Genomic DNA, 46704 nt, shown 5'->3' on the forward strand with positions numbered 1-46704 from the left:
GCTGACCAAGGAACTCGACGTTCGCGTCGCCGAGATGACCGGGCAGATGAGCGGCAGTCTACTGGTCGGGGCGAGCACCACGATTGCCGAGTTCATGTTGCCACCGATCCTTGGCGAATTCAATGTCCGTTATCCGCAGGTGCGTGCCCGGCTGACCGTTGCTAACTCGGAATCGATCAGTAACGCCATCGCCGCTCATACTCTCGACATCGGCCTGATCGAATCAAATACCAATCATGCCAGCCTGCAGTGCGAAATCTGTGGCGACGATGAACTGCAGGTGGTGTGCACGCCCCATCATCCCCTGTCCAAGCGTGACGATGTCGATGCGCGCAGCCTGCTGGGGTACGACTACATCGCGCGTGAACCGGGTTCGGGCACCCGTGAAGTCACAGACGACTATTTTCGGGCTTGTGGAGTCGATCCCGAGAAACTCAGGATGCTGATGGAGTTGTCGAGCCCGGAATCCTTGAAGGGTGTGGTGGCGACCGGTCTCGGCTATTCGATCGTGTCGCGGGCGAGTTTCGAGAAGGAACGGCAACTCGGAACGCTCGTCGCCGTACCGTTGCGACCGCGACTGAAGCGTACCTTGTCGCTGGTCTATCCGAAAGAGCGCTTCCGCTCCAGGGTGGTCCTCACCTTCGTCGACTTCGCCAGGAACAAGCTGCGCGAGCTGTCTGCCTGATGCCGCGCCCGATTGAAGCCCGCATCGATCTGGCGGCGCTGCGTCACAATTACCTGGTGGCGAAAAGGCATGCCGGTGCGGCCAGGGCCTGGGCAGTGGTCAAGGCCAATGCTTACGGGCATGGCCTGCTGCGTGCGGCGGCAGCGCTCGGCGAGGTCGCCGACGGTTTCGCCCTGCTCGACCTCGATGAAGCGATTATCCTGCGCGAGGCTGGTATCCGTCAGCCGATTCTCCTGCTCGAGGGTTTCTTTGCTGCGGCCGATTTGGAAATCTGTGCGACGTATGGGCTGAGCGTGGTCATTCATCGTCTCGAACAGTTGCAGATGCTGCGCCACGCCGCCCTGAAGGTTCCCCTGCCGATCTACCTCAAACTCGACAGTGGCATGCATCGCCTCGGTTTCTCCTGCGAACAAATTCCGGCCGCTCGCCGCGAACTGACGGCGCTGGCTACTGCAGTGGCTCCTGCCCCAGTGACCTTGATGACGCACTTTGCCGAAGCCGACGCGGTCGGCGGTGAGTGCTGCATCAACTGGCAGCTCGAACGCTTTGCCCGCATGCTTGCCGATTGGCCGGAGGCCACAAGCCTGCCAATCTCGGTCGCCAACTCGGCCGCCATCCTGCGTTACCCGCAGACCGCGTATGCTTGGGTACGGCCCGGAATCATGCTCTATGGTGGCAGCCCGTTCGCCGATCAGGAGGCCGAGAGCCTCGGCCTCAAGCCAGTGATGACGCTGCACAGCAACATTCTGGCGGTGCAGGAAATCGGCGTCGGCGAGCGCGTCGGTTACGGTGGCACCTTTGTCGCGCAGCGGCCGACGCGCGTCGGCGTCGTCGCCTGCGGTTATGCCGACGGTTATCCACGCCATGCGCCCAGCGGCACGCCGATTCTCGTTGCCGGTGAGCAGACGCAGACGCTCGGCCGAGTGTCGATGGACATGCTCGCCTGCGACCTGACCGATTTGCCGGGAACCGGCGTTGGCAGCCCGGTGGTCCTCTGGGGTCAGGGTTTACCGGCCGACGCGGTGGCGGCCGCTGCACAGACCATCAGCTACGAGCTTTTCTGTGCGCTGGCACGGCGCGTTCCGGTCGTCGAAATCTGAGCATGGTGCGGCCGGGGAACACTCCAAAAACCGTTTTCACCTGCAGCGAGTGCGGCGCCAGCACTGGCAAGTGGCAAGGCCAGTGCCCCGCTTGCGGGGTCTGGAATACGCTGCTCGAGACGATGGTCGAAGTGCCGGTGGCCGCCGGCAGCCAGCGGCGGTTTGCCGTGCTCGGCGGCACGGCCGGACTGCAGACGCTTTCCGAGATCGAGACGCGCGAAGAGGAGCGGCTGCCGACCGGCATCGGCGAGTTCGATCGGGCTCTCGGGGGCGGTCTAGTCAGCGGTGGCGTCGTGCTGATCGGCGGCGATCCGGGAATCGGCAAGAGCACGCTGTTGTTGCAGGCGCTGGCGGCCTTGTCGGCGATACAGCCGGTGCTCTATGTCAGCGGCGAGGAGTCAGGCCAGCAGGTGGCGATGCGCGCGCGGCGGCTGGCGCTCGACACCGGCAAACTGAAATTGCTGGCGGAAATCCATCTCGAGAAGATCCTCGCCACGCTGCAGTCCGCCCAGCCGCAGGTGGCGGTCATCGATTCGATCCAGACACTGTGGTCGGAGCAGCTCAGTTCGGCGCCGGGGTCGGTGGCGCAGGTGCGCGAATGCGCGGCCCAGCTCACCCGCCTGGCCAAACAGACCGGCATCACGGTGATCCTGGTCGGCCACGTCACCAAAGAGGGCGCTCTGGCCGGGCCGCGCGTCCTTGAACACATCGTGGATACCGTCCTCTATTTCGAGGGGGATACGCACTCGAGCTTCCGCCTGATCCGGGCAGTCAAGAACCGCTACGGGGCGGTCAACGAAATCGGTGTCTTTGCCATGACCGACCGTGGACTGAAGGGGGTGAGCAACCCTTCGGCGATCTTTCTGTCGCCACACGGCAGCGATGTTCCCGGCTCCTGCGTGCTGGTTACCCAGGAAGGCACGCGACCGCTGCTGGTCGAGATCCAGGCTCTGGTCGATCAGGCGCACGGCAACCCGCGCCGCCTGACGGTCGGGCTCGACGCGCAGCGACTGGCGATGCTGCTGGCGGTCCTGCACCGCCACGCCGGTATCGTCTGCTTCGATCAGGACGTTTTCGTCAATGCCGTCGGTGGCGTCAGGATCGGCGAACCCGCGGCCGACCTCGCGGTGCTGCTGGCGATCGTCTCGTCGCTGCAAAACCGCGCCTTGCCAGCCAAACTCGTGGTGTTTGGAGAAGTGGGCCTGGCCGGCGAGATCCGCCCGGCGCCGCGTGGTCAGGAACGCCTCCGGGAGGCCGCCAAGCTCGGCTTCACGCGCGCGCTGATTCCCGAGGCCAACCAGTCGAGGCAGGCGATCGGCGGCCTCGAAGTGATCGCCGTGCGGCGCGTCGAGGAAGCGGTCGGGCGGTTGCGCGAGCTCGCATGAGGGGTTCTCGACGCACCTCCGTCACGCGTGGCATGTAGTGGCGCCGGACTGGCGTCGCTACGGGCAAAGCGAATGGCGCAACAGCCGCTATTTCAGTAGCTCAGGGTTTTGGGCAGTTCCTTCGCCTGCTGCACCCAGGACTCAACCATGGCCAGGGAAGGTGCTTGCTTGGTGATCTGATGGCTGGCGTTGGTCTCCACAATCTTCGCATGCAGATTGTCGGCGCGGCGGGTTGCCAGTTCCTTGACCGTATCGACGCCGGCTTTCTCGAGCAGGTCCGAATAGACTCCGGAGACGCCCTTGATGCGGGCCAGATCGGCCCGGTTGGCGAGCTCAAGGATGACACGGGCATCACAACCGCAGGCGCTGGCGAGGACTTTTCTCTGTGCCGGCGCAGCGGCTGCCGCGAGAAGCTGTTCATTATTGATGATTCCATTTGCCTTGAGCTTTTCGATCAGCTCAGGGGTGCTTCCCTGCAAGTCCTTTACTGAGACGGTCATTTCGGTTTTCTCCTCTGGTGTGGTGGGCTGAAGCGAAGCTTGCATGTTGCCTGAATTTCCAGGTCAAGCAGGTCTTCGGCAGAGACAATTTTAATATTGAAACATGGAAGTCGCGAATGCGATTCAGGAATCTTCTCTCCCTCCTCTCGCAGGGGGCGACGGTGGAAATGATCGGAATGCCTGGAACGGTCATGCTCCCTTTGAACACGCAAGCCTCTATTTCTGAGTTGCCGCTGAGTTTTGGCCGAATGCACGCGCGACGGATCGAACCGCCTACAGTCCGGCGAGCGCCGCCACCCAGGCCTCGGCGCTCGGTCGCAGCAGTTCGAGGATCGGCAGCGGATAGAAACCGACCGCCAGAATCAACAGGGTTGGCAAGAGCAGCAAGACCAGCTCGCGCGGCAGCAGGTCATCGGCGGTGGCGAGGTCGGGATTGCGCAAGGGACCGAGAAAGGCTTGCCGAAACGGAGACAGGAAGGCTGCGGCAGCGAGCACCATGGCGAACAGCGCGGCGAGGCCGGCGCCGGTATGGCTGTGCAGCGTTTCGACGATGATCAGCAGTTCACCGGGGAAGCCACTGGTCCCCGGCAGACCGATGCCGGCCAGTCCGAAGAGCAGGAAGAAACCGGACAGGAGTGGCATGCGGTGGATCACGCCACCGAGCTGGCTGATGTCGGTCGAGTCGCTCCGGCGCTGCAGGAAAGCAAGGACCAGGAAGCCGCCGCCGGCGGCGACACTGAAGTTCAGTAGTTGCAGTAGCGCTCCCTGCAGCGCCGAAACAGAGAACGATGCCAGCCCCAGCACGACCAACCCGACATGCGACAGGCTCGCGTACGCCAGTACGGCGCGCAGATTGCTCTGCGCCAGCGCCGCAACGCTACCGTAGAGGATGGCCACGGTACCGCAACCGGCGAGCAGCCAGTGCAGCTCGCGCGCCGCGAGCGGTGCCAGCGGAATGGCGAAGCGGATCAGCCCGTAGGCGCCAAGTTTGAGCCCGACCAGCACGGCCGTCACCGCCGCCGGCGCACCCATCGCCAGTGCGGGTAGCCAGGTATGTAGCGGTAGCAGCGGCACCTTGACGCCAAAACCGGCGAGCAGCAGCAGGAACACCAGATACTGGGTCCGCTCAGGCAGCGCTGTCCCCAGCAGCGTTGGCAGATCGAAGTGCAGCACGCCGCTCAGTTCGGCATGCCCGAAAGCCAGCACCAGGATGCCAAACAGCAGCGGCACGCCGCCCGCGAGCATGACCAGAAAATAACGTACGGCGGCCGCCTGGCGGCCGGCGCCCAGGCCCCACAGGCTGACCAGGAAGTACAGCGGCAGCAGCGTGAACTCCCAGAAGCAGAAGAACAGGATGCTGTCGAGTGCGCAGAAGACCCCGAGGGTGGCGGCTTCGAGCAGCAGCAGCAGGGCGAAGTACACGCCGGGGGGGGCGGCGTCCGCAGCCGGCGCATGCCGCCGCCAGCCGGCGACCACCGCACCGCAGAAGAGCAGCGCCGTCGCCGGCAGAAAGAGCAGCGAGAGGCCATCGACGCCGACCAGATAGTGGATGTTGACTCCCGGGATCCAGCTCACCGAATCCAGCAACTGGAAGTCGGAGTCCTGGGTATCGAAGGCGGCGACGATCAGCAGCGAGCAGAGCAGCGTCAGCACCGCGCTGCCGAGCGCAATCCACTGCGCACCAACCTTGCGCGGCCACAGCGAGGCCAACAGCGCGCCAAGCAGCGGCATCGACAGCAGCGTACTCAGCAGCGGCCAGGACGCTAGTTCAATCATGGTGGAAATGGGCCGACAGCGCCTGCGTTGCCGTGTCGGTCAACTGCAGCCAGGGCTCGGGGTAGAAACCGGCTGCCAGCAGCACCAGCAGGGTGGCGCCGCCGACGAAATACTCCATCTTGCCGGTGCGAGCGATGCGGGCTGCCGGCAAATCCCTGGGTCGCGGCGCGAGAAAGGCGCGCTGGAAAGCCCACAGCAGGAAACCGGCGGCAGCGACGTTGCCGAGTGCCGTGGCGATGGTCGGCAAGGCGCCAAAGGTCTCGATCGATGCTTCCAGAACCAGGTGCACGGCGTCGAACCCGGGCGTTCCGGGCATGCCGAGCAGCGCCAGGCCGCCGATCAGGAAGGCAAGGGCGATGAAGGGAACGCGATCGAAGAGACCGCCGAGCCGATCGAGATGTGTGGTGCCGGTACGGCGGTACACGTAACCGACCATCAACAGCATCACCGTAATCGCCAGACCGAAGTTGACGGCCAGCAGCAGCGCGCCCTGCAGGCCGGCCGGATGCAGTGTAAACAGGCCAATCACGATCAGACTGGTATGGCTGACGACCGCAAAGGCCATCAACCGTCGCAGATTAGCCTGCCGGAAAGCCATGCTCGCGGCAAAGAAGACACCGACCATGGCGAAAGCCACGACATAGGGTTGCCATATCATCACCGCTTCGGCGGTCAGCGGTAGCAGGAAGCGGGCCATGCCGTAGATGCCGACCTTGACCCCGAGCAGCAGCACCGGACCCACGGCGATCAGGCCGTAGCCAGCCGAGTTGGGGAGCCAGCCATGCAGGGGGAACAGCGGGGTGCGTACCGCCAGGCCATAAAACAGCAGATAGAAGGCCGCCGACTGGTATTTGCCGATCTGTGGCGTTTCCAGCAATTCGAAGAGATCGAAACTCCAGTAGCCGCCAAGGACGTCGGCGTGGCTCCAGACCAGGACGATGGAGCCGGCCATGAACAGGCACCAGCCGAAGAGCTGATACTGCAGGAAGCGTGACAGAGCCAGGTTTTCCTCTCGGGCCGAAGCCCAGCGCCAGAGCAGGTAGCCGACCAGCGCCAGTTGTACCGCCGAAGCGCCGGCAAACCACAACAGGTTCATCGTCGTGAGCATGGTCATCTGCGACGATTCGATCAGCAACAGCACGCTCAGGAGCTGTACCGGCGAGATCTGCTGGCGGGCCATGCCGTAGAAAGAGAGCAGTACGCCGAGCAGCGCCGTGAGCAGGATGAACAGCACACTCACCCCGTCGACCGCAGCGTGGTAAGCGAACACATCGACGCGCTCGGCGAACTGCAGGACGCTGGTCGACACGTCAATGCGGGCGTACAGGTCAATCGCTACGACCAGTTCTGCTACCGTAAAGATACGGCCGATGACCAGCGCCAGGTCGGCCTCGCGCATGATCAGCAGCAGCAGGGCCGCTGCCAGCGGCAACCATTGGAGCGACGCCAGCGGCGGGTAGCCGGCCTGCGCGGCCCAGAGAATTTCACTCACAGGATCACCACGAAAGTTGCCATGACCATCAACATCAGATAGCGCGGTTGTTCGAGCAACGACTCGATGGCATCCGCGTAGTGTGCGGCGCGTCGCAGGGATTTCTCCATCGCTCCTTCGCCGCTGAGCAGCAGAGCGCTTTCCAGGCGCTGCAGGCGGTTCGCGAAGTTGAACAACGCGTGACCGGCCAAGCCATGACCACGGATCAGTTCGTCGGCCGCGTCACAGGTGTCAGAGCGTTTATCGTCGCGGGGCGCACCGACGAGCGGGTCGATGAAACGCTCGTCGAGCGCCCGCACGTCCCTGCCGAGCGCCAGCGTTGGACGCGTCAGCAGGCTGTTGGCCAGAGGCTCGATCCAGAAACGCTGTAGCGCCGCGGTGTACCCCCATCGTTGCCTGGCCAGCCAGGGTGGCACCGGTGGCGCCGGCTGGCCTACCAGATGCATGTACGCCGGCGCGAGCAGAAACTGATACGCGCGCCAGGCGGCATGCAGGCCCGCGTGGCAGGCGGCCAGCCAGAACAGTCCGAGACCGCAGCAGCAGACCATCAGACCGACCTGGGTTACGGTCGAGAATACCAGCGCCGACTTGACATCGCTCTGCACCAGCGCGCAGAGCGCGCCGTACGCAGCGGTCGCCAGACCGACGACTGCCAGCAGTGCCAGCAGGTCGGGCACCTGTACGAGCAGACCTTGCAGGCGGCAGAGCAGATAGACGCCGGCGTGCACCATCAGCGAACCGTAGAAGATTGCCGAAGACGGCGTCGGGCCTTCGAGCGCACGCGCGATCCATGGCGTAAACGGCAATTGCGCCGATTTGACCAGCGCCGCCAGAACGAAACCGAACGCCAGCAGGCGCGCCGTGACTTGGGCCAGGCCGCTGTCACCGGTCAGTCTGGCCCACTCGAGGCTGCCCGCCGACCATGTGGCGAGGGCGATCCCGAGCATGAAACCGGCATCGCCGATACGGTTGCAGAGGAAGACGAACAAGGCGTTGCCGGTCGCGACCGGTCGTTCCCAAGCGTAAGCGATGAGCAGCCAGGAACTGAAACCGGCGAGTTCCCAGCCGACGAAGGTCAGCACCGCATTGCCGGCCAGGACGATCAGCAGGATGCCGGCAAGGAACAGGCTCATGCCGAGAAAGAAGCGCGGGAAAGCGACCTCCCGGTGCAGATAGGTGGCCGAAAAACGTAATGCAATCCAGGTGATCAGGGCAACCAGCGTCGCCGCCGGCAGGCTGTAGGCGTCGGCCACGAAGGACAGGCGAATCGCTACTGTGCCGATACGCAGCCATTCGCCGGACTCCAGAAGTTCCGGCAGGGTGCCGCCGATGGCCAGCAGATCGAAAACCAGCAGGAGCAGCAGCGCAGCGAGCGCGGCCGTGCCGGCGATGGCGGCCGTCAGCGGCTCGCCGGCATCGCCAGCGCCGCGGCGCAAGAGCAAAAGAATGGCGATCAACGCGGCTGACAGCAGCGGCAACAGCGGCACCAGCCAGAACAGGTGGCTGGCCAGGGCCAACAGGTTGAACAGTCCATCGGGTGTGCTCATGCCGTCACCACCGGGCGCCGCAGCAAGGCTGGCGGCAAGGGTTCGCGCTGGCCGGCGAACCAGTCGGACGAACGCTCGGCCTCGGGCACGTCCGGCGCCGGCTGGCCAGGTGCCTGGGGACTCCAGGGCTGCCAGCCGGTCGCCGGCGCGAAGAGATGGATGGCTCCCGTCTGTGGGTGTTTGGCGGCGAGAACGATCCAGTCCTTGCCGATCAATTCCTGCAGGGGGGGCTGTCGCTGGTAGATCGCGCTGATGATTTCCAGCGTCTGTTCGACGATCACCAGCAGTCGCATCGGTTCATGGATCTCGACCATCTGCAGCGGCAGGCCGGTGCGCAGGTCGGAAGTGGCTCCCTGCATGATCCCGAACAGCCCGGTCAGGTTATGCATGATCTTGCTGCCGCAGCCATAGCCTTCGTTATTGACGGTCGAAAAGTAATACTCGAGGTTGATCCCGGCTCCGACCGGGCCAGCCGCTAGCAGTGTCGCTTCGAGCACGCGCCCGTCGGCATCCGGCAGTGGATCGTAGGAAATCAGGAACACCCGTCGATCGAAAAATGCGCCGCGGCTCATCGTGCGGCGGCCGATGAAAGCCGCCGCCACGGTCGCATGCCCAAGTTCGGGCCGCGCCTGCGCGATGTCCTGGCGCCGGTTTGCCAGGTGTGCCTGCGCCTGCTGCGGCGAGGGGTCGAGCGGCGCCGATGCAAAACGACGGCAACGCTCGACGGCATGGCGGCTAGCCGCTTCCTGACCGTCGCTGCGCAGCGTGGCAAAGGCCTCTCGATGACTGGCCGGCAGTTGCTCAAGGTCGTACCAGACGAAGCTCTCGTCGCAAGTGTTGTGTTCGGCACCGATGAAGTGCGTCGTCTCCGGGATGACGATCCCCTGCCGTGCGAGTTGTGCACGCAGCGCTGGCCGATTGGCCATGGCCGCAAACACGCGTGCATTCGGTCCGCCGTGGCGGCCGGAACAGGCGCCGCAATCGTAGGCAGCGAGATGCGGGTTGTTGCGGCTGTCCGAACCATGGCCGACGATCAGCACCAGCGGTGCGAAGTGGCTTGTCAGGCCGATGCTGCGCAGGAAAGCACCGACGCGGGTCACCTGCTCTTCTTCGCTGAAGCCGATTCGTGGCGCGTCACTGCTGGCGACCCGTTCGGCTTCGCCGGGAGCCGCGGTCAATTCCAGCGCGCCCGGCAGCGGCTTGTCGAAGCGGTCGCGAGTGCGCTCAAGCAGTTTTCCGACACGTCCCGGCGCCAGCGTCCGCGCCAGTAGCGCGAGCAAGGCCCAGGGTGCGGCAGCAACGCTCAGCAGCGCAGCCTGCAGCCAGCCGCGCCGGCTGCCCTGATGCAGGCGTTCGCGCCATGCCAGGCGTAGCTGGCGGCGCTGCTGATGCCGCCGGTACGCCGCTTCGGCACCAGGTGGCAGAGTCTCGCGCACGCTATTCGTCGGGCGTACGACTATCGGACATAGGGCTGTCGGCGCCTCGTCGTCGAGGCCCTGCCAGAAGATCGGGGTACCGAAGAAACCGGCGGCACCAAAGGTTTCAAAAGCCGGGTTGACCTCTTCGAGGTGGCGGCGACTGCCCTCTTCGCGGTCATCCATGCAGAAAACCCACTGCGCCTGGGCTTTGCCGGCCAGCGACGAAGCGCGGCCATGATTGGCGTGCAAGGCTGCAAAGATTTGTTGCCGATAGTGATGTTCGTAGGCCAGCAGCCAGAGCAGTCCGCGCTGGTCGTCAGTCAGGGAAGCGGCGCAACACAGCAAGGCCTCCACACCGGATCGGCCAATTTCGCGCAGCCTGCGACCAGTCAGTCCCAGTCTTTGTGCCAGGACGAACAGTGGCCAGGCGGCCAGTGTTTCGGTGTCGGTCGTCGCTGCGGCGTCGGCGATGCGCGTCTCCATCAGGCGGCGGGCAAAATGCGGCCAGTCGCCATGCGCTGCCTCGGCCGTCAGATGCGGCCGCACCTGGTGGAGCAGGTCGTCCGGCAACTGGCGATTGCCGGCCGCGTGTCTGACCGCCAGCTCGTCCGGATGATCGATGAAGTAGCCGCCGAGTTCGTCGAGCCGCAGGCCCCAGATGCGGCGCAGCCACTGCTCGGCATGGATGCGTTCGAGCACCACGCGCACGGCGAGAAAATCAGTCAGGCTGACCGGCGGATCACCGGCCCCGGCCTGCGCTTCATGCCAGTGATACATGCCGGCCCAGCCCGGCAATTCCATTGCCAGTCGCTGCAGATAGGCGCTGTAGCGCGAATCATCGATGCCCAACGATTGCAGTTCATTGGCGATCACCTGCAGCGGATCGTCGGCGAGCTGCTCGATGTCCTGGCGAGCGCCGGCGAATTCGTCGAGTTCCCAGGTCCAGTCGCTGCCGGTACTCTGTCGCCATGCCATATAAAAGCCCTGCGCTCGCGCCGGATTCCTCCAGGCGGCCAGGCCGTGATCAAGGTGTGCCGCAAGATGGCGGATCAAGGCCGCCTGCAGTCCCGGTCGGATATCCTCACCGGTCAAATGGGCGAGCAATGCGCCAAGCGTCCATTCGTAGCCGAGACGGTCGAGCAGTTCCTGCCAGATCGCCGCAGCAGTGACCGCCAAGGGCTCGGTGCAGGCGACGGCGGGCCGGGCGGTCGGCCCGTGCAAGGCGCATGCCGCTGCCCAGAGGTCGGTGACGGCCGCGGCCTCATCGTGGCCGTCCACAGCGGCGGCGTCCAGCAGCTGCTGCCGCACGAGCGGATCGAGATCCGCTTGCAGGCGCTTGCATGCCGATTTTTCCTCGATTTGCCAGCGCAGGCGGGTCGGTGAAATGGTTTCCGCCGGCTGCAGCAGTACCGCCTGCAGGATCTCGCCGCGACGTAAGCCGGTCAGCGCATCATCGGGCAGCCACTCGTCGGCCCGGATGTCGGGCAATTGCCGCAAGGCGGCGGCAAGATCGTTCGCGTTCACCCGCCCTTCCTGGAACAGTTTCCGGCAGCGGCCCTCGTCGAGCCAGGGACGTGCGCCGGTCAGGCGGGTAGCCTCACCGAGCGCCTCGGCGAACGGCAGATCCTGGAAGGCGTGCAGGGTATTGTGATGAACGAAGTCGCGCAAGGGGGCCTGTGCCGGCAGCAGGTGCGCGAGTTGCCGTAGGTCGGCCTGTATGCGCTGCAAGCCGGGTATGGTTGCGGCAATTTTCGGCGAGACGGGGGACGGCATGCGCGAACTCACTCAGGCGCCGAAGGGGATGGCCAGCCTGCTCAGCGAAGTGGCCATCAGGCGCAGCAGCGGTGCCGGCAGGATGCCAATCCAGACGATGCCGCCGGCCAGCAGCCAGGCGGCCGCGCATTCCTTGCGATCGAGGTCGGCGACATGCGCCACCCCGGCCAACGCCGCACCGAAAGGCCGCTCGGGTCCGGTTGACAGGCAGCGAATGGCGCGCAAGGCGTAGGCCGCGGAAATCAGCACCGCGATCGACAGCAGGACCAGCCAGCCCCCCCAGCGGCCATAAGCGCCGATCAGTACCTGCAGTTCGGCGATGAAACCGGCGCTGCCGGGCAGGCCGACCGAGGCCAGCAGCGTGAACACGATCCATACGGCGAAGCGCGGTGCGCAGCGGTTGAGCGAACCGTAAGTCGCCAGATCACGGCTGTGCGTGCGCTCGTAGAGCAGACCGATGAGCAGGAACAGCAGCCCGGCAGTCAGTCCATGCGCGACCATCTGGGTCAGCGCACCGCTGAGTCCAACCGGGTTGAGAGCGGCGATGCCGAGCAGGACGACCCCCATATGCGAGATCGACGAGTAGGCGATCATTGCTTTCAGGTCGGTTTGCCGCCAGGCCAATACCGCACCGTAGATCAGACTGACCAGTGCCAGCAGTGCCAGCCAGTCCTGCAGCGCCAGTGCTGCTGCCGGCAAGGTTGCGGCCGCACGGATCAGCCCGTAGGCGCCCATTTTCAGCAGGATTCCGGAGAGCAGAATCGAGATCGGACTCGGTGCCTCGACGTGTGCCAGCGGTAACCAGCCATGCAGCGGAACGATCGGCATCTTCACCCCGAAACCGAGCAGCAGCCCGAGAAAGACCAGAATCTGCGTACGCACCGGCAACTGCGCGCCACCGGCGGCCAAATCGACCATCGCGAAGCTGTGGCCGGGGGCGACATCGTAGAGCAACAGCAGCGCGATCAGCATGAATACCGACCCCCCCAGCGTATACAGGACAAAATTGAGCGCTGCCCGATGACGGTTGACGCCTCCCAGGCGGTCGATCAGGAAGAACAGCGGGATCAGGGTCAACTCCCAGCAGACGTAGAACAGCGACCAGTCGCGCGCCGTAAACACGATCAGCAGCGAGGTCTCAAGGATCAGCAACAGCGAAAAATAAAGTTTGGCGCCGCTGCGGATGCTGGTCGAGGAGAAGATTGCGACGAAACAGAGGACCGTCGCGAGCAGCACCATCGGCAGCGAGATACCGTCCACCCCGAGCGCGAAATGCGAGCCGACGCGCGGATTCCACGGCCGGGTTTCAAAAAACTGGATATCCGCACTGGCAGGGTCGAAGTCGAGCAGCAACAGGCCGGCACAGAACATCGTCGCGGCAGCGATGGCGCTCGCCAGATGGCGCAGCAGATCGAAGCGGCGGCTCGGTAGCAGCGACAACAGCGCGGCACCCAAAAGCGGCAGCAGCAACAGCGTCTTCAGCATCGCCGGACAAGAGCCCAGGAAAGCGATGCCGCTCCCCTTGCTATTCTTCTTTTCATGGACGACGATTATGCCAGTATTGGCTGCGGCCGCACGGCCCCAGTCCCCAGTTTCAGCATTTTGGAGTCGAAAGATGAGTCAGACCATCTGCCGAAACCTGCGTATACATGGCCGGGTCCAGGGTGTCGGCTACCGCTGGTCGCTGTGCGCCGAGGCCGAACGACTCGGCCTCTCCGGCTGGGTCCGCAATCGTCGCGACGGCAGCGTCGAAGCGCTGGTCCGTGGTCCGGCCGAGGCGCTTGACGCGCTGCTGCTCTGGGCACAGCGCGGACCATCGATGGCCAGGGTCGACCGCGTTCTCTGCAACGAGGGCAATGCCGCCGAAATCGGTTCGATGGACGGATTCCGGCAGATTGCCACGTACTGAAACTTCCCTGCTGATCACGACAAGCCGGCCTGCCGCCGGCAACTGCTCTCGATCACCCGGTGCGGCTGCGCTAACGGCCATGACTTTTCCAGCCCCCGATCAGGGAAGTCATGACCGTTTCCCTCCCTTGCCGGGCGCATTCCGGCTGGGACGCCGGCATCGCTCGATGGGCATGGCGCATGCTCAGTGCATCCCCCCGTCTCGACCCCCGACCCCTCCATCGCGAGTGGGGGAGGAAAGATTCGCGAGTCGCTGACGGGGACTTTCACACGACAGAATTTCTTCGCCAGGAATTCCAGCAGGCGGGCCTGACCCGGCGCCGGATCTGCCGTGCACGCCTTACTTCCAGGGGCGGCGAGCGCGTGTTGTGCGGATCCGATTGCAGCGTGTCCAGGCGCCGGCCAGCAGGCAGAAAAGCATTGGTACGCTGATCAGCGCCGCCGTAGCCGGCTCGGGAACGGGCGTGAGGCTGGCGGCGGCAGAAAACATGGGCGCACTCGGGTTGGTCTGATCAATGTCCCAATAAGCCAGCAGACCCAGCACATCGCTGCCCAGCACGTTGTCGTCGAATGGATTGTCGGCGGAGTTCAAGGCGATGCCTACCGGGACCGTGAAGCTCGGGAAGCTCGGGTCGCTGAACAGGTCGAGCTGGAGTTGGGCCATCCCCACGGCCATCGTGCCAAAGTTCGTCTCGACCTGTGCTGTCGGCAGGGTGCCCGGATTCAATCCCAACAGCAAAGCCAGTGGGGAAGAAATGATCGTGTTTGAAAAGCCGCTCTTGAGAATGAAGGGGATGTCGGATTGCGTAGAGAAAACGCTGCTGATATCGACGCCCAGCCGGAAGCCGCCATCGATTGCCTCCTCGCCCAGCGGCACGGGGTGGCGAAAGGGCGTGACCTCCTCGGATTTTGTGCCTTTGGGACGGCCATCGGGATTGGTGGCTACCGGCCCGGAAAAAGCCAGGAAGCTGGCGATGGCGTTGGCCGTTGCCACACCGCCCGTCGCCCCCTGACCCTTGGCCACGAAAAAGTAGTAGCCATCCAGTCGCCCGCTGCTGTCGAAGTTGGCTTCCAGATAGCCGCTACCCAGGGTGGCTTGCCGCCCGGGCGGGAGAGTTCCCACGCTGGCCGTGGCGGGCAGGGGGGGCGAGCTCGCTGCCTGACCCCCGGGGGTGACGGGTGCACTGCTGAAGCCGACGCCGGCGCCGGCCGGAATGCTTGCTCCGGTGGTGGTCGGCGTTACTCCGTTAATCCCGCGCTCGGCTCCCGGAGTTCCTCCGCTGACGCCCAACTGGGTTCCGACCGCGGCAGTGACTTTCAACTCGGAACTGGTCGAGCCGCCGTCAATCAGGGTCTTGATGGTGATGTCATTGCCGGCAGTATCCTTGGCCTTCAGGTCGATGAAGGGACGCGTATCACCCGCGGTAGGTGGCGCGGCCAGGGGCACGACAAACACGTCGGCCGCGGCACTTCCCGTTTGCAGCATGCCGACGCCAAGCAGCAGCCAGGCGCCAGCGGCTTTGCCCGAGTTGTTGCGGACGAGTAGTCCATTGAATCGGCGACGGGAGAAGCCGACAACGCATGCCAGGCCGATCAGCACAAGAAACAGGGCGCCCGGTTCGGGAACTGCGGCGGCGACGCGAACCTGGGCCCATTCATCGCCAGTCGCTTGATAATCCATGCCGCTGGAGTCGCCCGAGAAGAAAACCGTGGCATGGGTGACGGCGAACGATTCGAGAGGAACGTGGGCGATCAGCATCGAACTGAATTCGCCCGGCCGGTACTCGTGGTCGAATCCAGTGAGTGGTTGAAAAACCGACAATGGCAGACCACTGGCCGTCAGTTGGTCGATGGGGTACTCGATGGAGCTGATCGTGTAGCCCACGTTCTGGAAAGTTACCGTGTATGGGCTGGTATTCTCCAGCGTAATCCGCAGGGCGTCGTTCAGCGGATCGTAGGCAAAGTCGAAGTTGGATTTGGGTACCGGGACGCGAAACGGAGCCGTGGGGAATGACCAGGCCTTGGTCAGCACCGTTGGCTTGCTGCCCGTGCCGTAGATGCCGAAGTGCCGTTTCGTCGTCGGTGAATTGGGAATCGCGTTGGAACCGGCGAAGCGAACGATGGTGTTGTTGAAGCCCGGTTGCAGGCTGGTGCTGCGAGTAGGGTCGGTGAAGGCGTTGGTGACGGAGGTCTGTCCGCCACCGGTAATCCGGGCTGCGACGTCACCGGCAAGTAAAAACTCGAAATCGGTGGCTGCGCGGGTATCGGTTTGGTAGTAGTCTTCGTTGATCATCCAATCCGCTGCGATGGCCTGGGAAACCGGCAACAGACCGAAGACAAAAACGGCCATGTGGCCGAGCAAAACCTGGAATCTGCGGAACATGTTGTGCTCCTTTATATAAGTGACTTTCTCCGAAGTGTTTTCCCCATTTTGGCAAGAGAGGTTGGTGAGTGGCTAACGCGACTTCCACATTAAGGGGCGGTTTAAGGGACTGTTTCCCCTCAGCAAACAAAGCAAATTCCATGCTTGTTAATATAACGACTTGATGTAATTGGTATTTGTCTCCGATTACAGAACTGCTTCTTGATCCGGTGTAAAAAGGTCCGACACCGGATCAAGACCGAAACTCGGTGGGCCATTCGAGCGGGATGTCAAGCAGCCCGAGGGCGCGCCGACCTCACCTGTCTGGACTGCTGTTCCGATCCGCATGTGGCTCGCCGCGGGGCAGGCGGCAAGGATTCAAACGCCTTCTTGGCAGGTCGAGCAATCCACCTGGAACAGTGCGCGGTCATCCAGGCGCACGGCGGTCAGGTGACGACCCCAGAAACAACCGGAATCGAGGGCCAGCAGGTTGGGCTCGATCCGCAGTCCAAGCGCCGACCAATGGCCAATCACGAGAACGTCAGCGGAGCTGAGCCTGCCGGGAACTTCGAACCACGGCAGTTGGCCAGGCGGGGCATCGGCCAGCTCGCCCTTGGTCTTGAATTCCATGACTCCTGCGGGCGAACAGAAACGCATCCGGGTCATCGCGTTGACAATCACCCGCAAGCGTGGCCAGCCCTGCAGATCTTCGTGCCACGCTGCCGGTTCACTGCCCCACAGATTGGCCAGGAAATCCTGGTGAGCGGGACCGGTGAGCGCTGCCTCGACCTCTGCGGCCAGCGCCCGTGCCCGGGCGACAGTCCATTGTGGCAAGAGTCCGGCATGCACCATGCAGAATTCGCCTTCGCGGTGGCACAGCAGTCGATGCCGCAGCCAGTCCAGCAGGTCTGCACAGTCGGGGGCATTGAGGATCTCGTCGAGCGTATCGCCCTTGCTGCGCCTGCCGGATCCTGCGGCCACCATTAGCAGGTAGAGGTCGTGATTGCCGAGGACGGTGACTGCGGCTGGGCCGAGATCGCGCACGAAGCGCAAGGTGTCGAGTGAGCGCGGACCACGGTTAACCAGGTCGCCGACCAGCCACAGGCGGTCGCCTGCGGGGTCGAAACGGCATTTTTCTAGCAGTTTCAGCAGCGATTCGAAGCAGCCCTGAACATCTCCGATTGCGTAGGTCGCCATGCTCGGTGATCAGACGGTCGCGTGTTGTTGCCAGCGCCAGGCATCGGCGCACATCTGCTCGATGCCGCGGCGGGCTTGCCATCCCAGCAGGTCGGCGGCGAGCTGCGGGTCAGCGTAGCAGGTTGCCACGTCGCCCGGCCGTCGCGGCACCCGTGCGTAGGGCACTGGCCGACCGCTGGCGGCAGCGAAGGCGCGCACCATGTCGAGGACCGAGTAGCCGCAGCCGGTGCCGAGATTGACGGTCAGCAGGCCGCCCTTGTCGAGCAGGTAGTCCAGTGCCGCGAGGTGACCTTCGACGAGATCCATCACGTGAATGTAATCGCGTACTCCGGTGCCGTCAGGGGTCGGATAATCGCTGCCGAAAACGCTCAACTGCGGGCGTTTGCCTGCGGCCACCTGGGCGACGTAGGGCAGGAGGTTATTGGGAACACCATTCGGTTCCTCGCCAATCAGGCCGCTTTCGTGCGCGCCGACAGGATTGAAATAGCGCAGGCGGGCGATCCGCCATGCGGTGTCGGCGTGCGCCAGATCGGCGAGGATGTCCTCGATCATCAGCTTGCTGGCACCGTAGGGATTGGTCGCCGAACGGGGGAAGTCTTCACGGATCGGTACCGAAGCCGGGTTGCCGTAAACCGTGGCGGAAGAACTGAAAATCAGGGTTTTCACAGCCGCCTCGGCCATCGCCTTGCACAGCGCGATGGCGCCGCCGACGTTGCAGTCATAATACCGTAAAGGCTGCGCGACCGACTCGCCGACGGCCTTCAGACCGGCGAAGTGAATCACGGCATCGATCGGCGTCGCGGCAAAAATCGACCGCAATAACTGGTGATCACGAACGTCGCCTTGGAAGAAGAGCGGTCGTTGACCGGCAATCTTTGCCACCCGATCGAGTACTTCGCGCCGGCTGTTCGAGAGATTATCGATGACGGTCACGGTGTGACCAGCGGCGAGCAATGCGACGCAGGCATGCGAACCGATATAACCGGTTCCTCCGGTGACCAAAATATTCATCCGCTAAATTCCCTGGGATCCGTTGCCGGAGGTCCGCTGTCATGGCAGGCATTGCGCGTCGATAAGCGCCGCCAGATAAGTTCTCCGATCTCCGACTCGCGCTTTCCTTACAGTTGGCCGCAGGAATGTCGGAAGACTCTTTCAAGAGCGTTTAACCGTTGTTCATGGCGGACGTGCAATGCTCTACGCCATCCCCGATTAAACCAGGAGTTTAAACGAGGAACTCGTCGCGGTGCCGTCCTTCTTCTGTTTCAAGGCGGGTCAGCCAGTTTGGTGGCTTGCCGCGACCCGACCAGGTTTCACCGTTGGGACCACGGTATTTGACGGCGACAGGTACCCGGATCTTGCCGGCAACCATTCCCATTGCCCCTGCCATCTTGAAGCCAAGGTCTGCCGCCGTCAGGCCGTACTCGGCAATCAATTGCTTAACCCGAGCGATCACTTCCGACAACTCTGCCTGCCGAGCGGCTTCTATCTGTTTTTCCAGGATCGCACGTTGTGCGAGTAGTTCCTGATAACTGGCCATACACTACTCCTTTGGGAAAATCGTCTTATACACCATAACCGGATGATTGCAACAGGCTGTCGGTTATTTGTCAAGTGCAATGACCGATTGCTCGCGTGGTCAATTTAAAGCCGTGGCGCCGAGGCTGCAGATATTCAGTTAATTTAGAAGAAAAACCGGATTTCATACCACTGCCATTGTGAGGTTATCGCCTCGAAACAAGGGACATAATGCCGAATAAGGTTGGAGTTAACGGGCATGACTTTCACTGGCCTCGATCATGAAAGTCATGATCATTTCCTTATTCCACGACCCCTCGGCAAGTGGAGAGGTAAAGTCGTGAGTCGCTGGCGCGACTTTCACATTAACATTCCGAATTGCTGTGCAGCCGTCGATAGCGGCCAGCATGGAAAATCAGTGGATCGGCGGCCTGGCCACGGGCAAAGCGCTGGACGCGACCCAGGAAAATAAGGTGGTCGCCGCCCGGATAATGCGCCTCGTGACTGCATTCAAACCACGCCGAGCAGCCTTCGATAAGGGGTACTCCGGCCAGCCCAGGCGTGAAGACGAGCGCATCGAAACGATCCTCGTCACGGCTGGCGAAACAGTTCGAGATGGCTTCCTGATTGGCGGCCAGGACATTGACGGCGTAATGGCCAGCGTGACGAAAGGCTGCGAGTCGGGGGGAGTCGCATGCGAGGCTCCACAGGATCAAGGGAGGGTCCAGGGAAACGGCGTTGAAGGAACTGATGGTGAGGCCGATCGGCTTGCCATCGGTGGCCAGTGTGGTCAGCACGGTGACGCCGGTGGCAAAGCTGCCGAGTGCGTCGCGAAAGTCGCGGCAGACCAGATCCCTATCCCTGGTGGCCTGTGCGTGACGGGTATTCCCGCCGGGCAGGTCGATCGCCGCTGCTTCCGGATTGTCCGGGGAGGAGTCAAGAGGGGCACGCATCAGGCGACCCGGATGTGTTGTGCAGGCGTGTCAAGATTCAACGTCGAACGTTGGTAAAATGATTCCCGAGTTCCCGAATTATTCTGCGCTGCCACTGATCCACCGGATACTGTACAAAACTCATGATTATCACCGGGCAGCTTTCATATGTCGAGACGATTCTGATGCAGTGCCATTTCTGTTTTCGCGCGCGGACATTTACCGAGACAGCTGCAGGGGTTTATCCGCGGTGCTTGTCGGCCACCGCTGGCATGACCTTGAGGCCGACATCGGTGGCACCGGTGTGCTTAGTCCATGGCTGACGCCTGGCCGGCGACCGGGCCGGGCTTCTCGATACGGGTGATTGCCTGGCAGAGGGTGCATGGCCGCCACGATCTGCCCTGGCAACAGACATTTGACCCGTACCGCATCTGGTTATCTGAAATCATGTTGCAGCAAACCCAGGTGCCGACCGTGATTCCTTATTACACGCGCTTTCTCGCACGTTTTCCCACGCTTGCAGCACTTGCCGAAGCTTCTCTCGAGAGTGTTCTCGAATTGTGGTCCGGGCTCGGCTATTACGCGCGTGCACGCAATCTGCACCGCTGCGCGCAAATTCTCGTTGCCGAGCGTGCGGGTCGGTTCTCCGCCGATCCCGGCGAAACCGCAGCATTGCCGGGAATCGGTCGCTCTACCGCGGCGGCGATCAGTGTTTTCGCCTTTGGTCGTCGAGCCACGGTTCTCGATGGTAACGTCAAACGCGTGCTGGCGCGTTGCTTCGGGGTTGCCAGTGGCGCGGCGCGGGACGAGCGCGCGCTGTGGGCGTTGGCCGAAACGCTGCTCCCGGAAAACGACATTGAGGCCTATACGCAAGGGATGATGGATCTCGGGGCGACCGTTTGCCGCCGTCACCATCCTGCCTGCGACGTTTGTCCGCTACAGGCCGCCTGCATTGCTCGCCGACAGGGCCGACAAGCCGAACTGCCCTCGCCAGCGCCGAGAAAAGTATTACCTGAACGGGTGAGCAGCGTCCTGCTGCTCAGCGACGGCTGTCGCGTGTTCCTCGAACGCCGCCCACCGAGTGGTCTCTGGGGAGGTTTGCTGAGCCTGCCCGAAGCGCTCAGCGAGTCGGCCGCAAGTTTTGCCCGGCGCCAGGGTTGCCGGTTGCTGGGCACGCAGGCGCTGTCGCCGATGACGCATGCGTTTACCCATTTCAGGCTGATCCTCCAGATACTGCGCTGCGATGTCGAAGTGATCAGCCTGCAGGTCAGGGAACACGGGTACGAGTGGCTGCTCCTGGACGATCTCGCTGGCGCAGCATTGCCGACGCCGATCAAGAAGCTGCTGCTGTCCCTCGGTCGCTGACACGGCTCGGTCCGCCTGCCTGAGCGAATCCTTGCCGGTCAGCGCCCACCCTGGTTCAGGAGTTGTTCGAAGGCATCGACGGGCAGGGGGCGGCTGAAGAGAAATCCCTGGTAGCCGTGGCAGCCATGGTCTTCAAGAAACTGGCGCTGCGCCTCGTTTTCGACCCCCTCGGCCAGCACCTTGAGACCGAGGCTGCTTCCCATGGTGACAATGGTTTGCGCGATCACCGCATCGCTCTGGTTGTCGGGGAGTCTGTTGACGAAGGCACGATCGATCTTGAGTTGGTCGAGCGGCAAACGGGTCAGGTAAGACAGAGACGAATAACCGGTGCCGAAGTCGTCCATCGAGAAGCTGACGCCGAGCTGCTTGATGACGTCCATTTTGGCGATCGTGTCGGCCACGTTGTCCAGCACCAGGCTCTCGGTCAGTTCGAGTTTCAGGCGCAGAGGGTCGGCGCCGCTGTATTCGATGACCTTTCGGAGTTGCTCGACGAAATCGGCCTGGCGGAACTGGCGTGCGCTGACATTGACCGCCAACTGTAAATCGCGTGTCCGCGCCTCGACGGACCAGGCCCGGAGTTGCGCGCAGGCGGTTTCCAGCACCCAGTGCCCGATCGGTACGATCAGCCCGGTATCTTCGGCAAGCGGGATGAATCGGTTGGGTGGGACCAGGCCGTGCTCAGGGTGCTGCCAGCGCAGCAGCGCCTCGGCAGCAACAATACGGCGCAGCTCATCGACCTGTGGCTGGTAATGCAGGATGAACTGGTTTTTCTGCAAAGCCATATGCAGATCTTCTTCCAGCTGTCGCCGGTCGCTGGCGGCCTGGTTCATACTCGCGGTAAAAAACTGCATGTTGTTGCGCCCGGCTGATTTGGCGTGATACATCGCCGCATCGGCATTGCGCATGAGGATGTCGACGCTCTCCCCATCGCCGGGGAACACGGCGATGCCGATGCTCGAGGTGGTGTGCAGTCTCTGTCCTTCGAGGTGGTAGGGTTGCGACAAGGTGGTGAGGATTTTGCTGGCGACTCGTTCGGCGGCGATGGCGTCAGCGCCGGTCAGGACGACGACGAACTCGTCGCCACCCAGGCGGGCCACCACATCGCTTTCGCGCACGCTCGCCATCAACCGTTTCGAAACTTCCAGCAGCAGCGAGTCGCCGACATGGTGACCCAGGGTATCGTTGATATTTTTGAAACGATCGAGATCGAGAAACATCACCGCCAGCGGACGGTGCTGGCTGTCACGTCGTGCCGCAGCCAGGGCCTGCTCAAGACGACCCTGCAAATTGGAGCGGTTGGGCAGATCGGTCAGGGTATCGAAATGCGCGAGGTGACTGATCCTTTCTTCGGCCGCTTTGCGTTCGGAAATATCGACGAAGCTGCCGATATAATGTTCGATATTCCCGTCGGATCCGCAGATGGTCGAGATCGACAGCCATTTCGGGTAGACGCTGCCGTCCTTGCGACGGTCCCAGATCTCGCCCTGCCAGTGGCCGGTTCTGTTGATCGACTGCCACATGGCGCGGTACGTTTCCGGAGGCGAGAGCCCTGATGATAGCCGGCGCGGGTTCTCGCCGCGTACCTCATCGGCGGCATATCCGGTGAGGCGACAGAAGGCCTTGTTGACCTCCAGGATGCGGTTGTCGCGGTCGTTGACCATGATCGCCTCGGCGCTGTGTTCGAAGACTCCGGCCAGCAGACGCAGGCGGGTTTCCGTGACGTGACGATCACTGATGTCTTCCTTCACGGCAAGGTAATGGGTGACTTCGCCGTGATCGCCAAAAACCGGTGAAATGCTCGTCTGTTCCCAGAACAATTCGCCGTTCTTACGCCGGTTGTGCAGAATTCCGTTCCATACCTTACCTTCGAGCAGGGTTTGCCACAGTTGCTGATAGGTCTCGGGAGGGGTTTCACCGGATTTCAGGAAGCGCGTGTTCTGGCCAATAGCTTCGCTCCGGGAAAAGCCCGTCATCTGGGTAAAGCTGGGATTGACGTACTCGATCTCGCCATTGCGACTGGTGATGACAATGGCCACCGGACTATACTCGACCGCCTGCAGCAGAAGCCGCGATACCTGTTCGGCCTGCCGGTGTTCAGAGACGTCGGCGAGCACGACGGCAATGATCGGCGTTTCGCCGGCGGCGTTGTGGACGACAAACAGGGTGTGTATGGCCGGGATGCTGCGCTTGCCCAGCGAAGACAATTCCAGCTCGCCTGTCCACTGGCCTGTCTGGAGAACTGCCGGCAGGACTTCCTCCCGTAATTTTCGGCGGTTTTCTCCGGTATAGAAATGATTGAACGAATAATCGTGGTACACGGCGTTCGCCGGCAGATCGAGCAAGCGGAGCAGCTCCGGGTTGGCATAGGTGATGGTCCCGTCGGGATGCGTCATGCCAATGCCCTGGCCGGCGTTTTCTACCAGGCGTTCGAATATCTGGAGTCGCTTGCCGTTGTCGCGTTGTTGCCGTTCGCTGTCGACCAGGTTGGCGACGACCTGTGCCTCGCGTGTTTCGCTCCGCCACAGACGCAGCAGCAGTGCGGCGAATAGCGCGAGCAACAGGAAACCGCAAGCGCCCACCACCAGTGCACGTGTTCGCCAGCCAGCGAGGACGTCGTCGAAGCTGACGCCGATGATGAAATAGAAAGGGTAGTGTTCGAGCCGGTGAAAGCTGTAAATCCGCTGTATGCCGTCGGTCTGGGAGGCAAAGTGCAAGGTTCCCGTCCTGTCGCCGCGGGCCATCGGTGGTCGAAGCGGATGATCCGGATCGAGTTCCTGGTTCATCCTGCCTGGCACCGACGGCCAGCGCACGACCTGTCGGTGGTCGTCGCTGCGTCGAAACGAGATGACGCCATTGCTGCCGACATCGACCGAGCGAAAGATCTCCACCTGGCGATCCAGGTCGAGCACCGCGGTGACGATGCCAAGAAACCCACTCTGCGGGTCCTGCAGTGCACGGGCGATGATCAAGCTGGGCCGTCCGGTGGCGCGCGAAATGATCACTTCGGAGAACAGCAGGCCGGACTGCGGTCGGTTTTGCAGGGAGCGAAAGTAAGCCCGATCGGCGACATTGGCGGGTAGCGTATGGGGTCCGTTCGAGCTGTTCAGCAGATCGCCGTTGCGGTCGAAAATCCGCAGACCGGCCAGCTCATCGAAATGTAGCAGGTGCGCGTCGAGTGCCTCGCCCAGCTGCGCCGCGTAGCTGGCTGACACTGGCCGGGCCAGAGCCTGCGCCGGGAGGCTACGGCTTAATCCTTGCAGGATGGCATCGGTACGACGCAGCGTGGCGTCCAGTCGCATTTCGAAGATCGCCGCGTAATTGCGGGTTTGGGTTTCGGCATCGACGATTTGCTCCTGGTAGCTCAACCATAGTTGGTAAGCCAGCAGTTGCAGGACGCAGAAGACAAGGAAGCCAAGGCCAAGCAGCAACGTTCGGCGCTGCCTTCGGTCGGTGATGGGTGCTTTTTCCGTGATCATCTGGGAATACTGCAAGACTTTGCCGTTGAAGGCAAGGATGCGCCCAGGGAGTGATCGGTTTGCGGGTGGACGCGAATCTCCTGTCCGCTCAGGAAACGTGAGTAGGTGGCGGCGCGGCGCCGATCCTGCCGATCGCCCAGCGTCCAAAGCCAACGCCACAGGCCAGTGTGAGGAATGCTGCCGTCCAGCCGGCCTGCAGGCTGCGGCCGAAGGCATCAAGGGCGACGCCAAAGGCGATCGGTCCGATGCAGGCGCCGGCAAAGCCGATAGACGAGTACAGGGCGAGCGCAGTGCCGCGTTTTTCGGGTGAGGTTTCGGTGAGCAGGCCGGCCGTCAACGCGGCCGAATCGAGATTCATGCTCGCCGCGTAAACCAGCAGCAAGGGCACCAACACGAGGCCCGACTGGCTACCCGAGAAGCCGACGACAACCGCCAGAACGCCGGACAAAGGCATTACGGCCTGTAGCCAGCGACCGCGTCCCCAGTGCTGCGCGCCTTCGTTGCCGAGAATGCTGGCGGGGACCGCGAGAAAGGTGGCCAGCGCGGCAATCAATCCCGGCATCGCCGTCCAGGAATCGGGCGTTCGGGCATGCGTCCAGGTCAGGTAGGCGACCAGCCAGGCCCGGAAGCCGAAGAGTTCCCAGTTGTGACCGAAATAGCCGCCACAGAAAGCCAGGATGCGTCGATCACCCAGGACGCTTCGCCAGTGGCTGTGCCCGACCGGCATCGCTGCCAGCGGTTTGCCCGGTGCGATGCCACACCAGACCAGCAGCATCGACAGTGCCGCACAAACCGCCGCGATGGCGAACAGCCCGGGCCATGGCAGCCGTTCCTGGAGCAGTCCGATCCAGAGATACGACAGCCCGGCGCCGACACCGAACGTGGCAGTATAGAACGCGGTGCCCCGTGCTTGTACAGCGACCGGCAGCCGGTCCGTCAGCGCCTTGAGACCCGGCATGTAGGTTCCGGCCAGACCCAGACCAGCCAGCCACCACCAGCACAGGCCACTTGCCAGACCGTCGGCGAAGCTCGCGAAGCCGGCCAGGGCGAGCGCGCTCACGGTTGCGCCGGCCAGGTAGATGCGCCGCGCGTCGATGCGATCGGTCAGGCTGACCAGTACAGGGACGGCGAGGATGTAGCCGAGGAAAAAAATGCCGCCCAGCCAGCCGCCAGCGGTCGCCGACAAGGACCAGCGTTGCGAAAGTTGTGGCAAGAGCGACGGCACCAGCGCAAAGCCGGCCATCAGCAATGCCTCGGCGATGCAGAAAGTGAGGACCAGCACGGCCGAAGAGGGTTGGCCAGTCATCGTTCAACAGGTGGGGAGGTCATGGGGCAGTCGGCGCCTCTCCCCAGCGTGGCATCAGCGCATGGCGTACCTGCAGCTGGTCAAGAATGCGCGCCACCACGAAATCGACGAGGTCCCCGACTCGCTGTGGATGGTGATAAAAGCCCGGGCTGGGAGGCAGGATCACGGCTCCCGCCCGTGCCAGACGCAACATGTTTTCGAGATGTATCACCGACAGTGGTGTCTCACGTGGCACCAGAATCAGCTTGCGGCCTTCCTTGAGGACCACGTCGGCAGCCCGTTCGATCAACTTGCTGGCCAGCCCCTGGGCGATCGCCGCGAGGGTCCCCAGCGAACACGGACAGATCACCATGGCATCAGGCGGGTTGGAGCCACTGGCGAGCGGCGCGAACCATTCTTCGCGCCCGTAGACCTCGAGTTGGCCCGGCAAGCCGGGGTAGCGTTCCTCCAGGCCGGCCCGTGCCTCGCTGGCACGGGCCGGCAAGTCGAGCCCCATCTCCTGCCGGGCGACGATCTGCGCGACCTGAGAGTAAAGGAGCTGAACCCGGCAGCCGGCGGCGAGCAGGCATTCGAGCAAGCGCACGCCATAGGGCATGCCGGAGGCGCCGGTGAAGGCCAGGCAGACGGTTTCAGGCATGGTCGATCTCGGGTTGTTGGGCTGGCAATTCTTCGAGCAGACGTGCCGCAATCAGGCCGTTGATGATCCCGAAGGCGAGTGCCGCCACTGCAAAGAAAGGGACTAGCAGGAACAGGCCATTATGGGGAACCAGCCACAGCCGGGCCAGCAGCAGTTGCCCGCTGATATGGGCAAAGGCTGCCAGGATGCTCCAGCTGACTGGCCCGAAGCAGCGCTGGGGCAGGCGCACGGCAATCGCCAGCGTCAGCAGGCTACACAGCGCGCCGCTAAGGCTCATGAAAAATCCGGGTGACAGAAAGTAGCCCAGTAGCAGGCTGCCGGCGAAGATACGCAGGCCGCTCACCCAGGCAGCAGCAGCCCAGCCATAGCGCGCCAGAACGATCAGCGTGACGATATTCGCGAGACCGGGTTTGACGCCTGGCAGGGGCATCGGAATGGCCGCGTCGATCAGGGACAGACCGATCGCCGCCGTCGCCAGCCGCGCGATGCGGTGGTCATCGGGCGTCGTGTGCAGCGTGACCAGCCGCTGGCGATCAGGTATCACTAGCCATCGTCACGGTGCCTGTCCGGTGCCGCGGCACGCTCAAGGTTCCGATATGGCGCGGCCGCGCGAGATGAAAGCGACCGAATAGCCTGCCTGAAACTTGGAATGCAGGGCCTCTATGGTTGGTGGCGAGACGGGTGTGGCTGCCTCCCACTTGATCGCATAATTGGCTCCGGAACCGCCGGCGTTCTCGCGAAGTTCGACGAACAGTTCGAAGGTACCAAACGGAGGAATTACCCTGGGGGTCGGTACCGAGTTGCGAATCAGGGCGCCCTCGGTATTGTAGTAAGGCGCCGCGACGACCCGGATCGGGTGGCTGGGGTCGGTATTGCGGACGCTGACCATGACCGACAACAGGGTGTTGTCGGGACGGCCCGAAGAGGACACATTGCCATGCCGAATCTCGGAGTAGATCGGCACGTAGACTGTTTGCCCGCGGGTAGGTGGTTCGATTCCTTCGGCGAGTGCAGAGCTCATCGCGCAGGCGAGGGTCAGCGTGACTGCCAGCCAGCAGCGGCCAACAGAAGTAAAGCGGCGGAAGAACGAGGAGGTGGCATTCATGACAGGCTCCTTGGAGGGGATCGTCGGATCGGCGATACCGGGGTACAACCCGGCATCATCCGACAGGGGAGAGGAACGGTGTGAGATCTCAGATGAGTCGAACGCAGATCTCGTCGACGCCAGCGACGCCGGCCTCCAGCACATCGCCACGCCGCACCGTCGAGACGCCTGCGGGGGTGCCGGTGAAAATCAGGTCTCCCGCGGCGAGAATCACGTAGGTCGACAGGTTGGCGATGACTTCTGCGACTTTCCACGACATCTGTTCGAGGTCGCCATTCTGTCGCAGTTGGCCATTGACCTTGAGCCAGATCGAACCGCGTGCCGGATGTCCGACGGTCGCGAGGGGATGGATCGCAGTGATTGGCGCACTCTGGTCGAACCCTTTGCCCATGTCCCAGGGATGGCCCTTGTTCTTGGCAAGTAGCTGCAGGTCGCGCCGGGTCAGATCGAGACCGACTGCGTAGCCGTAGACGCAGTCAAGCGCCTGAGCCGGGTCGATATTGGCGCCACCTGCAGCCAGTGCAACGACCAGTTCGACCTCGTGCTGAAGGTTGTCGGTGGCTGGTGGATAGGCGACCTCACCGCCGCCCTGCACCAGCGTATCGGCGGGCTTGCTGAAGAAGAAAGGGGGTTCGCGGCGATCGGCGCCCATCTCCGCGGCATGATCGGCGTAATTGCGGCCGACGCAGTAGACTCTGCGGACCGGGAACAGAGTGTTGCCGCCGGCAACGGGAACGCTGGCCGGAGGGGGGGGTGGAAAGACGTAGTTCATGGCAGCTCCTTGCGGTGATTCAGACCGGGTTGTCGATGTCGACGAATTGACAGTCAAGGCCGAAACGTTCGGCCAGATGAGCGGCCAGTGCCTGCACGCCAAAGCGTTCGCTGGCGTGGTGACCGGCGGCAAGGTAGGCGACGCCGGACTCGCGTGCAAGATGCACGGTCTGCTCGGCGATCTCACCGCTCAGGTAGAGATCGACGCCGAGCGTGATGGCCTGTTCGAACAATCCCTGTGCTGCGCCGGAACACCATCCGACGCGGCTGACCAGGCGATCGCCGTCACCGATCAGCAGCGGCGGGCGCTGCAACTCGCGGCCAACACGATCGACGATCGCCGAGATGGGGGTCGGGTATTCCAGGGTGCCCAGCCAGCCGACGTCTTGCTCGCCAAAACGAGCGTTCGGGGTCCAGCCGAGTCGTCTGGCCAGTTGTGCATTGTTCCCGAATTCCGGGTGGCCATCGAGTGGCAGATGATAGGCGATCAGGTTGATGTCGTGCTGGAGCAGCGTTTGCAGGCGCGTTTTCCGCAGGCCGGTGACACGACCCTCTTCGCCGCGCCAGAACCAGCCATGATGGACCAGGAGAGCGTCAGCGCCACGCTCGACAGCCGCATCGAGCAGCGCCTGGCTGGCCGTGACGCCGGCGATCAGGCGCCTGACTTCGGGGCGTCCTTCCACTTGCAGGCCGTTTGGGCAATAATCCCGGAAACGCCCTGGTTCCAGCAATTGCTCCAGGTAGCGTGTCAATTCTTGGCATTTCATTTACTGGCTCCGATTTCGCCCATGCGCAGGCTCTGGTTGATTTTTGCACAAACGGTGACGGTCAGTCTCGCCGTTCTCTTCGTGGTGAGCACGCTCAAGCCGGAGTGGCTGGACAAACCATCTCCGGCCAATGCGAATGTCGTGGCCCTGCAGGAGTCGGCCGTCGTGACCAATGCTCCGGCTACCACCCCAACCTCGTTCCGCGACGCGGCGAAGAAGGCGCTGCCGTCGGTCGTGCATATCTTTACCTCTCAGAAAATCAGGACGCGGCGTAATCCCTTGTTTGACGACCCGGTCTTCCGGCACTTTTTTGGGGACAACCCCGCAGGTGACGCGCCCAGGACTTCCGGGCTGGGTTCGGGGGTCATTGTCAGCCCTAACGGCTATATTCTCACGAACTTTCATGTGGTCGAAGCGGCAGACCAGATCGAGATCGCCCTCAGCGATGGCCGCAACCTCAACGCTCGCTTGGTGGGCAGTGATCCCGAGTCCGACCTCGCAGTCTTGCAGATTACCGAACACAACGGCAAGGAACTGCTGCTGCCGGCAATTACCCTGGGCCAGATGGACAACCTTGTGGTGGGAGACGTTGCGCTGGCCATTGGCAACCCTTTTGGCGTGGGCCAGACGGTGACCATGGGGATCATCTCCGCACTGGGTCGCTCGCATCTCGGAATCAATACCTTCGAGAACTTCATCCAGACCGACGCGGCGATCAACCCCGGCAATTCGGGGGGCGCGCTGGTGGACAGCCAGGGCAACCTGATCGGCATCAATACGGCCATCTACTCGCGCTCGGGCGGCTCGTTGGGGATCGGTTTTGCGATTCCGATCTCGATTGCCAGGAACGTCATGGAGCAGATCATCCAGACCGGTACCGTGACCCGCGGCTGGATCGGCGTCGAGGCTCAGGAAATCAGCGTCGACCTGGCAGAGTCCTTCGGCCTGCCGGATACCAACGGCGCCCTGATTGCCGGCGTCCTGCGCGGCAGTCCGGCCGATGCGGGCGGGATCAAACCGGGAGACATCCTGCTCGCCGTGGACGGACGGGAGGTCAAGGATCCGCAGGGTATGCTCGACCTGATCGCCGCGCAGAAGCCTGGCGAAACGATTTCCTTCCGATTGCGCCGTCAGAACAACGTACTCGATACTGCTGTCAAGATCGGCAAGCGGGCGCCACCGCGCCGCGAGCGCGAGTAATTGGGGTCGTCGATGTGCCAGTTACTGGCCATGAACTGCAATGTCCCGACCGACATCTGCTTTTCCTTTGCCGGATTTCAAGCGCGCGGCGGCGCCACCGATGTCCATGTTGACGGCTGGGGAATCGCTTTCTTCGAGGGGCGCGGCACGCGCGTTTTTCTCGACCCGCAACCGTCCTGCGTGTCGCCGGTTGCCGAACTGGTGCGCAGCTATCCGATTCATTCCAAAAACGTTATCGCCCACATCCGCAAGGCGACCCAGGGAGGGGTTGCCCTAGAGAACACGCATCCCTTCATGCGCGAGCTGTGGGGACGTTACTGGATTTTCGCCCATAACGGCAATCTGCCGGATTTTTCGCCGCAACTCGATGGCAGCTTTACTCCGGTTGGCCAGACCGATAGCGAACGTGCCTTTTGCTGGCTGCTGCAGAACCTGCGTCAGCGCTTTGGCTGCCGGTCACCGAGTCAGACCCGGCTGTTCGACGCGCTCCATCAACTCACCCTTGATCTCGGCGCGCGCGGCGCATGCAACTATCTGCTGTCGAATGGCGACTGTCTGTTTGCCCACTGTTCCACCCAGCTCAGCTACATCATCCGCCAGGCGCCGTTTACCGTTGCGCATCTGCGCGATCAGGATCTGAGTATCGATTTCAGCGATGTCACGACTCCCGATGATCGTGTCGCGGTCATCGCCACCGTGCCGCTGACCGACAACGAGTGCTGGACGACAATGCCGAACGGCAGTCTGTGGCTTTTTGCCGAGGGGAGGCCGGTCAGGCATCAACTGACCATTGCCGGGCCGGCAAAAACGCCTGCCTGAGCAATGTCGGCCAGCAGCGGGATCAGGCCTCTGGCTTGCGGTCAGTGTTCTGCTGCGCGCCGAGATCCTTGATCGCCGCATCCATCTCCTGGGCAGACAGGGGTGTCCAGTCGGCCGCAGGACTGTGCGGGGCTTTCGGGGTAGGCGGATCCATCGGCGTGGCGTGTGCCGAGCGCTGGCCGACAAAACGCGCGAGGAACAGCCCCAGTTCGAAAAGCAGGCAGAGCGGAATCGCCATCATCAACTGTGAAATCACGTCGGGCGGTGTGAACACGGCGCCCACGACGAAGGCACCGACGATCATGTAAGGACGCCATTCCCTGAGTTTGGCGACATCGACGATCCCGGCGTAGACCATCACCACCACGACTACCGGGACCTCGAAGGTCACTCCGAAAGCGACGAAAGTCGTGAGTACGAAAGAGAGGTACTTCTCGATGTCGGTCATCCAGGCGACACCCTCGGGGGCTACCTGTGACATGAACCCGAAGACGGTGGGAAAGACCAGGAAATAGGCGAAAGCCATGCCGACAAAGAACAGCAGCACACTTGCGGTCACCAGCGGCAGCGCCAGCCGCTTCTCATGGGCATACAGGCCCGGCGCGACGAAAGCCCAAACCTGATAGAGCACGTAGGGCAGGGCGATCAGGAAGGCAAGCATCAGTGCCACTTTCATCGGCACCAGGAAAATGCCGATCACATCGGTCGCAATCATCTGGCCGCCTTGCGGCAGGGTTGCCAGCAAGGGCTGCGCCAATAGCGCATAGAGCTCCTTGGCCCAGGGGAAAAGGCAGATGAAGACGATGCCGATGGCGATCAGCGCCCGGATCAGACGGTCGCGCAACTCGATCAGGTGCGAAAGGAAAGAATCTTCGGGTGGCTGCATCTCTCGATCAGACCGTTCGCTGCGACTGCTCTGGGTTGGCGGCAGGCACTGCAGCAGCGCTCGCCGGTGGCAGAGCATGGCTGGTCGCCGGGGATGGCGCCGTTGGTGCTGCCGGCTGTTCGAGCGCCGCCATGGGCTGCAGGTCACCACGGAGGGTTTGCTCCGTCTGGCTGAGCGCTTGCTTGGCAGCGCTCATTTCGGTGGTCAGACTCTGCTCGACGCTGCGTGCCGACTCCTGGAGTTCGCTCTGCAGTTTCTTCAGTTCCTCAAGCTGTATTTCACGGTTGATGTCGGATTTCACGTCATTGACGTAACGCTGCAGACGGCCGAGCATGTGCCCGGCCGTACGGGCTACCTTGGGCAGTCTTTCAGGACCAATCACCACCAGTGCGACGATGGCGATGACGATCATTTCGGAAAAGCCGATATCGAACATGGGTGGCTAGCTTCTGGTTTTCTCCCTGATCTCACCTTCGATGGTGTGACCCGTACCAACCTGCTGGGGCGGTTGTTGAGGGGGTGGGGGAGGCGAAACAGGTGGCATTGCGGCGGGCTGGGCCTCAGCGGCCTTGTCCTCTGCAGTCGCGTCTTTGATGCCGTCCTTGAAGCCCTTGACCGCGCCACCGAGATCGGATCCAAGGCTACGCAGCTTCTTGGTCCCAAAAACCAACAGAACGATGATCAGAACGATCAACCAATGCCAGATGCTGAAAGAGCCCATGTCAGGCCTCCATGAAGGTGAAATCGGGTGCAACGCCAGCGAGCTCGGCGCTACCCCCCGCCGCCGTGGTCAGATGCGTTTGAGCATCGGCCCGACTGGCTCCGGTCCGCCAACGATATGTGCATGCAGATGCTGCACTTCCTGATGGCCGATCCGTCCGGTATTGATGATCACCCGGAAGCCATCCGGGCTGCCCTGCTCGCTTGCCAGGCGATTGGCGATGGCGAGCATCCTGCCGAGCACCGGCACGTCGGCCTCGGTGGCCGTCGCCAGCGAGGTGATGTGACGTCTGGGGATGACCAGCAGATGTACCGGACGAGCCGGGTTGATATCGTGAAAGGCCAGAATCTCGTCGTCTTCATGAACCTTGCGCGCGGGAATCTGGCCCCCTGCGATCTTGCAGAACAAGCAGTTTTCCATGTTTTCAGCCCTTTCGTGATTTCTTCTCGTCGATTCCCGAGATTCCCTCACGCCGACGCATCTCCTGCAGTACATCCTCGATCGACAGGCCATAGAAAGCGAGCAGCACCATCATGTGATAGAGCACGTCGGCGGATTCCCAGACCACATGCAGGCGGTTGCCCTCCTTGCCTGCCATGATCAGTTCGGCAGTTTCTTCGCCGATCTTCTTCAGGATCGCGTCCGGTCCCTTGGCCATCAACTGCGCTGTGTAGGAAGTTTCCGGGTCGGCCTTGCGGCGTTCAAGCAGTGTTTCCGAGATCCGGTGCAACATATCCATGTTCATTTGCCGTAAATGTCCTCAGGGTTCTTGATCACTGGGTCGACCGCAACCCAGGAGTCACCCTGCAGTTGATAAAAAAAGCAGCTGGTTCGGCCCGTATGGCAGGCAATACCGCCTGCCTGGTCGATCGACAGCAGCAGCACATCGCCGTCGCAGTCGGTGCGCAGCGACCGCACGCGTTGCGTATGGCCGGACTCTTCGCCCTTGCGCCACAGACGCTGTCGCGAACGCGACCAGTATACCGCGCTCCCGGTGTTCATCGTCTCCTGCAATGATTGCCGATTCATGAAGGCAAACATCAGGACTCGACCGCTGCTGGCGTCTTGTGCAATGGTGGGAATCATACCCCGCTCATCCCATTTCAGTGCGTCGAGCCACTGCAGGCCGGGATCGAGATCACTCACAGACGAACCTCGATGCCCCGCTTGTGCAGGTATGTCTTGGCCTGGTGAACCGTATATTCACCAAAATGGAAGATGCTCGCGGCCAGGACGGCGTCGGCTCGGCCTTCAGAAACGCCGGCCGCGAGATGCTCTAGATTGCCGACGCCACCGCTGGCAATCACCGGGAGATCGACGGCATCGGAGACCGCGCGCGTCAGCGGCAGATCGAAACCGTTCCTGGTGCCGTCACGATCCATGCTGGTGAGCAGGATCTCGCCGGCACCGAGTTGCTGAACGCGGCGAGCCCAGGCGACGGCGTCGATACCGGTGTTCCTGCGTCCCCCGTGCGTGAATACCTGCCAGACCCCCGGTGCCGACTGCTTCGCGTCGATGGCCACGACAATGCATTGATTCCCAACCTTGGCAGATGCTTCGGCAATGAGATCCGGATTCTCGACGGCTGCGGTGTTCATGCTGACTTTGTCGGCGCCGGCATTCAGAAGGCGCCGTACATCGGCAACCGAACGGACGCCGCCGCCCACCGTCAATGGAATGAATACCTGTGCCGCACAGGCTTCGACGATGTGCAGGATAATGTCGCGCTGGTCCGAGGAAGCGGTGATATCGAGGAAGGTGACTTCGTCGGCGCCCTGCTCGTCGTAACGGCGTGCGATTTCGACGGGATCACCGGCATCACGCAAGTCAACGAAGTTGGTGCCCTTGACGACCCGGCCGGCAGTGACGTCAAGACAGGGGATGATGCGTTTGGCGAGGCCCAAGGTCAGCTACCGCCCCGAGCTTGCCAGGAGGAGAAGACGGTCATGGCTTTGCGGCACGGTCTGCGGTGGCCTGTGCCACAGCAAAATCAAGCGATCCATCGTAGATCGCGCGACCGGCGATGGCGGCGCTAATGCCTTCCTCTTCGACCGCGCAAAGCCGTTGGATGTCGTCGAGGCTAGACAGACCGCCACTGGCGATGACCGGAATCAACAGGGCCTGAGCGAGCTTCACCGTAGCCGCAATATTGATTCCCGAAAGCATGCCGTCACGGCCGATGTCGGTATAGATGATGGCCTCGACCCCATAGTCCTCGTACTTCTTCGCCAGGTCGATGACATCGTGACCGGTCATTTTTGACCAGCCATCAACCGCCACCTTGCCGTCTCTGGCATCGAGACCGACGATGATGTGGCCGGGAAAGGCGCCGCAGGCGTCGTGCAGAAAGCCAGGATTCTTCACCGCGGCAGTACCGATGATCACGTAACTGACACCGTCGTCCAGGCAACGCTCGATGGTGTCGAGATCGCGGATGCCGCCGCCGAGTTGCACGGGAATGTCATCACCGACGGCCTGCACGATTTCCTTGATCGCTTTCTCGTTTTTCGGCTTGCCGGCAAAAGCGCCGTCGAGGTCCACCACGTGCAGGCGGCGCGCGCCCTGCGCCAGCCAGTGGCGAGCCTGTTCGCCAGGGGAATCGGAGAAGACCGTAACCTGGTTCATCAGGCCTTGCTTGAGACGGACGCACTGTCCCTGTTTCAGGTCAATCGCGGGAATGATCAGCATCTTGAAAGAAGATAAAGGTGGGTTGAGACAAGTAAGTAAATCGTCTGCAGTTGATCAGGGTTTCCAGGCGACGAAGTTGGCCAGCATGGCGAGGCCCGCCAGGGCACTTTTTTCCGGGTGGCACTGAATGGCGAAGATATTATCCTGCGCCACTGCACTGGTAAAGGGGAGGCCATAATCGGTGCTCCCAACAACGCAGGCGTCGTCGGCCGGGGCAACGAAATAGCTGTGGACGAAATAGAAGCGTGTGCCATTGGCAATGCCCTTCCACAGGGGATGCCCCCTGACCTGTCGGACCTGATTCCAGCCCATGTGCGGTACCTTGAGGCGGTTGCCGGCTGCATCGACCATGTGCTCGGCAGGAAAGCGGCGAACCTTGCCAGCGATCACGCCAAGTCCTGGCACATCGCCTTCCTCGCTGTGCTCAAAGAGCATCTGCTGGCCAATGCAGATGCCGAGAAAGGGCTTGTTGCGTGCAGCTTCGATCACCGCCGACCGCAATCCACGCGCCTCGATCTCGCGCATGCAGTCGGGCATTGCCCCCTGACCGGGGAAGACCACGCGCTCGGCGTTGCTGACTACCGCCGGGTCAGCCGAGACCAGCACTGCACGTCCGTCGGCGACATGCACCAGCGCTTGCCAGACCGAGCGCAGGTTACCCATGCCGTAATCGACCACAACGATCGCACCCTGGCCATCATCCTTGGCTGTATTGTCGGCCAACATTACAGTGAGCCCTTGGTCGAGGGAATGATACCGCCGGCGCGCGGGTCTTCCTCAACGGCCATACGCAGCGCGCGACCGAAAGCCTTGAACACCGTTTCCGCCTGGTGGTGCGCGTTGTCGCCGCGCAGATTGTCGATATGTAGTGTCAGCAAGGCGTGATTGACCAGGCCCTGGAAAAATTCGTGTACCAGATCGACGTCAAAAGCGCCAATCATGGCCCTCCGAAAATCGACATGGAACTCGAGGCCCGGTCGGCCGGAGAGATCGACCACGACTCGAGACAGCGCTTCGTCGAGCGGTACATAGGCGTGCCCATAACGGCGCAGGCCCTTCTTGTCGCCGAGGGCACTGGCCAGTGCCTGCCCGATCGTGATGCCGATATCCTCGACGGTGTGGTGGGCGTCGATATGCAGGTCGCCGGCGGCCGCAACTTCGAGGTCGATCAGCCCGTGACGGGAAATCTGTTCAAGCATGTGGTCGAGGAAAGGCACTCCGGTCGCGAAGCTGCCGCGGCCACTGCCGTCAAGGTTCAGTCGAACGGTGATCCGGGTTTCGAGCGTATTCCTGGAAACTTCTGCTTGCCGCATCGGGTACCATTGCCGGGTGGCAGTTCGGGTCTGGAAAAGGTTCAGCCTGCTGCTGCGAACCGCAGGCCGATCATCAGCTTCGATCGACCGGTACGCATGATACCATTTCACGCTTCGCATGCATCCCGAACGGTCATGACTTTTCCGGGCATTCCCTGAATAGTTAGGTAGTCATGGCCTTTTCTACTCCCTTCCCCTCTCCCGCGAGTGGAGAGGGGAGGATTCGTGGTCGCATACGCGACTTTCACATTAACCGGGCAGCCTTTCATGAGTCGCTACTGGAGTTCTCTCGTTCACCGCCTGATGCCCTATGTTCCGGGCGAGCAGCCCAGGCTGCCAAACCTTGTCAAGCTGAACACCAACGAAAACCCTTATCCGCCCTCGCCGCGTGTCGATGCTGCGATTGCCGAAGAAATGGCGAATGGCGGCGAGTCGCTGCGGCTCTACCCGGATCCCGGCGCCGAGCGCCTCAAGGCGGCGATTGCGATCCGCTACATGCAGTTCGGCATCACACCGCAACAGATCTTCGTCGGTAACGGTTCCGACGAAGTACTGGCGCATGTCTTCATGGCGTTGCTCAAACACGAGTTGCCGATTTTCTTCCCGGATATCACTTACAGCTTCTACCCGGTCTACTGTGGCCTGTACGAAATCGCCCATGTGGCCGTCCCGCTCGACGAGAATTTCGAAATCCGCTGCGAAGATTACGCGGCAGCAAACGGCGGCATCATTTTCCCGAACCCGAATGCGCCGACGGGTCGTCTGCTGCCACTCTCGGCCATCGAGCGTCTGCTCCTGACGCATCACCGATCGGTCGTCGTCATCGATGAGGCTTACATCGACTTCGGCGGCGAGTCGGCGCTTGCGCTGGTCAATCAGCACCCGAATCTGCTGGTCGTGCACACCCTTTCGAAGTCGCGTTCGCTGGCCGGGCTGCGCGTCGGCTACGCGGTCGGCCATCACGACCTGATCGAGGCGCTCGAAAGAGTCAAGAACAGTTTCAATTCCTACCCGCTCGATCGGCTGGCGATTGCCGGTGCAGTCGCTGCCATCGGCGATCAGGAGCACTTTGAAATCACCCGGCAGGCCGTCATCAGCAGTCGCGAGGCCCTGCGCAGTACCTTGCTGCGGCTGGGTTTCGAAGTCCAGCCTTCGGCAGCCAATTTCATTTTTGCCCGTCACCCGCAGCATGACGCCGGTCAGCTCGCCGCGGCACTGCGCCAACGAGGCATCATCGTTCGTCATTTCAGGCTGCCGCGGATCGACCAGTATCTGCGGATCACGATCGGCACCGACGCACAATGCGCACTATTGGTCAAGGCTCTGGCCGAGATCGTGGGCGAATCAATCCTGATTGCTTGAGCTGTCGCAAGGAGAGCCAGGTGGCTGAAGAAAGCCCGTTCAAGGGACAGACCGGCTGGCGGCGGATTTGGAACGCATTCCACTATTCGCGGGCAGGTCTGTACGCGGCCTATTGTTCAGAAAACGCCTTTCGGCAGGAGGTACTGCTCGCCACGTTGCTGGTCCCGCTGGCTTTCCTCCTGTCGCCGAACGGGCTCGGGCTGGCACTGATGATCGGCAGTTTGCTGCTGGTGCTGATCGTCGAATTGCTCAATTCAGCGATCGAGGCGACGGTCGACCGGATTTCGCTGGATCGGCACCCGCTGGCCAAGCGTGCCAAGGACATCGGCAGCGCAGCGGTGCTGCTGGCCTTGCTCAACGTTCCGGTCATCTGGGCTTGCGTCTTGTTTGGGTGAGTCGGGTGCCGGGGGGTACCGCACTTGCTAGGGGCGTTGCCTCCACCGGTCTCAAGCGATGCGGTGCAGATGAATCAGCGCCGAGATCTTGGCCCCCAGCCAGCCGAGCGCAGCGCCGATCGCGGCTAGGGCGACGACATCGCCGGCCGACAGGCCTTGCAGGGCGAAGCTGGCGCCATAGAGCCGCGTCAGTTCGGCCACCGGTGGCGACAGCAGGCGTAGACCGGCGCTCACCAGCAGGGCGGCGCAGAGTCCGCCGAGAGCGCCCTGCAGCATGCCGAAATAGTGGAGCGGGCGCTGGATGTAGGTATCGGTGGCCCCGATCAGTTTGGCCACCTCGATCTCCGCAGCCTGAGCGAGGATTTGCAGGCGAATGGTGTTGAAAGTGATGGTCACCAAGGCGCCAGCAAACAGCGCGCCAAGCATCATGACGACCCGCTCGCCGAGGCGGAGCAGCGCATCGAAACGCTTGACCCAGGCCGAGTCGAGCTGGACATGCGCAACTTTTGGCCAGGAGGCAAAGGTTCTGGCCAAGTCTTCGAGGGCCTCCGGTCGGGTGTCTCCCGGGGTGACGACAAAAGCGTCAGGCAGCGGATTCCGTGGCAGACTGGCGATGATCTCGGTCATCCCTTCAGCCGCCTGCAGGCGCTTCAAAGCCTCCTCGCGCGGCACGAAACGCCAGCCTCCGGATCGGTTTTCCTGCAGGCGCGACTCGATGTCGCTGATCTCGCGTTTGCCGGCGTCGAGGGCCAGGAAAATGCTGATCTGTTGTACGTTGGGGGTGTCGCCGGTGAGCTTGCGGAGGTTGTCGAGGGTCAGCCAGCCAGCGGTCGGCAGGGTCAGCGCGACGCCGATCACCAGCAGCGACAGCAGCGAATTGAGCGGTGCCGCGCTCAGCCGTCGCAAGGCATCGCGCAGCGCCGCCAGGTGCTGGGCGAGCCAGGATCTCACGGCGTGACACCGCAGCTGGCTGGTTCGCGCTCTTCGCTCATCGCGCCTTGGGCGAGGCGGAGAACGCGCGGTTGCAGGTGGGGCAGCAGCAAGGGGTCATGAGTGGCAATGAGCACGGTCACGCCAACCTGCTGGAAGGAACGGAAGATTTCGAGAATCTCGCTTGCCGACGCCGCGTCGAGGTTGGCGGTCGGCTCGTCAGCGAGAATGATTGCTGGCCGATTGACGACGGCGCGGGCAATCGCCAGACGTTGTTGCTCGCCGCCAGAGAGCGCAATCGGGAAAGTCTTCTCGCGATTCGGCAGACCCACCTTGGCCAGCGCTGCCTGGGCCCGGCGCAACGCTTCCTTGGCCGGGTGGCCGACGATCGCCAGGGGCAGCAGCACATTGTCGAGGACGTTGCGATCGAACAGGAGTTTACGATCCTGAAAGATCAGTCCGAGTTTGCGGCGCAGGTAAGGAACGGCGTTCTTGCGCAGCGTAGCGAGATTCTGGCCGTTGATCACGATACTGCCCGAGGTCGGGCGCTCGATCGCCGCCAGCAATTTGAACAGCGTCGATTTCCCGGCGCCGGAGTGTCCGGTTAGGAAGACCATTTCTCCTGCGGTGATCCCGAAACTCACGTTGCGCAGGGCTTCTCGGCCTTCCGGATAGCGTTTGGTGACGTTGCTGGCGGTAATCACTCGAATAGCGCGTCTACGAAATCGCGGGCAGTGAAGGGCCGGAGATCGTCAATGCCTTCGCCGACACCGATAAAGCGAACTGGTTTCGGGCACTGGCGGGCGATGGCGGCGACGACGCCGCCTTTCGCCGAACCGTCGAGCTTGGTCAGGATCAGACCGGTGACCTGGATCGCCTTGTCGAAGGCCATGACCTGCTGCAGCGTGTTCTGGCCGAAGGTTGCGTCGAGGACTAGCAGCGTCTCGTGCGGTCCGGACGGGTCGGCCTTCCGGATGACGCGCCGGACCTTGGCGATTTCCTCCATCAGGTGCAATTGTGTCGGCAGGCGGCCAGCCGTATCCGCCAGGACGATGTCGATGCCGCGCGCCCTGGCGGCGGCGATGGCGTCAAAGATCACCGCCGCCGGGTCGCCGGACTGCTGAGAGATTACCGTCACATGGTTGCGTTCGCCCCAGGTCTGCAACTGCTCGCGCGCGGCGGCGCGGAAGGTGTCGCCGGCTGCCAGCAGGACCGATCGGCCCTGTGCCTGAAAATGCTTGGCCAGCTTGCCGATCGAGGTCGTCTTGCCGGCGCCGTTGACGCCGGCAATCATGATGATGAACGGGCGGTGCGCGGTCAGGTCGAGCGGTTCTTCGAGCGGCCGCAGGAGTTCGTGGAAAATCTCGGACAGCGCGCGCTGAATCTCCTCCGGGGTGTCGAGCCGGTCGCGTTTGGCGCGCATTTTCAGCTGATAGAGCAGATGCTGGGTTGCATCGAGGCCGACGTCGCTGCTCAATAGCAGGCTTTCCAGATCTTCGAGCAATTCATCGTCGACCTTGCCGCGCGAGAACAGTGATTTCAACCTGCCGCTGAATTGCGCGCGCGTGCGCGCGAGACCGGCCTTGAGTCGCTGCCGCCACGGAACCACGGGCGCTGCGCCTTCGATGACGACTGGACTGGTTGGCGCGGACGGCTGGCCAGTGGACTTCTTGAGGAAACCAAACATGGTGCTTTCGTGTCTCAGGGGCGCTCGGGTTCGTTGGCGGTGGTAAGATGCCGGTCAAATTTCCCGACACCTTCCCAAATTCTATCAGAAGCGACTCATGCCCATGCGTCACGCGCGATTGATTCGATGCTTGCTGGTGCTGGCCGCACCCGTCTCGGTGCTGGCCAATCCTTATGAGCAGCAGTTGGCGAACGGCTTGCGGATTATCGTCAAGGAGGATCGGCGAGCTCCCACGGTTGCACATATGGTCTGGTACCGGGCCGGCAGCATGGACGAGACGAATGGCAGCACCGGTGTCGCGCATGTCCTTGAACACATGATGTTCAAGGGTACTCCGAGCGCCGGACCCGGCGAATTCAACCGGCGCGTCGCGGCCGCTGGCGGACGTGACAACGCGTTTACCAGTCGTGACTACACTGCTTATTTCCAGCAGGTACCGAAAGGGAAACTGTCCGAGATGATGCAGCTCGAAGCCGATCGCATGCGTCATCTGAACCTGGACCCCAAGGAGTTTGCGCAGGAAATCCGGGTGGTCATGGAAGAGCGGCGGCTGCGCACCGATGATCAACCACAGGCGCTGCTTTTCGAGCAGCTATCCGCGGTTGCTTTTCAGGCGCACCCGTATCGTGTTCCGATCATCGGCTGGATGAACGATCTTGAGAACATGACCGTCAATGACGCACGGCTTTGGTACGAGCGCTGGTACGCGCCGAACAATGCTTATGTGGTGGTCGTCGGTGACGTCGATCACGAGCATGTTTTCCAGCTTGCCGAACAGCATTACGGGGCTTTGCCGGAACGCCCGCTGCCGGTCAGGAAACCACAGGACGAGCCAGTGCAGGCCGGCATTCGCCGCTTGACCGTGAAAGCGCCGGCAGATTTGCCGGTACTGATCATGGCTTACAAGGTGCCGGTCATCCGCGATGTCGACCAGGACGTCGATCCCTATGCACTCGAGATGCTATCGGCCGTTCTGTCTGGGCACGAAGCGGCCCGCTTCTCCAGACACCTCGTTCGTGAGCAGCGTCTGGCGGTGGACGTGGAGGCTAGCTACGATTCGACGGCGCGCGGGCCGGGCATCTTCTACCTGTCCGGCTCGCCCAGCGACGGCAAAACTCGCGCCGACCTCGAGGCTGGTCTGCGCGCCGAAATTGTCCAGGTGCAACAACAGGGGGTGGCTGCCGATGAACTGACACGCGCCAAGGCGCAGCTGATTGCCGGACAGATCTATAAACTGGATTCGATGTTTGCGCAGGCGATGGAGATCGGGCAACTTGAATCGGTTGGTATTCCCTATCACTTGAACCGGCTCATTCTAGAAAAACGGCAGGCGGTCACTGCCGGGCAAATCCAGGCGGTTGCGAGGAAGTACTTTCGCGACGAGCAACTGACCGTCGCCGAACTAGACCCGCAGCCATTGCCGCAAGCGCCGCGCGCGCGCTCGCCGTTCACACCCCGTCATTGATGATGAATGTGAGAATCCGCTGATGAATCCCTGCAAGCTGCTGATCTGTGTGTGCCTGGTGGTTGCCATTCCGCTGGTGCACGCCGGTCCGAAGATCGAGCGTTGGCAGACGACGTCGGGCACCGGCATTTTATTTGTCGAAAACCATAGCTTGCCGATTCTCGACGTCCAGGTCGACTTTGCTGCCGGTACGGCGCATGAATTCGAGGGTAAGGCGGGCGTGGCTTCGCTGACCCGTGCCCTGGTTGACCTGGGGGTCGCGGGGATGGACGAGATGCAGATTGCCAGCAGGATGGCCGACCTTGGCGCCAGGTTGTCGGGTGGGGTGGAGATGGACCGTGCAACGATTGCCCTGCGAACGCTGTCGATGACCGACAAGCGCGGCCCGGCTCTCGACATGCTGCGCGCGATTCTGAGCACGCCGCAGTTCCCAGCGGCAGTCTTCGATCGCGAGCAGGCACGTTCGATCGCCACACTCAAGGAAGCGTTGACGCGTCCCGAAACGATTGCCAGCAGAGCCTTCTGGGCGGCGATGTATGGCGCGCATCCCTATGGACGGCATGCGACACCGGAATCGGTGGCTGCGCTGGTTCGTGCGGATGTCGTTGCTTTTCATGCCGCAAATTACACGGCGCAGCGAGCCCGTGTGACGATCGTCGGTGACCTGTCACGCGACGAAGCTGAGTCGGTGGCTGAGACACTGACCGCTGCTTTGCCGTCCGGACCGGTTCCTACAGAGATCGCGGTTCCGGCATTGCCGGCAGCTGTCGAGCGGCGGATTGACCATCCGGCAGTGCAGGCGCATCTGTTGGTCGGCCTGCCGGCACTCAAGCGTGGCGACCCGGATTTTTTTCCTCTGGCCGTCGGCAACTATTCACTTGGCGGTGGTGGCTTTGTCTCACGCTTGATGAAGGAGGTTCGCGATAAACGCGGCCTTGCCTACAGCGCGCACAGCTATTTCATGCCGTTGCAACAGTTGGGGCCGTTCCAGATGGGCCTGCAGACCAAGAAGACGCAGGCTGACGACGCGCTGAAGGTGGCCCGTGAGGTGCTTGCCGGCTTCCTCGAGCACGGGCCGACTGAAACGGAGTTGCAGGCCGCAAAGCAGAATCTGATTGGCAGCTTCCCGTTGCGCCTCGACAGCAATCGAAAGCTCCTGGAGAATGTGGCGATGATCGGCTTTTATGGCCTACCGATCGATTATCTCGATCGCTACCCGGAAAATATCGAAAAGGTCACGACTGCCGACATCAAGGCGGCGTTTGCACGGCATCTGCGACCGGAGCATTGGGTAACCGTGGTGGTGGCCGGGGAATGACATTCTGAATTCGCTGCGTATCATTGGCGGTAAGTGGCGGCGAAGAATGCTTCGTTTTCCTGATTCGCCGGGTTTACGGCCGACACCGGATCGTGTGCGCGAGACACTGTTCAACTGGCTCGGTCAGGATCTGACCGGCCTTTCCTGTCTCGATCTGTTTGCCGGTAGCGGTGCCCTGGGCTTCGAAGCTGTCTCGCGCGGCGCCACCAGCGTGGTGATGGTCGACCATTCGCCAAAGGTACTGGCGGCAATGGCGCGTAATGCAGAAATCCTGGGTATGGGCCAGGGTTTGAAGATCGTCCGTTCGGATGCGATGACATTTCTCTCTTCCGTCAACTTGCGTTTCGACGTATTGTTTCTGGATCCGCCGTTTCACGACGGTTGGATCGACCGTCTGGCACCGCTTGTGCCGGGCGTGATGGCGGCTGACGGCATGATCTATGCCGAGGCAGAGAGCTTCCTGGGGGGTATCGGGGATTGGCGCACGGAGCGTCATGGTCGAGCCGGCCAGGTGTTCTATCACTTGATGCGGCGAGGCGAAACGGATGGCATTAAATAAGCGGGTGGCAATCTATGCTGGGACCTTCGATCCGATGACCCGAGGTCACGAGGATCTCGTTCGGCGCGCGGCCTGTCTCTTTGATCGGGTGATCGTGGCGATCGCTCAGAACCAGCCCAAAAGGCCGTTTTTTTCGCTGGCCGAACGGGTCGAAATGGCGCGGGAAATTCTCGCATGCTATCAGAATGCCGAAGTCTGCGGCTTCGATGGCCTGCTGATGGACTTTCTGCATGCCAAGGGAGCGAAGGTGATCATTCGCGGGCTGCGCGCGGTGTCGGACTTTGACTATGAGTTTCAGATGGCGGGAATGAACAGAAACCTCTTTCCCGAAGTCGAAACGGTTTTCCTGACTCCCGGTGAGCAGTACCTGTTCATCTCGGCGACGATGGTTCGCGAAATCGCCGTTCTTGGTGGCGATGTCAGCAAATTTGTCCAGCCCGCGATCAGTGATCGGCTGGCCAAGCGAGTACGAGAAATTTCAACAATCTGAAGGAACCATAAGCATGGCCCTTATTATTACCGACGAATGCATCAACTGCGACGTGTGCGAGCCGGAGTGCCCGAACGAAGCGATTTCCCAGGGGGTGGAGATTTACGAAATCGATCCGGGCAAGTGTACGGAATGCGTCGGACATTACGATACCCCCCAGTGTGTCGAGGTTTGTCCGGTTGATTGCATTCCAAAAGATCCTGCACATCAGGAGAGCGAAGATCAACTCTGGGTCAAGTATGAGAAGCTGACCGGTCGTCCGTGCCGCGGTTGAGCCGAGCACTTCACGTCGGCGAGAAGGGGGCCGCATGCGCGTCATTGAAGAAGAACTCGAGCAGATCAAGCGCGGGGCAGAAGAACTGCTGATTGAAGCCGAACTTCTTGAAAGGCTGAAAACCGGCCGACCGCTCCGGATCAAGGCGGGTTTTGATCCGACAGCGCCGGATCTGCATCTCGGGCATACCGTACTGATCAACAAGCTCAGGCACTGTCAGGACCTTGGTCATCATGTGCTGTTCCTGATTGGCGACTTTACCGGGATGATCGGTGATCCCACCGGCAAGAACGCGACTCGGCCGCCTCTGTCGCGAGAGCAGATCGTCGAAAACGCCAGGACTTACCAGGAGCAGGTATTCAAGATTCTCGATCCCGGCCGGACCGAGATCTGCTTCAATTCCATCTGGTTCGATCCGCTGGGTGCGTCGGGTCTGATTCGCTTGGCGGCTTTGCATACCGTCGCACGGATGCTCGAGCGCGATGATTTCGCCAAGCGCTACCGAAACGGACAGCCGATCGCCATTCACGAGTTGCTGTATCCGCTGTGCCAGGGATATGACTCGGTGGCGATGAAAGCGGACGTGGAACTCGGCGGCACCGACCAGAAATTCAACCTCCTGGTCGGACGAGAGTTGCAGAAGCACTACGGGCAGGCACCGCAGTGCATCCTGACCATGCCGCTGCTCGAAGGACTGGATGGCATCCACAAGATGTCGAAGTCTCTCGGCAACTACGTGGGAATCAACGAGCCGCCTGATGAGATGTTCGGGAAGCTGATGTCAATCTCCGATGAGCTGATGTGGCGCTACTTCGAGCTGCTTTCATTTCGCAGCATCGAGAACATCTCCGGTTTGCAGGACGAGGTCCTGGAAGGACGCAATCCACGTGAAGTCAAGGTTCTGTTGGCCCAGGAAATTGTTGATCGCTTTCATGGCGCCGCGGCCGCCGTGCGGGCGCAGGCCGATTTTGATGCACGTTTCCGTCAGGGCGCCATCCCTGACGATATTCCGGAAGCCAACCTGCTGGCCAGCGACCGGTTCTTGAGCATTGCGCAGGTTCTCAAGCAGGCGGGATTAACGTCTAGCACCTCAGAGGCCTTGCGCATGATCCAGCAGGGTGGAGTCAGGATCGACGGTACCCGGATCGACGACAAGCACCTCATGCTCCCTGCCAAGAGTTCTTTTGTCGTGCAGGTTGGCAAGCGCAAGTTCGCGCGTGTCAGCATTGCCTGAGCGATCGCAAGAATAGCCTGCCGACCGTCCAGTTCGTCCATCTCAAAATAGTTGAACAAGAGGGTTGACGTTGCTGCATGGCCCTGTATAATCCGCGTCTTCGTTGCCGAAGATGCAAAAAAAGCTGATTAAAAACAGCTTGTTATGTATTTTTGGCGGGCTTCGGCGAAATCCTTTCAGGATGGCGCCGGAAGTGGGAGAAGTAGCAAACAGGTTGGTGAAATCAGTTATTGACGTCGCCAGAAACGCCTGTATAATGCGCCCTCTCGCTGCTCAGGCAGACGAGAAATTGCAGCAAGGCAGTAACGGCCAGAGGGTCGTTAGGCAGCTCTTTAAAAATTGGACA

The 46704-nt window shown here is 62.0% G+C and carries 46 protein-coding genes (1 of these 46 cut by a window edge); 15 read left to right on the forward strand and 31 right to left on the reverse strand.

The window, feature by feature from the left end; all coding sequences use genetic code 11:
• The 3 genes in view from AW06_RS06785 to radA are tightly spaced (at most 2 nt apart) and all read left to right on the forward strand, a layout consistent with a single transcriptional unit that may run on beyond the window.
• A protein-coding gene (locus tag AW06_RS06785) for a LysR substrate-binding domain-containing protein (RefSeq protein ID WP_034947601.1) crosses the window boundary here: on the forward strand, positions 1 to 685 show its 3' portion. Its footprint begins 218 nt before the window's first position; 685 of the gene's 903 nt are visible here — the last part of the coding sequence; its start codon lies beyond the left edge, outside the window; it ends in the stop codon at positions 683 to 685.
• Positions 685 to 1785, forward strand: a complete 1101-nt coding sequence (alr, locus tag AW06_RS06790) for an alanine racemase (protein WP_034947603.1) — start codon at positions 685 to 687, stop codon at positions 1783 to 1785. Before AW06_RS06785 ends, alr begins: the two co-directional genes overlap by 1 nt.
• Before the next feature lie 2 nt (positions 1786 to 1787).
• On the forward strand, positions 1788 to 3170 hold the full coding sequence (gene radA / locus AW06_RS06795) for a DNA repair protein RadA (RefSeq protein ID WP_034947604.1): 1383 nt from the start codon (positions 1788 to 1790) through the stop codon (positions 3168 to 3170).
• Between the two features lie 92 nt (positions 3171 to 3262).
• Here radA and AW06_RS06800 read toward each other — a convergent pair whose 3' ends face one another.
• The 6 genes from AW06_RS06800 to AW06_RS06825 form a co-directional block, all read right to left on the reverse strand.
• Positions 3263 to 3670 (reverse strand): DUF4332 domain-containing protein, encoded by a 408-nt coding sequence (locus tag AW06_RS06800; RefSeq protein ID WP_034947750.1) that lies wholly within the window; start codon positions 3668 to 3670, stop codon positions 3263 to 3265.
• Positions 3671 to 3943: 273 nt separating this feature from the next.
• Positions 3944 to 5446 carry an NADH-quinone oxidoreductase subunit M gene (locus tag AW06_RS06805; protein ID WP_034947607.1) on the reverse strand — a complete coding sequence of 501 codons (1503 nt, stop codon included), beginning with the start codon at positions 5444 to 5446 and terminating at the stop codon, positions 3944 to 3946.
• Positions 5439 to 6938, reverse strand: a complete 1500-nt coding sequence (locus tag AW06_RS06810; protein ID WP_034947610.1) for an NADH-quinone oxidoreductase subunit M — start codon at positions 6936 to 6938, stop codon at positions 5439 to 5441. The genes AW06_RS06805 and AW06_RS06810 overlap by 8 nt, the downstream gene beginning before the upstream one ends.
• Positions 6935 to 8485: a proton-conducting transporter membrane subunit gene (locus AW06_RS06815; RefSeq protein ID WP_273704462.1), complete on the reverse strand. Its 1551-nt coding sequence runs from the start codon at positions 8483 to 8485 to the stop codon at positions 6935 to 6937. The genes AW06_RS06810 and AW06_RS06815 overlap by 4 nt, the downstream gene beginning before the upstream one ends.
• Positions 8482 to 11676, reverse strand: a complete 3195-nt coding sequence (locus AW06_RS06820) for a DUF2309 domain-containing protein (protein ID WP_273704463.1) — start codon at positions 11674 to 11676, stop codon at positions 8482 to 8484. The genes AW06_RS06815 and AW06_RS06820 overlap by 4 nt, the downstream gene beginning before the upstream one ends.
• A 12-nt stretch (positions 11677 to 11688) precedes the next feature.
• A complete protein-coding gene (locus tag AW06_RS06825) occupies positions 11689 to 13161 on the reverse strand; it encodes an NADH-quinone oxidoreductase subunit M (RefSeq protein ID WP_034947613.1) in 1473 nt (490 codons plus the stop codon).
• Positions 13162 to 13291: 130 nt separating this feature from the next.
• Here AW06_RS06825 and AW06_RS06830 point away from each other — a divergent pair, with 130 nt between their 5' ends.
• On the forward strand, positions 13292 to 13585 hold the full coding sequence (locus tag AW06_RS06830) for an acylphosphatase (protein ID WP_034947616.1): 294 nt from the start codon (positions 13292 to 13294) through the stop codon (positions 13583 to 13585).
• 339 nt (positions 13586 to 13924) lie between these two features.
• Here the strand turns inward: AW06_RS06830 and AW06_RS06835 are convergent, their stop codons facing one another.
• From AW06_RS06835 to AW06_RS06855, 5 genes are all read right to left on the reverse strand, one after another.
• The gene (locus tag AW06_RS06835) at positions 13925 to 15967 is read right to left on the reverse strand and encodes a PEP-CTERM sorting domain-containing protein (RefSeq protein ID WP_034947619.1); all 2043 of its coding nucleotides are present in this window, start codon (positions 15965 to 15967) and stop codon (positions 13925 to 13927) included.
• Positions 15968 to 16324: 357 nt separating this feature from the next.
• Entirely contained in the window at positions 16325 to 17143 is an 819-nt protein-coding gene (locus tag AW06_RS06840; RefSeq protein WP_034947621.1) for a symmetrical bis(5'-nucleosyl)-tetraphosphatase, read from the reverse strand.
• 9 nt (positions 17144 to 17152) lie between these two features.
• Positions 17153 to 18154, reverse strand: coding sequence for a UDP-glucose 4-epimerase GalE (gene galE, locus AW06_RS06845; RefSeq protein ID WP_034947624.1), 1002 nt, complete (start codon positions 18152 to 18154; stop codon positions 17153 to 17155).
• Between the two features lie 211 nt (positions 18155 to 18365).
• Complete coding sequence (locus tag AW06_RS06850; protein ID WP_034947627.1) at positions 18366 to 18680, reverse strand: H-NS histone family protein; 315 nt, start codon at positions 18678 to 18680, stop codon at positions 18366 to 18368.
• Positions 18681 to 19023: 343 nt separating this feature from the next.
• Positions 19024 to 19611: a flavin reductase family protein gene (locus tag AW06_RS06855; protein ID WP_273704464.1), complete on the reverse strand. Its 588-nt coding sequence runs from the start codon at positions 19609 to 19611 to the stop codon at positions 19024 to 19026.
• A gap of 294 nt (positions 19612 to 19905) precedes the next feature.
• On the opposite strand from AW06_RS06855, the gene mutY reads away from it, so the two are divergent.
• Positions 19906 to 20955, forward strand: coding sequence for an A/G-specific adenine glycosylase (gene mutY / locus AW06_RS06860; protein ID WP_034947631.1), 1050 nt, complete (start codon positions 19906 to 19908; stop codon positions 20953 to 20955).
• Positions 20956 to 20993: 38 nt separating this feature from the next.
• Here mutY and AW06_RS20055 read toward each other — a convergent pair whose 3' ends face one another.
• The 7 genes from AW06_RS20055 to AW06_RS06895 form a co-directional block, all read right to left on the reverse strand.
• Positions 20994 to 24431: an EAL domain-containing protein gene (locus tag AW06_RS20055; protein WP_273704465.1), complete on the reverse strand. Its 3438-nt coding sequence runs from the start codon at positions 24429 to 24431 to the stop codon at positions 20994 to 20996.
• An 88-nt stretch (positions 24432 to 24519) separates the two neighbouring features.
• Positions 24520 to 25737, reverse strand: a complete 1218-nt coding sequence (locus AW06_RS06870; RefSeq protein WP_034947634.1) for an MFS transporter — start codon at positions 25735 to 25737, stop codon at positions 24520 to 24522.
• 19 nt (positions 25738 to 25756) lie between these two features.
• Complete coding sequence (locus AW06_RS06875) at positions 25757 to 26374, reverse strand: flavin prenyltransferase UbiX (RefSeq protein ID WP_034947636.1); 618 nt, start codon at positions 26372 to 26374, stop codon at positions 25757 to 25759.
• Positions 26367 to 26915: a Gx transporter family protein gene (locus AW06_RS06880; protein WP_273704467.1), complete on the reverse strand. Its 549-nt coding sequence runs from the start codon at positions 26913 to 26915 to the stop codon at positions 26367 to 26369. The genes AW06_RS06875 and AW06_RS06880 overlap by 8 nt, the downstream gene beginning before the upstream one ends.
• 42 nt (positions 26916 to 26957) lie before the next feature.
• Positions 26958 to 27479 (reverse strand): DUF3124 domain-containing protein, encoded by a 522-nt coding sequence (locus AW06_RS06885; RefSeq protein WP_171047199.1) that lies wholly within the window; start codon positions 27477 to 27479, stop codon positions 26958 to 26960.
• An 88-nt stretch (positions 27480 to 27567) separates the two neighbouring features.
• A complete protein-coding gene (locus AW06_RS06890) occupies positions 27568 to 28251 on the reverse strand; it encodes a fumarylacetoacetate hydrolase family protein (protein WP_034947639.1) in 684 nt (227 codons plus the stop codon).
• Positions 28252 to 28270: 19 nt separating this feature from the next.
• Positions 28271 to 29017, reverse strand: a complete 747-nt coding sequence (locus AW06_RS06895) for a Nif3-like dinuclear metal center hexameric protein (RefSeq protein WP_034947642.1) — start codon at positions 29015 to 29017, stop codon at positions 28271 to 28273.
• Between the two features lie 21 nt (positions 29018 to 29038).
• On the opposite strand from AW06_RS06895, the gene AW06_RS06900 reads away from it, so the two are divergent.
• Positions 29039 to 30217 (forward strand): trypsin-like peptidase domain-containing protein, encoded by a 1179-nt coding sequence (locus AW06_RS06900; protein ID WP_034947645.1) that lies wholly within the window; start codon positions 29039 to 29041, stop codon positions 30215 to 30217.
• Positions 30218 to 30229: 12 nt separating this feature from the next.
• Positions 30230 to 31036 carry a class II glutamine amidotransferase gene (locus AW06_RS06905; RefSeq protein ID WP_034947647.1) on the forward strand — a complete coding sequence of 269 codons (807 nt, stop codon included), beginning with the start codon at positions 30230 to 30232 and terminating at the stop codon, positions 31034 to 31036.
• 22 nt (positions 31037 to 31058) lie between these two features.
• Here the strand turns inward: AW06_RS06905 and tatC are convergent, their stop codons facing one another.
• The 10 genes from tatC to hisB form a co-directional block, all read right to left on the reverse strand.
• Complete coding sequence (tatC, locus tag AW06_RS06910; protein ID WP_034947650.1) at positions 31059 to 31922, reverse strand: twin-arginine translocase subunit TatC; 864 nt, start codon at positions 31920 to 31922, stop codon at positions 31059 to 31061.
• A gap of 7 nt (positions 31923 to 31929) precedes the next feature.
• Positions 31930 to 32358, reverse strand: a complete 429-nt coding sequence (tatB, locus tag AW06_RS06915) for a Sec-independent protein translocase protein TatB (RefSeq protein ID WP_034947653.1) — start codon at positions 32356 to 32358, stop codon at positions 31930 to 31932.
• Between the two features lie 6 nt (positions 32359 to 32364).
• Positions 32365 to 32643, reverse strand: a complete 279-nt coding sequence (gene tatA, locus AW06_RS06920; protein WP_034947656.1) for a Sec-independent protein translocase subunit TatA — start codon at positions 32641 to 32643, stop codon at positions 32365 to 32367.
• A 69-nt stretch (positions 32644 to 32712) separates the two neighbouring features.
• Positions 32713 to 33063: a histidine triad nucleotide-binding protein gene (locus AW06_RS06925; RefSeq protein WP_034947659.1), complete on the reverse strand. Its 351-nt coding sequence runs from the start codon at positions 33061 to 33063 to the stop codon at positions 32713 to 32715.
• Between the two features lie 4 nt (positions 33064 to 33067).
• On the reverse strand, positions 33068 to 33388 hold the full coding sequence (locus tag AW06_RS06930; protein WP_034926467.1) for a phosphoribosyl-ATP diphosphatase: 321 nt from the start codon (positions 33386 to 33388) through the stop codon (positions 33068 to 33070).
• Positions 33385 to 33789: a phosphoribosyl-AMP cyclohydrolase gene (hisI, locus tag AW06_RS06935; protein WP_273704466.1), complete on the reverse strand. Its 405-nt coding sequence runs from the start codon at positions 33787 to 33789 to the stop codon at positions 33385 to 33387. The genes AW06_RS06930 and hisI overlap by 4 nt, the downstream gene beginning before the upstream one ends.
• Entirely contained in the window at positions 33786 to 34547 is a 762-nt protein-coding gene (gene hisF, locus AW06_RS06940) for an imidazole glycerol phosphate synthase subunit HisF (protein WP_034947662.1), read from the reverse strand. Before hisF ends, hisI begins: the two co-directional genes overlap by 4 nt.
• Before the next feature lie 40 nt (positions 34548 to 34587).
• The gene (hisA, locus tag AW06_RS06945) at positions 34588 to 35331 is read right to left on the reverse strand and encodes a 1-(5-phosphoribosyl)-5-[(5-phosphoribosylamino)methylideneamino]imidazole-4-carboxamide isomerase (RefSeq protein ID WP_034947665.1); all 744 of its coding nucleotides are present in this window, start codon (positions 35329 to 35331) and stop codon (positions 34588 to 34590) included.
• Between the two features lie 54 nt (positions 35332 to 35385).
• Positions 35386 to 36057 (reverse strand): imidazole glycerol phosphate synthase subunit HisH, encoded by a 672-nt coding sequence (gene hisH, locus AW06_RS06950; protein WP_046535894.1) that lies wholly within the window; start codon positions 36055 to 36057, stop codon positions 35386 to 35388.
• Positions 36057 to 36644, reverse strand: a complete 588-nt coding sequence (gene hisB / locus AW06_RS06955) for an imidazoleglycerol-phosphate dehydratase HisB (protein WP_034947772.1) — start codon at positions 36642 to 36644, stop codon at positions 36057 to 36059. The genes hisH and hisB overlap by 1 nt, the downstream gene beginning before the upstream one ends.
• A 267-nt stretch (positions 36645 to 36911) precedes the next feature.
• Here hisB and hisC point away from each other — a divergent pair, with 267 nt between their 5' ends.
• Together hisC and AW06_RS06965 are read left to right on the forward strand one after the other, a co-directional pair.
• Positions 36912 to 38006, forward strand: a complete 1095-nt coding sequence (gene hisC / locus AW06_RS06960) for a histidinol-phosphate transaminase (protein WP_034947668.1) — start codon at positions 36912 to 36914, stop codon at positions 38004 to 38006.
• 20 nt (positions 38007 to 38026) lie between these two features.
• Positions 38027 to 38401 carry a diacylglycerol kinase gene (locus AW06_RS06965; RefSeq protein ID WP_034947671.1) on the forward strand — a complete coding sequence of 125 codons (375 nt, stop codon included), beginning with the start codon at positions 38027 to 38029 and terminating at the stop codon, positions 38399 to 38401.
• A 51-nt stretch (positions 38402 to 38452) separates the two neighbouring features.
• Here the strand turns inward: AW06_RS06965 and ftsX are convergent, their stop codons facing one another.
• The 3 genes from ftsX to ftsY are packed head-to-tail and all read right to left on the reverse strand — an operon-like array spanning position 38453 to position 41018.
• Positions 38453 to 39352 carry a permease-like cell division protein FtsX gene (ftsX, locus tag AW06_RS06970; RefSeq protein ID WP_034947673.1) on the reverse strand — a complete coding sequence of 300 codons (900 nt, stop codon included), beginning with the start codon at positions 39350 to 39352 and terminating at the stop codon, positions 38453 to 38455.
• Positions 39349 to 40035, reverse strand: a complete 687-nt coding sequence (ftsE, locus tag AW06_RS06975) for a cell division ATP-binding protein FtsE (protein ID WP_034947676.1) — start codon at positions 40033 to 40035, stop codon at positions 39349 to 39351. The genes ftsX and ftsE overlap by 4 nt, the downstream gene beginning before the upstream one ends.
• On the reverse strand, positions 40032 to 41018 hold the full coding sequence (gene ftsY / locus AW06_RS06980; RefSeq protein ID WP_034947679.1) for a signal recognition particle-docking protein FtsY: 987 nt from the start codon (positions 41016 to 41018) through the stop codon (positions 40032 to 40034). The genes ftsE and ftsY overlap by 4 nt, the downstream gene beginning before the upstream one ends.
• 103 nt (positions 41019 to 41121) lie before the next feature.
• Here ftsY and AW06_RS06985 point away from each other — a divergent pair, with 103 nt between their 5' ends.
• Genes AW06_RS06985 through tyrS form a run of 6 tightly spaced genes read left to right on the forward strand, consistent with a single transcriptional unit; the run spans position 41122 to position 46358 of the window.
• Complete coding sequence (locus tag AW06_RS06985) at positions 41122 to 42483, forward strand: pitrilysin family protein (protein ID WP_034947773.1); 1362 nt, start codon at positions 41122 to 41124, stop codon at positions 42481 to 42483.
• A gap of 22 nt (positions 42484 to 42505) precedes the next feature.
• Positions 42506 to 43801 (forward strand): pitrilysin family protein, encoded by a 1296-nt coding sequence (locus AW06_RS06990; protein ID WP_034947682.1) that lies wholly within the window; start codon positions 42506 to 42508, stop codon positions 43799 to 43801.
• Between the two features lie 4 nt (positions 43802 to 43805).
• Complete coding sequence (rsmD, locus tag AW06_RS06995; protein WP_034947685.1) at positions 43806 to 44360, forward strand: 16S rRNA (guanine(966)-N(2))-methyltransferase RsmD; 555 nt, start codon at positions 43806 to 43808, stop codon at positions 44358 to 44360.
• Positions 44347 to 44850: a pantetheine-phosphate adenylyltransferase gene (coaD, locus tag AW06_RS07000; protein WP_034947688.1), complete on the forward strand. Its 504-nt coding sequence runs from the start codon at positions 44347 to 44349 to the stop codon at positions 44848 to 44850. The genes rsmD and coaD overlap by 14 nt, the downstream gene beginning before the upstream one ends.
• 13 nt (positions 44851 to 44863) lie before the next feature.
• The gene (locus tag AW06_RS07005; protein ID WP_034947692.1) at positions 44864 to 45124 is read left to right on the forward strand and encodes a YfhL family 4Fe-4S dicluster ferredoxin; all 261 of its coding nucleotides are present in this window, start codon (positions 44864 to 44866) and stop codon (positions 45122 to 45124) included.
• Positions 45125 to 45158: 34 nt separating this feature from the next.
• Positions 45159 to 46358: a tyrosine--tRNA ligase gene (gene tyrS / locus AW06_RS07010; RefSeq protein ID WP_034947695.1), complete on the forward strand. Its 1200-nt coding sequence runs from the start codon at positions 45159 to 45161 to the stop codon at positions 46356 to 46358.
• The last annotated feature ends 346 nt before the right edge of the window (positions 46359 to 46704 follow it).

The sequence above is a fragment of the Candidatus Accumulibacter cognatus genome (assembly GCF_000584975.1).
Classification (GTDB): domain Bacteria; phylum Pseudomonadota; class Gammaproteobacteria; order Burkholderiales; family Rhodocyclaceae; genus Accumulibacter; species Accumulibacter cognatus.

Coding starts and splice junctions, on each gene's coding strand:
- alr (WP_034947603.1), top strand. CDS start 685: ATGCCGCGCCCGATTGAAGCCCGCATCGATCTGGCGGCGCTGCGTCAC.
- radA (WP_034947604.1), top strand. CDS start 1,788: ATGGTGCGGCCGGGGAACACTCCAAAAACCGTTTTCACCTGCAGCGAG.
- AW06_RS06800 (WP_034947750.1), bottom strand. CDS start 3,670: ATGACCGTCTCAGTAAAGGACTTGCAGGGAAGCACCCCTGAGCTGATC.
- AW06_RS06805 (WP_034947607.1), bottom strand. CDS start 5,446: ATGATTGAACTAGCGTCCTGGCCGCTGCTGAGTACGCTGCTGTCGATG.
- AW06_RS06815 (WP_273704462.1), bottom strand. CDS start 8,485: ATGAGCACACCCGATGGACTGTTCAACCTGTTGGCCCTGGCCAGCCAC.
- AW06_RS06820 (WP_273704463.1), bottom strand. CDS start 11,676: ATGCCGTCCCCCGTCTCGCCGAAAATTGCCGCAACCATACCCGGCTTG.
- AW06_RS06825 (WP_034947613.1), bottom strand. CDS start 13,161: ATGCTGAAGACGCTGTTGCTGCTGCCGCTTTTGGGTGCCGCGCTGTTG.
- AW06_RS06830 (WP_034947616.1), top strand. CDS start 13,292: ATGAGTCAGACCATCTGCCGAAACCTGCGTATACATGGCCGGGTCCAG.
- AW06_RS06835 (WP_034947619.1), bottom strand. CDS start 15,967: ATGTTCCGCAGATTCCAGGTTTTGCTCGGCCACATGGCCGTTTTTGTC.
- AW06_RS06840 (WP_034947621.1), bottom strand. CDS start 17,143: ATGGCGACCTACGCAATCGGAGATGTTCAGGGCTGCTTCGAATCGCTG.
- galE (WP_034947624.1), bottom strand. CDS start 18,154: ATGAATATTTTGGTCACCGGAGGAACCGGTTATATCGGTTCGCATGCC.
- AW06_RS06850 (WP_034947627.1), bottom strand. CDS start 18,680: ATGGCCAGTTATCAGGAACTACTCGCACAACGTGCGATCCTGGAAAAA.
- AW06_RS06855 (WP_273704464.1), bottom strand. CDS start 19,611: ATGCGTGCCCCTCTTGACTCCTCCCCGGACAATCCGGAAGCAGCGGCG.
- mutY (WP_034947631.1), top strand. CDS start 19,906: ATGGCTGACGCCTGGCCGGCGACCGGGCCGGGCTTCTCGATACGGGTG.
- AW06_RS20055 (WP_273704465.1), bottom strand. CDS start 24,431: ATGATCACGGAAAAAGCACCCATCACCGACCGAAGGCAGCGCCGAACG.
- AW06_RS06870 (WP_034947634.1), bottom strand. CDS start 25,737: ATGACTGGCCAACCCTCTTCGGCCGTGCTGGTCCTCACTTTCTGCATC.
- AW06_RS06875 (WP_034947636.1), bottom strand. CDS start 26,374: ATGCCTGAAACCGTCTGCCTGGCCTTCACCGGCGCCTCCGGCATGCCC.
- AW06_RS06885 (WP_171047199.1), bottom strand. CDS start 27,479: ATGAATGCCACCTCCTCGTTCTTCCGCCGCTTTACTTCTGTTGGCCGC.
- AW06_RS06890 (WP_034947639.1), bottom strand. CDS start 28,251: ATGAACTACGTCTTTCCACCCCCCCCTCCGGCCAGCGTTCCCGTTGCC.
- AW06_RS06895 (WP_034947642.1), bottom strand. CDS start 29,017: ATGAAATGCCAAGAATTGACACGCTACCTGGAGCAATTGCTGGAACCA.
- AW06_RS06900 (WP_034947645.1), top strand. CDS start 29,039: ATGCGCAGGCTCTGGTTGATTTTTGCACAAACGGTGACGGTCAGTCTC.
- AW06_RS06905 (WP_034947647.1), top strand. CDS start 30,230: ATGTGCCAGTTACTGGCCATGAACTGCAATGTCCCGACCGACATCTGC.
- tatC (WP_034947650.1), bottom strand. CDS start 31,922: ATGCAGCCACCCGAAGATTCTTTCCTTTCGCACCTGATCGAGTTGCGC.
- tatB (WP_034947653.1), bottom strand. CDS start 32,358: ATGTTCGATATCGGCTTTTCCGAAATGATCGTCATCGCCATCGTCGCA.
- tatA (WP_034947656.1), bottom strand. CDS start 32,643: ATGGGCTCTTTCAGCATCTGGCATTGGTTGATCGTTCTGATCATCGTT.
- AW06_RS06925 (WP_034947659.1), bottom strand. CDS start 33,063: ATGGAAAACTGCTTGTTCTGCAAGATCGCAGGGGGCCAGATTCCCGCG.
- AW06_RS06930 (WP_034926467.1), bottom strand. CDS start 33,388: ATGAACATGGATATGTTGCACCGGATCTCGGAAACACTGCTTGAACGC.
- hisA (WP_034947665.1), bottom strand. CDS start 35,331: ATGCTGATCATTCCCGCGATTGACCTGAAACAGGGACAGTGCGTCCGT.
- hisH (WP_046535894.1), bottom strand. CDS start 36,057: ATGTTGGCCGACAATACAGCCAAGGATGATGGCCAGGGTGCGATCGTT.
- hisB (WP_034947772.1), bottom strand. CDS start 36,644: ATGCGGCAAGCAGAAGTTTCCAGGAATACGCTCGAAACCCGGATCACC.
- hisC (WP_034947668.1), top strand. CDS start 36,912: ATGAGTCGCTACTGGAGTTCTCTCGTTCACCGCCTGATGCCCTATGTT.
- ftsY (WP_034947679.1), bottom strand. CDS start 41,018: ATGTTTGGTTTCCTCAAGAAGTCCACTGGCCAGCCGTCCGCGCCAACC.
- AW06_RS06985 (WP_034947773.1), top strand. CDS start 41,122: ATGCGTCACGCGCGATTGATTCGATGCTTGCTGGTGCTGGCCGCACCC.
- AW06_RS06990 (WP_034947682.1), top strand. CDS start 42,506: ATGAATCCCTGCAAGCTGCTGATCTGTGTGTGCCTGGTGGTTGCCATT.
- coaD (WP_034947688.1), top strand. CDS start 44,347: ATGGCATTAAATAAGCGGGTGGCAATCTATGCTGGGACCTTCGATCCG.
- AW06_RS07005 (WP_034947692.1), top strand. CDS start 44,864: ATGGCCCTTATTATTACCGACGAATGCATCAACTGCGACGTGTGCGAG.
- tyrS (WP_034947695.1), top strand. CDS start 45,159: ATGCGCGTCATTGAAGAAGAACTCGAGCAGATCAAGCGCGGGGCAGAA.